The organism is Ruegeria sp. AB7, from assembly GCF_056542625.1.
In genome coordinates, this window is sequence record NZ_JBQGAC010000004.1 from 55382 (window position 1) to 111963 (window position 56582).

Genomic DNA, 56582 nt, shown 5'->3' on the forward strand with positions numbered 1-56582 from the left:
GTCACACCAACGAAGACCGGCTTTGCGCTTACCGACGCAATCGCCCCCGGCACCGGCGCCAGAGTGAACGCGTTGGTCAGAACCGGATCGCCCGGCTTGACCCCCACCGCACGCAACGCAGTGGCCAGAGCGTAGCCACCCGACGAGACTGCCAGACAGTAATTCGCACCCATTTGGGCGGCGAATTCCTGCTCCAACAAAGCCGTCTCGCTCAATTCGCCAGGGGCAACATTGTAGCGGTGCAAACGACCATGGCGCAAAACGGCCAAGGCGGCCTTGATCGCCTCTTCGGGAATGGGTTCTTGCTGGGTGAAATTACCTGTGAATGTCTCAGTCATGAATCCGTTTTTATGCTGAGTGTTAAGCGGGTCAAGGGATCAGGCTGCCGCTCCGATCAAATCGGAGACCAGTTTCGGTAAATCATCAAAATGATGCAACAACGCCTCGGGCTCCAGCGCAGCCATCTCATCGCCCGACGGGCCGAATGTCACCAGTACCGACGGCACTCCTGCAGCCCGCGCCGTATTTCGGTCGGTATCTGAGTCGCCGACCAATACACAGTGGTCAGGGTGCCCTCCCGCGCGACGCGCTGCTTCGCGTAACGGTTCAGGGTCGGGTTTCCGCACCGGTAATGTGTCTGCACCGATCAGTGAAGCAAAGTGATCACGGACACCCATCCGGGTCAGCAGCAAATCAGCCAGGCCTTCGGGCTTGTTGGTGCAAATCCCCACGCCATAACCTGCATCTTTCAGTGCTTCGACGGCTTCAAGCGCACCGGGATAGAAATAGGTATGCGTATCGATCGCCTGCCCATAGACGTCCAAAAAGACCGGATAATAGGCTTCAACAACGTCCGCGTCATAGGCGCCGACCCGCTTCAATCCATGGGACAACATCAAGCGTGCACCGCGTACCGATACCGCCGCATCAAGCTCGCGCGACAGAACATCCCCATGACCCATCTCGCGAAAACAATGGTTTGCAGCGGCCAGCAAATCACCAGATGTATCCGCCAAAGTTCCATCCAGATCAAAGATTACCGTTCGCATGCTCACCTCCTGAACCGGCGGGTTTCCGCCATGTCGTGTTGCAAACGGCAATCTTCTTTGATGGCTGAACCGCTTGCGCCTTTGCCCACAGCGGATAAAACGGGCGGCGACAAAACAAAAGAGAAAACGATTTCATGAGCACTGCCCTTGTCATTCTTGCCGCCGGAAAAGGCACAAGGATGAACTCTGATATTCCCAAAGTCCTGCATCCGATCGCTCAGGCCCCAATGCTGGTTCACGCCATGCGCGCCGGTGCTGTCCTGTCGCCCGAGCGCACGGTGATTGTTACCGGCCACGGTGCGGAAGCAGTCGCGCGTGTGGCTGAAGCCGAAGATGAAAACGCCAGCATTGCGGTGCAGGAAGAACAACTTGGCACCGCCCACGCGGTTGCGCAGGCGCGTGCAGCGCTGGAGGGCTTTCAGGGGGATGTGGTCGTCCTCTATGGTGACACCCCGTTTCTACAGCCCGACACCCTGCAGCGGATGATCGAAGCGCGCGCAAAAAACGATCTGGTCATTCTTGGATTCGAAGCTGCAGACCCCGCCCGTTATGGCCGCCTTGTGATGAACAGGGACGCCTTGGAGCGGATCGTCGAATTCAAGGATGCCACAGATGAAGAACGCACTATAACCTTCTGTAACTCAGGACTTTTGGCATGCGATTCCGAAACCTTGTTCTCGCTGATCGATGCCGTTGGCAATGACAACGCCTCGGGTGAATACTATCTGACTGACGTAGTCGAGATCGCCCGCAGCCAAGGGCTGACCGTAACTGCAGTTGCCTGCGACGAAGCTCAGACGCTGGGCATTAATTCGCGCGCTGATCTGGCGGCGGCGGATGCGGTGTTTCAGGTGCAAGCACGGGCTGCATTGCTGGATCTGGGGGTCACTCTGATGGCCCCTGAAACGGTTTATCTGGCCGCAGATACCGTCATTGGCCGCGACACTGTCATTGAACCCAATGTGGTTTTCGGCCCCGGAGTGACCGTGGAAAGCGGCGCAATGATCCGGGCGTTCTCACATCTCGAAGGCTGCCATGTCAGCCGAGGTTCGGTGGTCGGACCCTATGCCCGGCTGCGTCCGGGTACAGAGCTGGCTGAAAACGCCAAAATTGGCAACTTTGTCGAGATCAAGAACGCCGAAATCGCCGAATGCGCTAAGGTGAATCACCTCAGCTATATCGGAGATGCCTCAGTCGGGGCGGCGACAAATATTGGTGCGGGAACCATCACCTGCAACTATGACGGCGTGATGAAGCATAAAACAACCATCGGGGAAAACGTGTTCATCGGATCGAACACGATGCTGGTGGCTCCGGTCACTCTGGGTGATGGCGCAATGACCGCCACGGGGACCGTAGTGACCAAGGATATTGAGCCAGACGCATTGGCCGTAGCGCGTTCCAAGCAGGAAAACAAACCCGGCTATGCGCGTAAATTGTTTGAAATGTTGAAGGCGAAGAAGGCTCGCCGCGACAAAGGAGCCTGAGTTATGTGTGGAATTGTTGGTGTTCTGGGCAGTCACGAAGCTGCCCCTATCCTGGTCGAAGCACTGAAGCGGCTTGAATATCGCGGTTATGACAGCGCCGGTATTGCGACCGTGAACGATGGCGCTTTGGGCCGCCGACGGGCCGTCGGCAAGTTGGTGAACCTAAGCGACCTTCTGGTTCACAACCCCCTTCCGGGTAAATCCGGTATCGGTCATACCCGCTGGGCCACCCATGGTGCCCCATCGGTTAACAATGCACATCCGCACAAGGCCGGGCCTGTCGCCGTAGTGCACAACGGCATCGTTGAAAACTATCGTGAATTGCGGGCTGAACTGGCCGATAATGGGGTCGGTTTCGTGACGGATACCGACACTGAAACCGTTGCCCTGATGACGGAAAGGTACATGTCCGAAGGTCTCTCTCCGGTCGACGCCGCGTTTAAAACCATTGATCGGCTTAAGGGCGCCTTTGCGCTCGCCTTTCTGTTCGACGGTCAAGAAGACCTGATTGTTGCGGCGCGCAAGGGCTCGCCCCTTGCAATTGGTCACGGCGATGGTGAGATGTTTGTTGGGTCTGATGCGATCGCGCTGGCCCCCCTGACGGATCGCATCACCTATCTTGAGGAAGGCGATCGGGCGGTTCTGACCCGCACTTCGCTTGAGATTCGAACCGAATCGGGAGAGCTTGCCAACCGCGAAATTCGGCAAATTCAAATCGATCAGACCCGTGCCGACAAAGGCGGCCACAAGCATTATATGGCCAAGGAAATTGCCGAGCAGCCTGTTGTGGTGGCCGAAGCCATCCGCTCGTATCTTCCGACCGGAGGCGATCAGGTTGTATTGCCCGGTGACGGTCTGGATTTCACCAAGCTGGACCGTCTGACCATGGTGGCTTGCGGCACGGCATTCTACGCTTGCCTGACGGCAAAATACTGGTTCGAACAGCTGGCCAAGATGCCGGTTGAAGTCGATATCGCCAGCGAGTTCCGCTATCGCGAACCTCCGATCTCGGACCGGACGTTGGCGCTGTTTGTAAGCCAGTCGGGCGAAACCGCCGACACGCTTGCTGCCCTGCGCTATTGCGAGGGCAAGGCGGACAAGATTGTCTCGGTCGTGAATGTCGCGGAAAGCTCGATTGCGCGCGAAAGCGATGTGGCGTTGCCGATCCATGCGGGTGTTGAGATCGGTGTTGCTTCGACCAAGGCGTTCACCTGTCAGCTTAGCGTGTTGCTGATGCTTGCCCTCAAGGCCGCTGCAGATCGAGGCACGCTTAGCGATGAAGAGATCGCCGATCACGCGGCCGCCCTTCGCGGTTTGCCGACTGTTCTGAATGCTGCGCTGGATCAAAATGACGCTATTCGCCAATCTGCCCAACGCCTGTCCGAAGCGCGCGACGTGCTGTTCCTGGGCCGTGGCCTCATGTACCCGCTGGCGATGGAAGGCGCGCTGAAACTCAAGGAAATCAGCTATATTCACGCCGAAGGCTATGCCTCGGGTGAGTTGAAGCACGGCCCCATCGCCTTGATCGACAAGCATATGCCGGTTGTTGTCATGGCACCACGCGACGCAGTTTTCGACAAGACAGTTTCGAACATGCAGGAGGTGATGGCGCGCAAGGGCAAGGTTATCCTTGTCTCGGATGATGACGGTATCGCTGAGGCAGAAGATGGAGTTTGGAGCACGATCCGTATGCCACATGTGCACACCAGCCTTGCCCCGATTCTCTATTCGGTGCCCGCGCAATTGCTAGCCTACCACACGGCGGTGGCCAAAGGCACAGATGTTGATCAGCCCCGTAATCTGGCAAAATCCGTCACGGTCGAGTGACGGCAGATGCAGGCCTATCTGGATCAGATCAAAGCCCATGCCGATCCTGAACGCGCAGAACAGGTGGCGGCCTATCACAAGGTAGACCGCCCCTATCTGGGTGTTCCGAACCCGGTTCTGAACGATCTGACCAAGGCTTGGCGGCGCGAACTTGAAGTCATCGACCGCATCGCTGTCGCCGATGGCTTATGGCAGACCAACATTCATGAAGCGCGGGTCGCGGCAGCAAAGCTGCTGACCCAAGCCCGTATCCGACCGGATGACGCGGTGTGGGACCTGCTGCAAAGCTGGCTACCGGATTTTGACGCCTGGGCCGTGGCCGATCATGCCTGTATGGCGATGCAAAAGCGTCTTTCGGCTGATCCAACCCGGCTGGACCAGGTCGAACGTTGGACCACGTCGGGCCACATGTGGACCAAACGCGCCGCGCTGGTCGCCACCTTGCCCTGGACCAAACAGAACCATCCCAAACCGAAAGACCTGGCATGCCGCGACCGTATACTCGGCTGGGCTGCCACGTATGTCTCCGATCGGGAATGGTTCATCCAGAAGGCCATCGCATGGTGGCTGCGCGAATTGTCAAAGCATGATCCAGGGCGCGTAGTCGCGTTTCTGGAAACGCACGGCGCAAACATGAAACCCTTTGCCCGCAAAGAGGCTGGGAAATACCTGCGCGCTCAGTCGGAATAGACTTCCAGTTCCACCAACTCGTCATATGGCACCAACAACGCGCGCATGGCTTCAAGCGACAGCCGTCCGCCACCGCCTTCGGGGCCTGGTGCGGGAACAAGCGTGACATAGGCCTGCGCACCCGTGCGCGGCACAACCACGCGGCCGTTGATTTCAGTTTGTACCAGAGGCGTCTGCAACCAGCGCCCCGGTGTGTTGGGATCGCCCAGCCCGGCAACGGTCGTTTTGGCGCCAGACCACCCTGCGGCAGCCACAGGTTCAGGATTTACCTCCGTCGCCTCTGCTGTAACGGGTTCAGCCGCCGTCTCGTTGGATGAACTTCCGAACACCCGATCCGTCGTGGACCGAACGGCATCGCAACCGGCAACGAGGCTAAAAGCTAAAACCAAAGCATATTTCATAACTCAAAACCTAGAGCGCTGCGCCTAACTGTACCAGTCCAAAACGCAGATGGCACTTGCCGCGAACATGCCTCCGCTTTACCTATGAGCCATGACAGCTCCGCTTATAGACCCGTTTGCCCGCGCCATCACCTATCTTCGCGTCTCCGTTACGGATCGCTGCGATTTCCGCTGCGTCTACTGCATGTCCGAAGATATGAAGTTTCTTCCCAAGAAAGACCTTCTGACTCTGGAAGAGTTGGATCGTATGTGCACGACTTTCGTCAATTTGGGCGTCGAGAAATTGCGCATCACCGGGGGCGAACCACTGGTTAGGCGAAACATCATGTCATTCTTCAACAGCATGACCCGACATCTGGACAGCGGCGCCCTGAAGGAGCTGACGCTGACAACCAACGGATCACAATTGCACCGATTTGCGGATGATCTTTTCGCAGCGGGCGTGCGGCGCGTGAATGTCTCGCTCGATACGCTGGATGAAGACAAATTTGCCAAGGTCACCCGATGGGGCCGCCTGAAACAGGTGCTGAACGGCATTGACGCAGCACAAAAGGCTGGCCTGCGGATCAAGATCAACGCTGTCGCTCTGAAAGGGTTCAACGAGCCCGAGCTACCCAAGATCACCGAATGGTGTGCCGAACGCGATATGGACCTGACCTGGATCGAGGTCATGCCCATGGGCGATATAGGCAACGAAGACCGGCTGGATCAGTATTGGTCGCTCAAAGACGTCCGCAAGGAATATCAGAACCACTATACGGTTACTGATCTGGCCGAACGGACAGGTGGTCCGGCGCGGTATGTCAGGCTTGAGGAGACCGGTCAAAAGATCGGTTTCATAACGCCACTCAGCCATAACTTCTGCGAAAGCTGCAACCGCGTGCGCCTGACCTGCACTGGTGAGATCTACATGTGCCTTGGCCAGGAAGACATGGCTGATCTGCGCGCACCCCTGCGCGATCATCCCGATACCGAGAAACCGTTGGAAGACGCGATCCGCGCAGCCATCAATCTCAAGCCCAAGGGCCATGATTTCGACTATTCCCGGCAAGCCGTCGACGGTCAGATGAGCCGCCACATGAGTCATACGGGCGGCTGAGATGCCCGGCACACCCGCGCAGCCAACGCTGCTGTACAAACTGTACTGCGGCCTCATTTCAATGGCCGAACCCTTGGTTTGGCGAAAAGTCCGCAGCAAACTGCACGCTGCGGGCGTTCCCGAAAGCCGCCAGCAAGAACGGCTTGGCCATGCCAGTTTGCCGCGCCCAGATGGGCAGCTGATCTGGTTTCACGCGGCCAGTGTGGGTGAAAGCCTATCGGTTCTAAGCCTGATCAACCGTCTGGGGCAGCGCCTGCCGAATGCTGAGTTTCTCATCACCTCAGGCACCCCGACCTCGGCGACGTTGATTGCCAAGCGCTTACCTGCGCGGACGCGCCACCAGTATCCGCCATTGGACAGCGCCGCTCCGGTGCGCGAGTTTCTGGACCACTGGAAACCCGATGCAGGCATCTTTGTAGAAAGTGAAATCTGGCCCCGGCTGATCGTAGAGGCCGCAAATCGCGGCACGCCACTGGCGCTCTTGAATGCCCGGCTATCTGACAAATCAGTGGATAGTTGGAACAAGCGCCCGAACACGGCGCGCTTCATTCTGGATCATTTCAAGGTATTTCTGACCCAGAACGACAAAACCGCCGCTAATCTGATCGCAATTGGTGCCGACGCGGATCGCGTACAGCCCGGCACCAACCTCAAGGCCATGTCTGACCCGCTGCCCGTAAATCAGGATGTCCTAACCAAAACCCAAGCGCAGATAGATGGTCGCCCGCTATGGATTGCCAGTTCGACCCATGCAGGGGAAGAAGAAACGGTTCTGGCAGCCCACAAAGCGTTGCTACAGCGCTGGCCCGACCTGCTATTGCTGCTGATCCCTCGCCATCCGGAGCGTGGAGACGACGTTGCTAAATTGGTGAGTGATGCTGGTCTTTCGCATGCACGACGCAGCGCTGACCAACAGATAGCATCAGACATACAGGTCTATGTCGCGGATACATTGGGTGAAACCGGAACCTGGTACGCCCTCTGCCCCATCGTTTTCCTAGGGGGATCGCTGAAAGAGATCGGCGGCCATAACCCGTTTGAACCGGTTCAGGCGGGGGCTGCGGTGATCACCGGCCCTGGTTATTTCAATTTTGCCGAGACATTTGAGCCGCTCATCAAAACGGGCGGCGCCGTCCGGATCAACTCGGCCAACGCATTGTCAGATGCTGTCACCCTCTGGCTGTCGGACAAAGCCGAACTGCAAACCGCTCGAATGGCAGCCGATGCCTGCGTGAAAACACAGAGTTCGGCGTTGGATGCGGTGATCGAAACGCTCTGCTCCCGCCTGTCTCTCGGCTGACAAAACACACCGATCCCTCGTCATCTGGCTAAAAATACCTCGGGGGTGTGGGGGCAGAGCCCCCACCCTTCCGATCAAGCAGCAGGCATCCGCTGCTCAACAATCTCGGCCCACCAACTACACCCGGCAGGAATGGCCTCGTCGTTGAAATTATACTCGGGATGATGAACCATGGCCGTATCGCCATTGCCCACCAGAATATAAGCCCCCGGACGCTCTTCGAGCATAAAGGCAAAATCCTCACCCCCCATGACAAGGGGCGCCTCGTCACAGCTGCCCGAGACCGATTTCGCCACCTCGGCCGCGAAATCGGTCTGCTCGTCACTGTTCACCATCACCGGATAGCCACGAATATAGGTCACATCCGCCTTGCCACCAAAGGTCGCTGCAACTCCTGCGCAAATCTCGTTGATCCGTTTCTCGGCAAGATCGCGCATCTCATTGCTCATGGTGCGTACGGTGCCTTTGATCTGCACCGTTTGCGGGATCACGTTGAACGCCTTCGAAGATGTCTCGAACGACGTCACCGATACCACCACCTGATCAATCGGATCAGCATTACGCGAGGCAATCGTCTGCAGCGCCAGAACCGCCTGCGCCGTCATCACGGTTGTATCCACGGTCTCCTGCGGTTTCGCGGCGTGGCCACCGCGTCCTTCAAAGGTGATGTCGAACTGATCGGTCGCGGCAAAGAACGAACCCGGACGGATCGAGAAGCTGCCGACCGGACGGCCCGGCCAGTTGTGCATGCCGTAGACTTCCTGAATGTTCCAGCGCGCCATCATGCCGTCTTCGCACATTTCGCGACCACCGCCGCCACCTTCTTCAGCGGGCTGGAAGATCACCACTACAGTGCCGTCAAAATTACGCGTTTCCGAAAGGTATTTCGCCGCCCCAAGCAGCATCGCCGTATGTCCATCATGGCCACAAGCATGCATCGCCCCATCGGTTTTCGAGGCGTAATCCAACCCCGTCGCCTCGTGAATCGGCAGCGCATCCATATCAGCACGCAGACCGATGACTTTGCCACTCGAGTCTGATTTGCCCTTGATCACACCGACAACCCCGGTGCGACCGATCCCGGTAACGACCTCGTCGCAGCCGAACTCTTTCAGTTTGTCCGCGACCAAAGCACTGGTGCGGTGGGTTTCAAACAGAATCTCGGGGTTTTCATGAATATCCCGTCGCCATTCGGTGATTTCGGCCTGCAATTCGGCAAAGCGGTTCTTAACTGGCATGTCTTCTCTCTCCTAATTCAAGCCGCCGGCATCCGGCGCTCGACCATTTCGGCAAACCATGAGCATCCCATCGGGATGATCTCATCGTTGAAATTGTATTCAGGGTGGTGCAGCCCAGCGCTGTCGCCATTGCCCAGCACGATGAACGCTCCGGGGCGTTCTTCCAGCATGAACGAGAAATCTTCGCCGCCCATCACCATGGGCGCCTCATCACAGCTGCCACCTACGGAAATGGCGGCCTCAGCGGCAAATCCCGTCTGTTCTTCGGCGTTGATCGTCACCGGAACTCCACGCGTGTAAGAGACTTTGACAGTGCCACCGAAGGTTTCAGCAATACCCTCAGCCACCTCGCTTAGCCGCGTCTCGATCAGGTCGCGCATTTCGTTCGAATGCGTTCGTACAGTACCGCGCACCTGCGCCGATTGAGGGATCACATTGAACGCTTTGGATGAGGTCTCGACCGAAGTCACAGACAGAACCGCCTGTAAAATAGGGTCCGCGTTACGCGACACGATGGTCTGAAGTGCCACGATCAGTTGCGACAACATCACCGTAGTATCAATTGTTTCATGCGGTTTCGCCGCGTGGCCGCCCCGGCCTTCCAGATGAATGTCGAACTCATCCGCAGCCGCCAGCAGCGGGCCAGACCGGATCGCGAACTGCCCCGTCGGCACACCTGGCACATTGTGCATGGCATAGACTTCCTGAATGCCGAACCGATCCATCAGACCGTCTTTGCACATCGCCTCGGCCCCATTGCCGCCTTCTTCCGCTGGTTGGAAAATCACAATGGCCGTACCGTCGAAGTTCCGCGTCTCAGACAAGTATTTCGCCGCGCCCAATACCATCGCCGTATGGCCATCATGGCCACAGGCATGCATGGCGCCATCGGTTTTCGAGGCATAATCAAGGCCCGTCTGCTCCTGCATCGGCAGCGCGTCCATATCGGCACGCAGGCCGATCACACGACCCTGCGTGTCGGTCTTGCCCTTGATGACGCCAACAACTCCGGTGCGGCCAATGCCCGTCACAACCTCATCGCAACCGAACTCTTTCAGCTTTTCAGCCACCAAGGCGCTGGTGCGGTGGGTGTCATAGAGGATCTCAGGGTGTTGATGAATATCCCGCCGCCAACCGGTGATTTCTTCGTGCATTTCGGCAAGTCGGTTCTTGATTGGCATCTGATCCTCCTAAATCAGGCGACGGGTAATCGTCGTTCCACCAGCTCGGCAAACCAGCTGCAACCGGCGGGAATGGCGTCGTCGTCGAAGTTGTATTCCGGGTGATGGCACATGGCCGTGTCCCCGTTTCCGATAAAGATGTAGGCTCCGGGCCGTTCTTCAAGCATGTAAGCAAAATCTTCTGACGGCATGATTGGATCGGTGCTGTCATTGACCTTGCCTGCCACGGCCTGCGCGGCCTCAGCAGCATAGATGGTTTCATCGTCCGAATTCACCGTCACCGGATAGCCCGGTGTCCACGTCATCTTAGCCGAAGCTCCAAAGGCCGAGGCAGTGTCTTCGGCGATCCGGCGCACGCGTTCTTCAGCGACCTTTCGATATTCTGGGTCAAGTGTACGAACAGTTCCCCGCAACCGCACCGTATGGGCAATCACATTCGAAGCCACACTATCGGTTTCAAAAGTCCCGACGGTCAGCACCACCCTTTTGATAGGGTCCACGGTACGCGACACCACTGATTGCAAAGCTACAACAATGTGCGACGCAATCAGCGTTGTATCTACCGCCTCATGCGGGGCGGCAGCATGACCGCCTTTACCCGTTACAACAATTTCGAATTCATCCGAAGAAGCCAGCAATGCGCCTGGTCGAATGGCAAACTCACCAACCGGCATTCCCGGCATGTTGTGCATGCCATAGACTTCCTGAATACCCCAGCGCTCCATCAGCCCGTCCTGACACATGGCCAGACCACCCGCCCCGCCTTCTTCGGCAGGCTGGAAAATCAACACAACGGTACCGTCAAAATTCCTCGTCTCGGCCAGATACTGCGCCGCGCCCAACAGCATCGAGGTATGACCGTCATGACCACAGGCATGCATCTTACCAGAAACCGTCGAAGCATAGTCCAGCCCCGTCGCCTCTTCTATGGGCAGCGCATCCATGTCGGCACGCAACCCGATAACACGGCCTAGCGTATCCTGACGTCCCTTGATCACGGCAACCACGCCAGTCTTGCCGATGCCGGGCGTGATCTCATCCACACCGAACTCCTTCAGTCGGTCGACCACAAACCCTGCCGTTTCTTCCACATCATACATCAGCTCGGGATGCATATGCAGGTGACGGCGCCATTTGGTGATCTCGCCATGCATTTCGGCGAGCCGGTTCTTGACGGGCATCTTTAACCTCTCCTTTGAGATGTTATTCGCAGAGCCTCTTTACCAGACGCTCCATAAATTTTTGACCTGCGTTGAATTGAGAAATCGTAATGAACTCATTCGGCTGATGGGCCTGCGCGATGTCACCTGGGCCGCAGATAACAGCGGAATAACCAGCTTCCTGAAACTGCCCCGCCTCGGTGCCATAGCTTACCACATGTGTCGCATTGTCACCGGTGAGCGCGCGCACCAGCGTCTCAGCCTCGCCATCTTCTTCAGGCACAAGACCTGGGATCGAAAAATGCTCGGACAGCTCGATCCGGGCGTCGGGATGAACCGCTTGCATCCGCGCCTCGACTTCACGAACCTTATCGAAATAGGCCTTCTGCCAGACCGATTTTTCATCGTCCGGAACGGTGCGGAAATCCATCATGAAGCGACAGTCTTTGGCAGTGATATTATGCGCGGTTCCGCCTTCGATCATACCAACATGGCAGGTAGTCCAAGGCGGATCGAACACTGACGCAATGTCTGAAGGTTGCGCCGCCATATTCTCGGCGTTCCGATCATTGGCCCAATTGATCAGCGGCGCGGCCTCCATGATCGCATTGACGCCTGTGTGCATGATTGAGCTGTGAACTTCGAACCCCACCACATGCGTGTCAAAGCCAAACCCGCCCTTATGGCCGGTGACGGCCTGCATCATCGACGGCTCGCCCACAATCACGGCTGATCCTTTGGGCAGAACCTCCTGCATGTGGGCGATCATCGGCGGCGCGCCGGTGCAGCCAACCTCTTCATCAAAGCTCAACGCCAGTTGCAGGGGGCGTTTGGTGTCAGCGTGATGCGCCTCGACCAAGGCCCAGATCGCCAGCGCGTCAAAGCCCTTCATGTCGCAGGTGCCACGCCCGAAATACTTGCCATCTTTCTCGGTCACGACAAATGGATCGGTGTCCCAAGGCTGGCCATCGATGGGAACAACATCAGTGTGACCTGATAGGACAATCGCGCCCTCTTCCCAAGGGCCGACATGCGCGAACAGAGCCGCCTTATGCGGCTGATCCGGATCAGGCCAACGATGCGGTTCGATCCCGTGGCTTTGCAGATACGCCTCGACCCAATCCACCAGCGGTAAATTCGTATCGCGACTGACAGTCGGGAATGAGATCAGCTTAGTCATGATCTCTAGCGGAGACAGGCGCTCAGCCATGAGGGTCAATATCCGCTGTCAGTGGTCAAAACAAAATGGCCCGGTTCAACCTCGTTGTATTGCGAGGGTTCGGGCGCGTATCCAATCGGATGAATTGGCGACGGGATCGGTTTGAAGTTCAAGTCTTTTTCCGACTTGCGCTTGTTCGGGTCGGCAATTGGTACCGCCTTCATCAGTGCCTGCGTATAAGGGTGCTGTGGGTTCTCAAAAACCCGAGCACGCGGGCCCAGTTCGACAATGCGGCCCAGATACATCACACCGACATGGTGACTGACCCTCTCGACCACCGCCATGTCATGGCTGATGAACAGATAGCTGAGGCCAAGCTCGGACTGCAGCTCCATCATCAGGTTCAGCACCTGCGCCTGAACCGAGACGTCCAGCGCCGAAACGGCCTCATCCGCGATGATTAGCTTGGGATTCAGCGCCAGTGCTCGCGCAATCGCAATCCGTTGCCGCTGACCACCCGACATCTCATGTGGGAAGCGGCGCATGAAGCTGCGCGGCAGTTGCACCTTGTCGAACAGTTGCGCTACCCGGTCCTGCAGTTCTGACCCCGAGGCAACCCCATAGTTCCGCATCGGTTCAGCGACCTGATCAACCAACTGCATCTGAGGGTTTAGCGAGGCGAACGGATCCTGAAAGATCATCTGCATGTCCAGCCGCGCTTTGCGCAGGCCGGCCTGGTCCAGCTTCATGATGTCGACACCGTCCAGATCAACCTCACCCGCCATCGGCTCCACCAATCGCAGGATCGAGCGCCCTGCCGACGACTTGCCACACCCAGATTCGCCAACGAGGCTGAGTGTTTGCCCCCGGTTCAGCGTGAACGAGACATCTTCGACTGCATGCACGTTTGAGATGGTCCGACGCAGCAATCCGCCTTTCACCGCAAATCGCGTGGTCAGGTTCTTGACCGTCAGCAACACTTCGTTCGTACCCGGAATCGGAGCGATCTTCTGGCCTTCCTCACCCAGCAGTTTCATTGGCTCGGGCGCGGCTTTACCCTGCATCTCGCCCAATTTCGGAACCGCCGCCAGCAACGCCTTGGTGTAATCGTGCTGTGGGTTTTCGAAGATTTCTTTGACGGTGCCTTCCTCGACCTTGTTGCCGCGGAACATAACCACCACGCGGTCCGCCATCTGCGCGACCACAGCCATGTCATGGGTGATAAACATCACCGCCGTTCCGGTCTCGCGTTTGAGGCGGTCCATCAGCGCCAGAATCTCGGCCTGGATGGTGACATCCAATGCAGTAGTGGGTTCATCCGCAATCAGCAGGCGAGGCTCACACGCCATGGCCATGGCGATCACCACACGCTGGCGCATGCCACCGGACAGTTCATGCGGATATTGCTTCAAACGTCGCTCGGGCTCGGGGATGCGCACCTGACGCAATAATTCCAGCGCGCGCTCTTCGGCCTGCGCTTTGTTCATGTCCTTGTGGATTCGCAATCCTTCGGTGAGCTGCCGTCCGACGGTGAAAACCGGGTTCAAGGCCGTCATCGGCTCCTGAAAGATCATTCCGATCTCATTTCCGCGAATCTGCTTCATCAGATCTTGATCGGCGTGGGACAGATCCATTTCCTCGCCGCCGCGGCGATCGAAAAGCAGTTGCCCGCCAGCAATTTCACCGCCGCCGAACTCGACCAAGCGCATCAGCGATAGAGATGAGACTGATTTGCCCGACCCCGATTCGCCTACGATACACACGGTTTCGCCTGGGTTAACCTCGAACGAGACGTCCTCGACGCCCACCACCGGGCCATCTTTAGTTTGAAATTCGACCCGCAGTTTTTTGATCTGGGCAATTGGCTGATCCAGCACGCGCGCTCTCCCCTTGGCGGCTTTTCGGATTGGGTGCCAAACGCTAAGGCGGGCAGATGTGAAAAGTCAAACCGATAGGTCAAATTTCGCAAGGCAAGGCTTGCAATTTTCCAAAACTCTGTTTCGATACGCCGCGTAACCGTTCTGGGGAGAGGTCTGAATACACGAAGGCGATACAATCGTTTCCGTTTGATTCCAAATCCTTATCCCTTTTGACGGCCACGCCTAACCCGCGGGCATCGCGGAGATAATCGAGACACGTATGTGTCCAACATGGAGTGTATGATGAAAATCAAAACCCTTTTGCTTGGTGCGATTGCAAGCACGGCAATGGCCCCGATGGCCATGGCCGAGCGTGGATCGGACGGCAATGTCAGCATCATTTACTGGCAAGCCCCATCGATCCTGAACCCGTTCCTTTCGGGTGGCACCAAGGATGTGGAATCCGCGTCGCTAGTGATTGAGCCGCTCGCCCGGTACAATCAAGATGGCGAAATGGTTCCGTTCCTGGCATCTGAAATTCCGACAGTTGCAAATGGTGGCGTCAGCGAAGACCTGACCTCGATCACTTGGAAAATCGCGCCGGGAATCACCTGGTCAGACGGCACGCCATTCACCTCCGCTGATGTTGTGTTCACTGCAAACTATTGCATGGACCCAGAAGGCGGTTGTGCGCAGGTGACCAAATTTGAAGGTGTCACCAATGTCGAAGCTGTCGATGATCTGACCGTCAAAGTCACATTCGATGCGCCGACCCCGTTCCCTTACGGCCCGTTCGTGGGTGGTGAGAGCCCGATCATCCAGGCGGCACAGTTCGCGGATTGCATGGGAGCCAAAGCGCCCGAATGCACCGAGCAGAACTTTAACCCGATCGGCACAGGCCCGTTTGTTGTCACCGAGTTCAAGCCAAATGACGTGATCACTTTCAAGGCCAATGATAACTACCGTGACCCGGCAAAGCCTGCGTTCGCAACGGTAACATTCAAAGGCGGTGGCGATGCAACTGCTGCTGGTCGTGCGGTCATGGAAACCGGCGAATTTGACTATGCCTGGAACTTGCAGCTTGCGCCTGAAGTGATCGCGCAGATGCAGGAAGGCGGCAAAGGTACTCCGGTCGCAGGCTTCGGCCCGCTGGTGGAACGCATCATGCTGAACCAGACCAACCCGTCGCCAGATCTGCCGGAGGGCGAGCGTTCGACTGCAAAGCATCCGCACCCGTTCCTGCAGGACCCTGCTGTTTACAAGGCCATGTCGCTGGCCATCGACCGGCCGCTGCTGGTTGAAATCGGCTACGGTCAGGCCGGTAAGGTTACCTGCAACTGGGTACCTGCGCCTGCCGCAGTGAATTCCGACACATTCAGCTGCGATACTCAGGATATCGAAGGTGCCAAGAAGCTTCTGGATGACGCGGGTATCGTTGATTCCGATGGCGATGGCATCCGTGAAAAAGACGGTGTACCGCTGAAGATTGTCTACCAGACCTCTACCAACGCAGTTCGCCAGGACTTCCAGGCGCTGATCAAAGAATGGTGGAGCCAAATCGGTATCGAAACTGAGCTGCGCAACATCAATGCTTCGGTCTTCTTTGGTGGTGATCCGGGTTCGCCTGACACCTTCCAGAAGTTCTATGCCGACGTTGAAATGTATGCCAACACCTTCAACGGCACTGACCCGCAGTCCTATCTGGGCAACGGCCTGTGCGACAAGGCACCCAAGCCTGAAAGCCAGTGGCAGGGCGAGAACATCAGCCGTTTCTGCAACGAAGAGTTCGACAAGCTGCATGGCAAACTGGCCGAAACCGCAGGTGCGGATGAGCGCGCGCAGATCGCGCGTCAGCTGAACGACATCATGGTTGAAAATGGCGGAATGATCCCGCTGGTGCACCGTGGTCGTCTGTCGGCACACGCCAATACGCTGGGTGGCGTTGTCCTGAACGTTTGGGACAGCGAGCTGTGGAACATTGCGGACTGGTACCGCAAGACCGGTTCCTAAGCGTTAATCTTGCAAAACCGCGCCCCGACCCATATCGGGGCGCGGTCATTTGCAGACCACTCCAACAAGAAGACGCATATAAAGGCGCCTCTTAATGCTCAACTTTACCATCAGACGACTGGTGCTGGCCGTTCCCACGCTACTGTTCATCAGCCTCGTCATCTTCCTGCTCCTCGAACTCGCACCCGGCGATCCGATGGCGCAGGTTCCACTTACCGTCCCCCCCGAAGTCAAAGAGAAGATGCGCGAGGCACTGGGCCTCGGTCAGCCGATGCATATCCGGTTCTGGAAATGGATCGTGCAGTTCTTCTGGATCGAACCGCAGGTTCTGGTCGACTCGATCTTTGGCACAACCTTCTCCGAAGGTGACCTGCGCGTGATTTCGTGGCAGACCCGCTCACCCGTCATGGACATCGTCGTTCAGCGCATCCCGCAGACCCTGTGGGTTGTTGGCACCGCGTATGTGGTCGCCATCCTGATCGCCCTGCCCATCGGTATCTATTCGGCTTACCGGCAGTATTCCTGGTTCGACCAAATGGGCACATTCGTGTCGATGGTCGGCTTCTCGGTACCGCCGTTCTTCTCGGGCGTATTGGTGATCGTGATCTTCTCAGTCCAGCTTGGATGGTTCCCGTCGATCTATGACACCACCCATGTGGTCAATAGCTGGGACAGCTTTGTTGTACAGCTGAAACAGATGATCATGCCGGTCATGGTTCTGGCTCTGCAGATCACCGCGCAGCTCAGCCGATTCATGCGCGCCTCGATGCTGGACAACCTTAATCAGGATTATGTCCGCACCGCCCGCGCCAAGGGCCTCAGCGAATACACGGTCGTCATGGTCCACGTCCTGCGCAACTCGATGATCCCTGTGGTCACCGTTATCGCGCTGGGTATTCCGGCCATCTTCGGCGGAGCGATCATTACCGAGCAGGTGTTCAAAGTGAACGGCATCGGCCAGTTGCTGATCGGGGCTATTCAGGCCAATGACTTGCCGATGGTCCAAACCCTGACCTTCATATTTGCCGTGCTGATCGTCCTGTTCAATCTGATCGCCGACGTTCTCTATGGCATTCTGGACCCGAGGATTCGTTATGACTGATCATGATCGTACCGATACACTGGTCCCGGACGAAGGGCTTGCGCCCGCCTCGACAGCGCTGCCAACCACCGATGTGATGGAAGAACTGGCCACCCCACCACGGAGCCAATGGCGCGATGTCTGGGATCAGTTCAAGACCCACAAAGGCGCGATGATCGGAGCGATTCTGTTCATCTTCATCGTCGCAGGCGTCTATCTGGGCCCATACTTATGGAGCATCGACCCCACTCAGATCGACATCCGTTCGCGCAATCAGGGCCCCAGTTGGGCGCATCCCTTTGGCACCGACCAGTTGGGCCGCGATATCCTAGCTCGCATGATGTCAGGCGGTCAGACATCGGTGTCAGTCGGCATCACCGCGATGCTGTTGGCGCTGTTTCTGGGCTCGTTCATCGGTGTTCTGGCCGGGTTTTTCAAACGGCTGGATGGCCCACTGATGCGCCTGACGGATCTGTTCTTGGCCTTGCCGTTGCTACCGCTGCTGCTGGTCATGATGCTGCTCTTCCGCGAGCCGCTATCTGCTGCCTTCGGGTTAGAGCGTGGAATCTTCATCCTGATCGTCTGCGCCATCGGCATCACCTCATGGATGCCCACAGCGCGGATCGTGCGCGGCGATGTGCTGGCGATCAAAGAGCGTGAGTTCGTTCTGGCCGCCCGGTCCATCGGCACCAGCAATGGCCAGATCATCACCCGGCACATCCTGCCGAATGTTCTGTCTCCGATCATGGTGTCGGCCACGCTGGGGATTGCAACTGCGATCATCACCGAAAGCGCGCTTTCCTTCCTCGGCCTCGGATTTCCGCCGGACTTCCCGACATGGGGTCGGCTGCTCTTCGATGGCGTCGACTATCTTCAGCAATACCCCGAGCGCGTGTTCTGGCCCGGACTGGCGATCTCACTAACCGTCCTCAGTGTAAATTATCTGGGTGACGGCCTGCGCGATGCGCTGGATCCACGTATTCGCGGACGATAAGCGAACTTAGTCGGCGCGCTTCAGCGCGCCGGCCAATACGATGATAAGAACGGCCAGCGGTAAAAGAACTGCAAAGGCAAATCTCAGCGTCATCATCTCGGCCAGAAATCCGATCAGAGGCGGCCCGATCAACAACCCTCCGTATCCCAATGTCGCGACGCTTGCGATCGCCTGTCCGGGCGGGACATGCGGGTCGTTGGCCGCACGGCTAAAGGCCAGAGGCATGATTACCGCATAGCCCACTCCCATCAGAGCAAAACCTGCCAAAGCCAATCCTGCCCCTCCCGCCGATACTACGCCAAACACGCCCAGCGCGGCGCAAACGCCGCCAAATCGTGCTGTTGCAACAGGCCCGAAACGCGCGATCACCACCCCGCCCGCAAGCCGGAACGCAACCATCGTGACCGAGAAGACCGCATAGCCTAACGCCGCGATACTCTCAGCCGCACCGGTAACGTCACGCAGGAAAATCGCGCTCCAATCCGCAACAGCCCCCTCGCCCAAAGCGCCGCACAGCGCTGTGAAACCCACAAGGATTAGGGCACCCGACGGCAAAGCGAACACCGATCCAGGTTTTGAAGCCGATCGTTTCGAAGTCCAGCGTACCCAAGACAAAACAAGCGCAAGCGCGACGACAACGCCACCCGCTAGCAGAAAATGTTGCAACACCGACAGCCCCATCTGTACGGCACCGTATCCGCTGAGCGCTCCCAGTCCGGCTCCAAGGCTCCACATCGCGTGAAAGGACGACATAACCGGCTTGTCATAGGCCTGTTCGACCTCTGCCGCCCAGGCGTTCATCGCAACATCCATCGAGCCATGGAAGGCTCCGAATACAAACAGAAACGCCGCAAGCGACCAGAACCCGCCGGCGAGAGCCAAAAGGATCAGGGAAAAGGTGTAGAGAACCGCGATCACCCGCGTGATCGCCACTGCCCCAAACTTGTCGGTCAAACGGCCTGTGATCGGAAACGAACACACGGCCCCTGCAGCCATGAACAGCAAACCAAGCCCTAGCGCCTCGTGCGTCAGATCCAGCCTGTCCCGAACCGCAGGTATGCGCGATGCCCAGATGCCGAACAGCGCACCGTTCAGGATAAACATGGCGGCCACAGCCCGCCACGCCGCAACAATACCGATCACAGGGAATCCTCATAAAATCTGCCAAACGCCACCCGTTCTACAGATCATTCGTCGCCCGGCATAGACCGCTTATTCAATTCGCTTCCGGATCTGGCGCACCCCGAACCAAACGGCAAGGATGACAGGCACGGTCACAATTGCCGTCAGCATCCCTTTGCTAATCCCGGCCTGCGTCAGTGGGTAGAGCAAGTAGCTGACCAGAGACACCGCATAGTAGCTGATCGCCACCACAGATAATCCCTCGACTGTGTGCTGCAATCTAAGGGCCAGATCAGCACGCCGGTCCATGCTTTCCAGCAGAGCCTGATTTTGAGCGCTGCGTTCGACATCGACACGGGTACGCAACAGGTCGCCGGCGCGAATAGCCCTGTCGGACAAGGCCTGCAAACGTCGCTCGGTTGATTTAACCGTCCGCATCGCGGGGTCATAACGACGCATCATGAAATCGGCAAAACTCTGACGTCCATTGAATCTTTGTTCACGCAACACTTCGATGCGCTGATTAACAATCGCCTCATAGGCACCCGTGGCGCCGAACCGAAAAGAACACCGTGCCGAAAGTGTCTCAAGCTCGATCGAGGTAGACAGAAGATCCGGCAACAATTCGTCTGGGTGCGCTGTTTCATCGGACATCTGCCCCATCAGGCGGGTCAATTGACCATCCAGTTCGCCGATGCGCGGCATCAGTTGCTTGACCCGTGCAAATCCCAGCATCGACATTGCCTTGTAGGTCTCAATCTCGCACAGCCGCTGAACGATCCGCCCGGTCCGACGCCGCCCGGTGCCTTTCTTGACAAACATCGCAAGCCGCATATGCCCCGCCGGATCAATTCGGAAATCACAAGCGCAGATCGCAGCATCATCCAGCACCCGCGCCACTGCTAGGCTTTCCGGCTCGAACCACTGAGCCAGCGAAGCCTTTGCCGCCTCATCTCCCTCGTACTCGACAACGCGAATTAAGGCCGATGTCACGCGCTGCCCCGGGCTCGCCATCAACCAATCTGGAGGAAACACCTCAAAGTCTGCCGGATTGAATGCACGTTCACTGACGTTCGGAGTGATCGCGGTATAGGTCACAAACTCGGTATGTTGCTCCCATTTCAGCCAATGACGCCCGATCTGACCCGCGTAGTGAGTGGCTTCTGGCTGAGGGTGCTGCGCGCCGTGGCGATCCAGCAGATTGATCAGGTGGGTCATATCCTCGCCACGATCGCGCGTAACCGCTTCTTTGGGCTTCTTGATCGCCAGAAACACAACCGTGCTGGGTAAGGGTGCAACCGGAAATGGGCGTGCATGTAGTTCATTGGCCAGCGTATAGCGAAGCGGATGATTGTCTATGGGCGTCATGTAAGGCTCCGGTGTATCACCGGCACTATAAGGCAGACCGACACAACATCAATTGTTTATTTATTTCAATTACTTACAAGGATACAACGGTATACAATCCCGCTATCTTATTGATTCGGCTCCCATAGCTCGATGGGATTGCCTTCAGGATCGTGGATGCGGGCGAATTTCCCGACCTCGCTGTCCCACTCCGGGTTCGTCTCGACGGTGATTCCGGCGATCTTTAATTGGTCGATCAACGCGCTCAGGTCATCGACACGAAAATTGATCATCCATTGCTGCTCGGAGCGGCCGAAATACTCGGTGTCCTGCGCAAAGGGTGCGAACACCGTATATCCTTCCCGCTGCTTCCAGGGCACAGGATCGTAGTGATTGACGCCCAAATGCTTCTCATACCAAGCACTCAACGCCTGCGGATCACGGGCCCGAAAGAATATCCCGCCAATTCCATTTACCTTCTGCATGGTCTGCCTCCGACTATCCCGAACACTCGCCAAGTTTAACACAGCCCGCTTGCTTCATATGGCTAAAAAACCTTGAGGGGGTTGGAGGCAAGCCCCCATCTCATCACAAAAGAAAAGGGCGCCCTCAGGCGCCCTTTGCAATCAGATTGTCCCTTCTGATCAATCGATCATGGGCAACAGCTTGTCGAGCGAAGCCTTGGCGTCGCCATAGAACATGCGGGTGTTCTCCTTGAAGAACAGCGGGTTCTCGATGCCCGAATAGCCGGTGCCCTGACCACGCTTGGACACAAACACCTGCTTGGCTTTCCAGCATTCCAACACCGGCATCCCGGCGATGGGGCTGTTCGGGTCTTCCTGCGCCGCAGGGTTCACGATATCGTTCGAGCCAATCACGATGGCCACATCCGTATCCGGGAAGTCGTCGTTGATCTCGTCCATCTCCAGAACAATGTCATACGGCACCTTCGCCTCGGCCAGCAGCACGTTCATGTGGCCCGGCAGACGACCGGCAACGGGGTGGATCGCAAAGCGCACGTTCTTGCCCTTGGCGCGCAGCTTGCGGACCAGCTCGGACACCGACTGCTGCGCCTGCGCCACGGCCATGCCGTAGCCGGGGATGATGACGATACTATCTGCATCATTCAGCGCCGCCGCGACACCATCTGCCTCGATGGCGATCTGTTCACCCTCAACAGCCATCTGTTCACCCTGCGGGCCACCAAAGCCGCCCAGAATTACGCTGACAAAGTGACGGTTCATCGCCTTACACATGATGTAGGACAGGATTGCACCAGACGAGCCCACCAATGCACCAACCACGATCAGCAGGTCGTTGCCTAGCGAGAAGCCGATGGCCGCAGCCGCCCAACCCGAATAGCTGTTCAGCATCGACACAACCACCGGCATGTCGGCCCCGCCGATGCCCATGATCAGGTGATAGCCGATGAACAGCGCTGCCAGAGTCATCAGGAACAGCGGGAAGAAACCGCCCGAATTGGTGTACCAGATCAGGCAGATGAACGACAAAGCAGCCGCACCCGCGTTCAAAGCATGACCGCCCGGAAGCTTGGTCGCCGCCGAGGTCACCTTGCCCGCCAACTTGCCATAAGCCACGACCGATCCAGTAAAGGTGATCGCACCGATGAAGATACCGAGGAACAGCTCAACATGCAGGATCGCCAGTTCGGCCGCGGTCTTCTTCGCGATCAGCTTGGCGAACGCCCCGAGATCGGACAGGTCTGCCTGAGACGCACTGTCAGCAATCGCCATGACTTGCGCCACATTGCCGATCTCGAAATGGGCATTGAATCCCACGAACACAGCCGCGAGACCCACCAGCGAATGCATCGCGGCCACAAGCTGCGGCATCTCGGTCATCTGCACGCGTTGCGCCACGTACTGACCGATCAGACCACCGCCCGCGATCAGCAGCAACGACAGCAGCCACAGGCCTGAACCCGGACCAACCAGCGTGGCAAAAACCGCCAGCGCCATACCAACAATGCCATACCAGACCGCCCGCTTGGCGCTTTCCTGGTTCGACAATCCACCCAGAGACAGGATGAAAAGGACAGCCGCAACGACATAGGCGGCAGTAGTGAAGCCAAATTCCATGTGCCCGGCCTCCTTAAGATTTCTGGAACATGGCAAGCATGCGCCGGGTTACGAGGAAGCCGCCGAAGATGTTGATTCCGGCCATGAAGACTGACAGCGCCGCCAGCAGAATGACCAGGAACGACCCCGATCCGATCTGCATCAAGGCTCCAACGATAATGATCGACGAGATCGCGTTGGTGATCGCCATCAGTGGTGTGTGCAAGCTATGGCTGACATTCCAGATCACCTGGAAGCCCACAAAGATCGCCAGCACAAAGACGATGAAATGCTGCATGAAGCTGGCCGGAGCGATCAACCCCACCAGCAACATCAACGCACCGCCGACGCCGAGCAACGTGAACTGTTGCTTGGTCTGCGCTTTGAAGGCCGCGATTTCCTGCGCCCTTTTCTCTTCCGGTGTCAGTTCCTTGACCTCGGCCTTAGGCTGTGCCGCAATCGCCTGCACCTTGGGCGGAGGTGGCGGGAAGGTGATCTCGCCTTCATGGGTCACAGTCGCGCCACGGATCACGTCATCTTCCATGTCGTGATTGACCTTGCCGTCCTTCTCGGGTGTCAGGTCAGCCATCATATGACGGATATTGGTCGCGTACAGAGACGATGACTGCGCCGCCATCCGGCTGGGGAAGTCGGTATAGCCGATAATGGTCACGCCATTGTCGGTCACGATCTTCTCATCCGGCACCGTCAGTTTACAGTTACCGCCCTTTTCCGCTGCAAGGTCAACGATGACCGAACCCGGCTTCATGCTTTCGACCATATCTTTGGTCCAAAGCTCAGGTGCCTCACGGTTGGGGATCAGCGCCGTGGTGATGACGATGTCCATCTCGGGCGCCAGTTCCCGGAACTTGGCAAGCTGGGCGTTGCGGAATTCTTCCGACTGGACCGATGCGTAGCCACCAGTCGATGCACCGTCCTGCTGTTCTTCCTCAAAATCCAGATGGACGAACTCAGCCCCCATGGATTCGACCTGCTCGGCCACTTCGGGGCGCACGTCGAACGCATAGGTGATCGCACCCAGCGAGGTTGAGGTCCCAATCGCGGCCAGACCAGCCACACCAGCACCAACGATCAGCACCTTGGCAGGCGGCACCTTACCGGCCGCCGTCACCTGACCGGTGAAGAAACGGCCAAAGTTGTTGCCTGCCTCGATCACAGCACGGTACCCGGCGATATTGGCCATCGAAGACAGCGCGTCCATCTTCTGCGCGCGCGAGATACGCGGGACCATCTCCATCGCGATCACGGTCGCGCCCTTGGATTTGGCGGCCTCCATCCCATCTTCATTCCCAGCCGGGTTAAAGAAGGAAATCAGGGTCTTATCCTTGGTCAGACGCTTCAGTTCGGTGGCATCGGGCTGACGCACCTTGGCAATAATATCCGCCGCCTTCCAAAGCGAGGCGGCGGTCTTCATGACCTCAACGCCTGCGGCTTCATAAGCGGCGTCCGAAAACCCCGCAGCAGCGCCTGCACCCTTTTCGATCAGGCACTCATAGCCCAGTTTCTGCAACTGCACAGCCGAGTCCGGAGTCATCGCGACCCGGTTCTCGCCCTTGTACGTTTCCTTTGGCGTCCCAATTTTCACCAGTCGGTTCCCCCTAATTTTTGATTCAGGCCAGGTGGGTGTTCAGCATAGAATGACAAGCAGACATGTATCCTGCGCAAGATTATTTCGCAAGCGCAGCAATTATGACGCTGTGTCATGATGACCACACCCTTATATCCAGCGCCGGGTCTTGCGTTCATACCGGGCGAAATCGGCGCGGAATGTGCGGCGCAGACGGTCTTCCTCGGGTATGATAAAGCGGCGTTCCAGCACCCAGACAAAAACCGGGATCAGCACCAGCGACAACACCGCGTCAAAACGCAGGATCAGCCCGGTCAGGATCAGCACATCGCCCACATAGATAGGATTGCGGCTGCGCTTATAAATCCCGGTCTGCACCATGGTCGAGGGTGTTTCGTGCGGAAAGACCGTGGTTTTGTGCCGGCGGAACTCGATTACCGCCATCACGGCCAGAATGATACCGCCACCGATCAGTATGCCGCTGAGCAGATCTGTCACCGCCCCATCCAGAGACAACCCCAGCGGCAACACGCGGGCCTGGACCCAGGCGAGCAAGGCAAAGCCCACAAGCCAAACAGGTGGTATGTCGATCAGGCGCATGGCTGTCCCTTCACGCGGCGACACATGGTGGCAGATGTCGCTTCTGATCGCTCTCCTATCGTTTTCTGACCGCATTGGCAAAAGCGCAGGGTGTCGCATCGACCCAGGGCGCTGGACAACCCGCACCAATAGACAGACACAACGGGATCAGATAGCCAGTTACAACCTGACTGTTTCAGAAAGACAAAGCCTCGCCATGACCGATTTCGCCAAAACCAAATCCATGTTTCACCTGCCCGAGGGCGTTCTTTATCTCGACGGTAACTCTCTGGGCCCGTTGCCGAAATCAGCCGGTGACCGTGTCGGAAGCATGATGAAGGACGAATGGGGTCAGTTGCTGATCACCGGCTGGAACAAAGCCGGGTGGATGGGCATGCCGACCGGCCTGGGGGATCGGATCGGACGGCTGATCGGGGCAGAGCCCGGCAGCGTCGTGGTGGGCGATACTCTGTCGATCAAGGTTTATCAGGCGGTCGCCTCAGCGCTGGAGCTGAACCCGACCCGCAAGGTCGTCCTGTCGGACAACGGCAATTTCCCGTCGGATCTTTACATGGCAGATGGACTATTGCGATCACTGGGAACGGATTACGAACTGCGCGTGGTCGATCCCGAAAGCGTCGCTGCACATATCACCGAAGAGGTCGCCGTTCTGATGCTGACCGAGGTCGATTATCGCTCCGGCCGTATGCATGACATGAAGGCTTTGACCGAACTGGCCCACGCGAACGGTGTCGTGACCGTCTGGGACCTTGCCCATTCTGCGGGGGCAATCCCGGTCGATCTGTCCGGTTGCAACGCGGATTTCGCTGTTGGCTGCACGTATAAGTACCTCAATGGCGGTCCCGGTGCGCCAGCGTTCGTCTATGTCGCTCCGCGTCTGTCGGATCGCGTGCGCCCGGCGCTTTCGGGCTGGTTGGGGCATGAAGCCCCCTTTGCCTTCGATCTCGACTATCGCCCCGGCGCGGGAATCGAGAGGATGCGGGTCGGAACCCCTCCGGTCATTCAGATGGCAGCGCTGTCGGCAGCGATGGATATCTGGGACATGGCTGAAATGGCCGATGTGCGCGCCAAGTCAATCGAATTGACCGAATTGTTCATTACCCGGGTTGAGGCTACCTGCCGGGGATTGACACTCGCAAGCCCCCGCGATCCAGCCCAGCGCGGAAGTCAAGTATCGTTTCATTTTGATGAAGGATACGCTGCCATGCAGGCTTTGATCGCGCGTGGCGTGATCGGCGATTTCCGAGCGCCCGATATCATGCGGTTTGGCTTTACACCGCTATATGTCGATGAAGGGGATGTAGAACAGGCCGCCCAAATTCTGGCCGATATCATAACCAACAAGCTGTGGGACAAACCGGAATACAAAATCCGTCAGCGCGTCACCTGACCTCAAGCGCCGCGCCCAAAAGCGTGGCCAATTGCGAAATGCCTTGTTCGAACTCTTCAGCGCTGGAGGCTGTCATCTTGACGCCCTTCAGCGATGTGGTGATTGTCTTTGCGGCCTCATCCGGGCCGACAGGCAAATGCGCGCGACCTGCCGCATCCTCGCGCCGTAACCATTCGGCGTAAAGTCGCGTCAATTTGGCCTCGCCCTCCTGAACGATATCCGTCGACATGGATTTGGTCGCGTCCAGCATTTCAAGCCCATGAGGTGAGGCCAAAATTTCAGCCATCCCGTTTGATTGCGCCTCGATCGCCTGAGCGAGGATCTGAGGCAAAGGACCTTCGCTGGCCAAGGCTTCAGCGACTAGGGTAACTTTCTCGCCATAATAAAACTGCGTCAGTTCGCGAACGATGGCCTCTTTATTCTTGAAATGCAGATAGACCGCAGGCCGGGACATCCCTGCCCCTTTGGCAATGTCATCCATCGAAGTTTTCTTAAACCCATAGGTCGCAAAGGCCTGAAATGCCGATTTCAGAATGGCCGCTGTCTTGGAATCTTCACTTACACTCGTCATGCGAGAACCTCTGACACTTCTTGTTCATTTTGTCAATTGACAAGCTGACACTTTTCATTAATTATGTCAGAAACCAGCCAAAGCTAAGAGAGGTGCGCCATGGCGACGGCCCTTAAGATCAACGGAAAGACCCATCAGGTTGATCTGCCTGATGATGTGCCCTTGTTATGGGTTCTGCGTGATGAGGTTGGACTAACCGGTACCAAGTTCGGCTGTGGTGTGGCTGCCTGCGGTGCCTGCACCGTTCATATTGATGGTGAGGCCGTGCGGTCCTGCCAGGTAGCGCTCTCGGATGTTTGGGGTGATGTCACCACGATCGAGGGGCTTGGCACGCCTGACGCCATGGCAACGATCCAGAAGGCCTGGGTTGACCACCAAGTGGCCCAATGTGGTTACTGCCAGTCGGGCCAGATCATGCAGGCCGCATCGCTACTGGCTGAAAACCCGGCCCCAACGGACGAAGACATCGACGATGCGATGCAAGGCAACCTTTGCCGCTGTGGCACCTATCCTCGCATCCGCGCGGCCATCCATGATGCCGCTGCCAAGTTGAAGGAGGCTTGAGCCATGGGACGTATCGGTAAAATCGTTCGCCGCACATTCCTGATCGGATCTGCCGCCATCGTAGGTGGAGTGGCCTTCGGTGCCTACTACGTCACGCGTCCAGCTGCGAACCCGCTGAAACCGCGTGACGGGGAAACCGCGCTTAGCCCCTTTGTTCTGATCGACCAGCAGGGCGTGACCCTGTTCGCCCCCCGCGCTGAAATGGGTCAGGGCGTTATGACCACCTGGGCAGCACTGATCGCCGAGGAGCTGGATGTTGAGCTGGACGAAATCCGTGTGCTGCACGGACCTGCTGCTGCCGCCTATTACAACCATGCTCTTATGGGGGAAAGCCTGCCAGGCAAGGGCTATGACATCTCGGATTTCCAGCACAATCTGGGTGAGGCACTGGGTGTTCTGGGCAAAACATTAAGCCTGCAGGTTACCGGCGGCTCAACCTCGATGAAAGACGGGTTCGAACGGATGCGGATGGCCGGCGCTACTGCGCGAGAAACCTTGAAGCAGGCTGCCGCGGACCAACTGGGGGTCGATCGCGATCAACTCATGACCGAAAATGGTGCTGTGGTTGCCCCGGATGGCACGCGCATTCCCTATAGCGAACTGGCCGAGGCCGCAGGCCAGATCGAACCGCCCGAGGTTTCCCTGCGTGATCCGTCCGAATGGCGTTTGATCGGCAAATCCCTGCCCCGCGTCGACATTCCGGGCAAATCCACCGGCACCGCCACCTTTGGCATCGATGTAAGGCCAGAGGGCCTGAAATTCGCCTCGGTCCGCATGAACCCCAAGCTGGGCGGGGCAATGAACGGCTTTGACGCCAGTGCTGCAGAAGCTATGCCCGGCGTTGAAAAGATCGTCGATCTGGGCACGGGCGTCGCGGTGATTGCCAACAACACTTGGCTTGCCATGCAGGCGGTCGAGGCGATTGACGTGGATTGGGGCGATGCCCCCTATCCGCCCGATACTGATGCGGTATTCGCGCAAATTGCCAAGGCGTTTGATGACGCCCCGAACTCGACCATGCGCGATGAAGGCGATGTCGAAACGCTTCCTGAAGGTGCCACCGAGATTACGGCAGAATATACCGTGCCCTATCTGGCCCACGCCACAATGGAACCGATGAACGCCACGGCGCTCTATACCAGTAACAAGCTGGACCTGTGGTGCGGCAATCAGGCCCCGACCCTGATCCAGATCCGCGCAGCCAACACCGCCGGTCTAGATACCGAAGCGGTTGAGATTCACACCACCTATCTGGGCGGCGGTTTCGGCCGCCGGGGCGAGTTGGATTTCGGCGAGATCGCCACAAAGGTCGCCATGGCCATTCCAGGCACCCCTGTGCAAACGACGTGGAGCCGCGAAGAGGATATGCGTCACGATTTCTACCGCCCCGGCGCGATCGCGCGCATGCGGGGGGCAGTGAAGGATGGCAAGGCCGTTCTGATCGACGGTAAGGTTGCTTCGCAATCCCCGACCCACCAAGCGGTCGAACGTGTGACGGGTTTCTCTGGCGGCGGCCCCGACAAGGTTCTGGTCGAAGGCTTTTTCAACCAGCCCTACGCGGTGCCGAACTACAGAATGAGTGGTCACGTTGCCGATTTGGCTGTACCGGTTGGTTTCTGGCGCTCGGTCGGCAACAGCCACAATGCCTTCTTCCACGAGACCTTCCTGGATGAAATGGCCCATGCCGCCGGGCGCGACCCGCTGGAGTTCCGGCTGGAGTTGGCAAGGTCCGAGTTCGCCCCGGCTGCGGGGTGCCTGGAGGCCGTGAAAGAGATGTCAGGCTGGACCGGCAAAACCCCCGATGGTGTCGGACGTGGCGTGGCAATGGCCTACAGCTTTGGCACCCCTGTCGCACAGGTCATCGAAGTGGTGGACGAAGACGGCACCATCCGCATCAACAAGGCCTGGATCGCCTGCGATGTCGGCTTGGCTTTGGATCCGGCGACGGTCGAGGCGCAGATGATCGGCGGCATGATCTACGGATTGTCTGCCGCCGTTCAAGAAGAGATCACCTTTGCCGATGGTGAGGTCGAACAGTATAATTTCCCGGATTATGATGCGTTAAGGATGCAAAGCACACCGATCACGGAAGTCCGGATACTCGAGACCAACAAACATCTGGGCGGTGTCGGTGAACCGGGGACACCGCCGTCGATGCCCGCTTTGGGCAACGCGCTGTTCGACCTGACCGGCCAACGCGCGCGCAGCTTGCCGCTGAACAAGCAGTTCGACTTTCTCGTATGATCAATTTGCGCCGACCCGGCTATGGGTCGGCGCACGCTCTTTCTGATGGCCTTAGAAGTTGACAGAGAGAAAGATTGCAGCTTCCGTCGCTTCAAAATCACTTTCGAACATGTCGAGATATCCGATTGAAGCCTCCAGAAACACCGTCTTGCTTGTGCGTCCTCTCACACCCAAACGGGTTGACCAAACAACATCATTGTCAGTGTTTGCAACTGTTCCACCCCCTAAGTTCTCGCGTTCAAACCAATAGGTCGCGCTGAGCGATGCATAAGGTGAAATGACAGAGCTGCCATTGAAGAACGGACGACTTACTTCGACCTCGGGCGTTAGGGCACTGTATTTTGCTTCTTGGATTTCACCAATAAACTCGGCTGGATTTCCCAGATACGTCCCGGTGAGATCGTAGTCCTCGGCACTGTAATGATAGTAATCAAACGAGATCGACGGACGAATTAAATAAGCTCCAGCCTCATATTGTCCGATTGCCTCGAGATTCGCGCGCCAACGGGTGCGATCAAAATCACCGCTCAGCTCCAGCACATCCACATCCGAGGAGAAGCGACCGACCGTCGCGAGACCGTTTAGAACCCACCTCTCAGACATCCGCCAGGCGAAATAGGGTCCGATCGCGAATCCCGAAGTATCCTGAGAAAACTGCCCCTGAAAGCCGTCCAGCTGGGTGTTTTCGTATTCAAGCTGCAAACCAAGCACGAGGTTTTCTTGGACAAGACGGTCGATTCCAATTTCGAAAAAGCTGTCGTTCACATCCAGTTCGCTGTTTCCACGGGTGTCTTCAATGTCTGTGTAGGTGAAATTGGTCCATACATTCCAAACAGATTCTGGCCCAAACTCGCGCCCCTCCGTCAGCGGAGGGCCGACAACCGGATCGCACAAGGCAGGGTCAAGCTTACCCGTCGCATCCGCCACGCAGGCTTGATCATCGCCCGAAGGTCGCCCACTTACGTAGAGCGGATTAACGGGTCGACCTGTCTCGCCTATGTTGCCAATTCCACCGCCCGACCCTCCGGAACCGCCACCAGAGCCACCACCAGAACCGCCACCAGAGCCACCACCGGATCCGCCCGAGCCGCCGCCACCGCCGAAGCCACCCCCGGAACCGCCGCCTCCAAAGCCGCCCCCGCCTCCGAATCCGCCACCTGATCCACCCGAGCCGCCGCCACCGCCGAAGCCACCACCGGAACCGCCGCCGGATCCACCCGAGCCGCCTCCGTTTCCTCCCCCGCCGCCACCATTGCCACCACCCCAACCCGGCAGCGTCCAATCTCTTTTTTGGTTTTGCGTATCGATCAGACAGTCGCGCCCATTTGGTGCCCCTCCGCGTTTGAACAGACGATGAACGCCCCCTGATCCATTAGATACGAAGGGAGACAAGCTTAGATGAACTCCGGGCCGAGATCGGCTCCAGGTATCAACGGTCGTGTTGCCCTGTGCAGCTTCCAGACGAAAAGCACCGCTTTCCGTCTGCGATAACCACAATGAGGATGAAGAGTCAGGTGTTCGCCCGATGTAAAGCAGGTCTCCGGCCGAGCTGCATTGTTGCGCATGCCCAGCAGTTCCCAGGACCGCCAAAAAAAGTGCCGCAGGAACGAATTCTCTTAAACCGCGAGGGTACTTTCCTGAAAAGCTGTGCATGAACTGCTCCGAACCCAGTCAGATTTGAATATGGCCAAGGGTATCTCGGCGCAAATTCGCGGTTCAGGGAAGATATCCAATTATCTTTTTATTCGAATGTTGCCGGCAAACCTTAGAACGATCCATCGACAGATTAGCGTGACTAAGCAGACTGCCGGATCGCCCCGACCGTTTTCGCGTTTTTCCAATCGTATACGGCGCGACCAAATTCCTTGAACAATGGCCGCGAAACCGGGTCATTCGCCGCGTCCCATTCAGGGTGCCATTGGACCGAAAGGGTAAAGCCGGGGGCATCCTCGACATAGATCGCCTCGGGCGTGCCATCAGGCGCGTGGCCATCGATCACCACATTCTCGCCCAGCGTCTTGATCCCTTGTCCGTGTAACGTATTGGTCATAACTTCGGCCGCGCCCAGCAGGCGGTGGAACACACCACCTTCGGTTAGCGACACGACATGGCGCAGAGCAAACTTCTCCTCCAAAGTGCCGTCGGGTGGCATCCGGTGGTTCTGACGCCCCGGGAGGTCACGAATCTCAGGGTAGAGCGTACCACCTAAGGCGACGTTTACTTCTTGAAACCCGCGACAAATCCCAAAGAACGGCTGGCCCCGCTCAGCACAGGCCCGGATCAGAGGCAGCGTGATTGCATCCCGCGCGCGGTCAAACTCACCATGCGCCTCGGTCGCGGGCTCGCCATATTCTTCGGGGTGAACGTTCGGACGGCCGCCGGTCAACAGGAAGCCGTCGCAAACCTCAAGCAATTCATCAACCGAAACGTAACGCGGGTCGGCGGGGATCAGTAGCGGCAGACAGTCAGACACGTTCGAGACCGCCTCGGAATTCATCGTCCCGCCCGCATGGGTCGGATACTGATCATTCATCAAGTAAGAGTTGCCGATTATTCCAACAACGGGGCGCGCCATTCCAAGTCCCTTGTTTCGCTCATTTCCTGCAAAACCTATCGGCAGGTTTGGTCGCGCGCAACGGCACAGACCCTGCATGGTAGCGCAAGCGCGTGTTCAGCGACGCACATCCCCCATTTTGTTCAGCAAAGGGCTCAGATCTCTCCCGTCAACCCAGCGGCTTCGATACCTGCCAACGCGGCCGCTGCGTCATTATCCGAAGTATCGCCAGTTACACCCACGGCACCGATCACCGCGCCCTTGCGGTCACGCAGCAGCACACCGCCCGGAACCGGAATTACCTGACCGCCGTAAACTCCGTTCACCGCCGCCATGAAATAGGCCTGCCCCTCGGCCCGCTGCATCTGCGCAGTCCCCGCCATGCCCAGCATCACCGATCCGTAAGCCTTGCCATGCGCGATTGCAAACCGCCCCGGCGCGGCGCCATCTTCGCGTTCGAACGAGATCACGTGGCCTCCGGCGTCCAGGACAACAACCGAGAGCGGTTTCAGCTCCATCTCGCGCCCTTTTTCCAGAGCTTTACGAATGATGGTCCGCGCTTTGCGCAATGAAATGTTCATGCCCGATCCTTCTCATCTGGCCAAAAATACCTTCGGGGGAGCACGAGGGGGCAGACAGCCCCCTCGTTCCTGCCCTTGCCCCTAGCTCAAACTTGCCTTCAGTTCCAGGCGACGGGCGTGCAGCACAGGCTCGGTATAACCCGAGGGCTGCACCCGCCCCCGGAACACCAGATCACAAGCCGCCTGAAACGCCACCCCGTCAAAACCCGGTGCCATGGGCCTGTAGGCCGGGTCTCCTTCGTTCTGACGGTCCACTACCGCGGCCATTTTCTGCATCGCCGCCATCACCTGTTCCTGACTGACCACATCGTGATGCAACCAGTTGGCCAGCGCCTGCGAAGAAATCCGGCAGGTCGCGCGGTCCTCCATCAGACCTATGTCGTTGATATCCGGAACTTTCGAACAGCCAACACCCTGATCAATCCAGCGCACAACATAGCCCAAGATTCCTTGTGCGTTGTTTTCGATCTCACGGGTGATCTCACCAGCGCTGAGATTACGCCCGCCCAGCAGAGGTATGGTCAGCAGATCATTCAACGTACCGCGAGCCCCACCAGCGGCCAATTCATCCTGGCGCGCCAACACATCGATCTTGTGATAGTGGGTTGCATGAAGCGTTGCAGCAGTAGGTGACGGCACCCAGGCGCAGGTTGCACCGGATTGCGGGTGGCCGATCTTGGTCGCCAGCATGTCCGCCATCCGATCGGGCATGGCCCACATACCCTTGCCAATTTGCGCTCTGCCTTTCAGGCCGCAGACCAGTCCGATATCCACATTGCGATCCTCGTAAGACGCAATCCATGGCGTATCCTTGATATCGCCCTTCGGCAGCATCGGGCCTGCCTCCATAGAAGTATGAATCTCATCCCCAGTCCGATCCAGGAATCCGGTATTGATAAAGGCCACGCGCGATTTTGCGGCCCGAATGCATTCCTTGAGGTTGGCCGATGTGCGCCGCTCTTCATCCATAATGCCCAGCTTCACCGTATTGCGCGGCAGGCCCAGGATATCCTCGACCATGTCGAAAATCTCGACCGAAAACGCCACCTCCTCGGGCCCGTGCATCTTGGGTTTGACCACATAGACCGACCCCTTGACCGAGTTCCCGCCCTCGCGCTTCAGGTCATGCATGGCGATCAGCGTTGTGCAGAGCGCGTCCATCAAACCTTCACCAATCTCGCGCCCTTCGGCATCCAGCACTGCGGGGTTCGTCATTAGATGGCCCACATTTCGCACCAGCATCAGCGACCGACCTTTCAGAGTGGCTGGCGTGCCATTCGGAGCCATGTAGGCCAAATCCCCAGCAAGCTTGCGCGTGAAGGTTGTGCCGCCTTTCGTAACCTCTTCGGTCAGGTTGCCGGCCATCAAGCCAAGCCAGTTTCCATAGGCCAACACCTTGTCGGTCGCGTCGACACAAGCAACAGAATCCTCGCAATCCATGATGGTCGAAAGCGCGGATTCCAAACGGACATCAGAAATACCTGCAGGATCGGTGGCGCCAATTGTGCTATGCGCATCAATCCTGACTTGAATGTGCAACCCGTTGTTGCGCAGCAATACAAACTCCGGTACTTCAGCCGCGCCAGCGTAGCCTGCGAACTGAGACGGGTCGGCGAGCTTCGGTATCAGCGCACCGTCCCTAACGCTTAACCCGGAGACCTCCGCCCAGGACCCTTCGGATAGCGGCACAGCCTCATCCAGGAACGCCTTCGCCCAGGCGATGACCCGCGCACCGCGCCCGGCGTCATAAGCCTTGCCTGTCGGCAGATCGCCTAACGCATCTGTTCCATAAAGCGCATCATATAAACTGCCCCAGCGCGCATTTGCGGCATTCAACGCAAAGCGCGCGTTGGTGATTGGCACAACCAATTGCGGTCCGGGGATTAGCGCGATTTCAGGGTCGACACTGGCTGTCTCGATCTCGAAATCGTCGCCTTCCTCTACCAGATACCCAATCTCACGCAGAAAAGACTGATATTCAGCCGCGTCAATGGGCAACCCCCGCCGCGCCGCGTGCCAGCCATCGATCCGGCCCTGAATGTCAGCCCGCTTGTCCAGCAGCGCCCGGTTTTTCGGCCCAAGCTCATTGGCCAAGCGCGCCAGACCCGCCCAGAAATCAATTGCCGAAACTTCCGTGCCCGGCAGCGCCTTCTGTTCGATGAAATCCACCAGAACCGGGTCAATCTGCAGCCCGTTGCGGGTCTCTCTGCTGCTCATATTCCGAATCCCCTACGATTGTGTGCCATTGTATGCGCTCCTCAATTAGGGCGTTCGTTTCCGATAGGCAACTTCTGTCCCGACATGAGGGGCATTTGACCCAGCGCGAACCGTCTCAAATGAACAGCGGCAATGGCACATCGGTTGCAGCGTCCGCGCGAAGCCCATAACGTCGCGCCAGATTCCCAGTCGATGAGGCCCCCGATGCGCGACGCCGCCCCCACAACGATTTATCTGAAAGACTACACTCCGTTCGGGTTTCTAGTGGACAGTGTGCATCTGACCTTCGATCTGACCGCACACGCCACTCGCGTCACTTCCCGCATCGCCTTCCGCCCGAACCCCGAAGCGACCGACCGCACTTTTTTTCTGCATGGCGAAGAGCTAAAGCTGATCCGTGCCGCAATTGATGGCGACGTGATCACGCCTGAGGTGACCACCGAAGGCCTTACCGCAACGGTTCCAGACGCGCCTTTCGTGTGGGAGGCCGTGGTCGAGATCGATCCCGGCAACAACACCGCGCTTGAGGGGCTGTATATGTCGAACGGCATGTATTGCACCCAATGCGAGGCCGAAGGGTTTCGCAAGATCACCTATTACCCCGACCGCCCGGATGTGATGTCTACCTTTACGGTGCGCATCAATGGCGACCTTCCCGTGCTGCTATCGAACGGCAACCCTTCGGGCAAAGGCGAGGGCTGGGCTGAATGGGTCGATCCATGGCCAAAACCCGCCTATCTGTTCGCGCTGGTCGCCGGAGAGCTGATCGCCCATCCCGGCCAGTTCACCACCAAATCCGGTCGCGACGTCGAACTAAATCTCTGGGTCCGCCCCGGCGATGAAGGCAAATGCGCCTTTGGCATGGAAGCCCTTAAAAAGTCGATGAAATGGGATGAGGACGTCTATGGCCGTGAATACGATCTGGACGTGTTCAACATTGTGGCCGTCGACGATTTCAACATGGGCGCGATGGAGAACAAGGGGCTGAACATCTTCAACTCCTCAGCCGTTCTGGCCAGCCCTGAAACCTCGACCGATATGAATTTCGAACGGATCGAGGCGATCATCGCACATGAGTATTTCCACAACTGGACCGGCAACCGCATCACCTGCCGCGACTGGTTCCAACTGTGCCTGAAGGAGGGGCTGACTGTGTTCCGCGACGCGCAGTTCACTTCGGATATGCGCTCGGCCCCTGTAAAACGTATCCACGATGCCATCGACCTGCGCGCGCGGCAATTCCCCGAAGATAACGGGCCACTCTCGCACCCGGTCCGCCCCGAAAGCTTTCAGGAAATCAACAACTTCTACACCTCAACCGTCTATGAAAAAGGCGCCGAGGTGATCGGGATGCTGAAACGGCTGGTCGGGGATGAGGCCTACAGCAAAGCACTGGACCTGTACTTCGATCGCCACGACGGGCAGTCCTGCACGATCGAAGATTGGCTGAAAGTATTCGAAGACACTACGGGCCGCGACCTGACCCAGTTCAAACGTTGGTACAGCCAATCCGGTACCCCCCGTGTCTCAGTTGCCGAAGACTGGACTGATGGCACCTATACCCTGACGCTGCGCCAACGGACCGAGCCGACGCCGGGTCAAGAGGACAAGCAACCTCAGGTCATCCCTATCGCTGTGGGTCTGCTTAGTCCAAACGGGGACGAGATACGTGCGACCGAAGTGCTGGAACTGACCGAAGCCGAGCAGAGTTTTATCTTTACCGGTCTCGCGGCCAAACCTGTGCCCTCGATCCTGCGTGATTTCTCGGCCCCTGTGATCCTTGAACATGAGATCAGCAATGCCGAACGCGCCTTCCTTCTGGCTCATGACACCGACCCGTTCAACCGCTGGCAGGCAGGGCGGTCGCTAGCCGAGGACACCCTGCTGCGCATGATCACCGATGAGGCAACGCCTGATACCGACTACCTTGACGGCTTGCTGGCAGTGCTACGGAATGAGGCGCTGGACCCGGCCTACCGGGCACTGATGCTGGGTCTGCCGACGCAATCGGAACTGGCCGCAACACTATTTGACAAGGGCATCACCCCCGACCCGATGGCGATCTGGCGAGCGGTTGAGACTTTGCGTCAAGCCACGGCGCAACACGTTCAAGACCTGCTCCCTCGTCTGAACAGTGAAACGCTGGTGGACGCGGCTTATCAGCCGGACGCTGAACAATCAGGCAAACGCGCCTTGGGCAGCGCGGCGCTTGCGCTGACCTCGAGACTGGATGGAGGTGCCAAGGCCGCAGAGCAATATGCACGTGCTGACAACATGACCCTGCAGTTGGCCGCGCTGTCTTGTCTGCTCCGCGCGGGCAAAGGCGAACGTGAGCTGGCCGCCTTCTATGATCAATGGCAGCATGACCGGCTGGTCATGGACAAGTGGTTCGCCATGCAGGTCTTGATGACCGGACCGGAAAAATCGGTTGAGACCGCGCACAGGTTGACCGAGCATGCTGATTTTAATTGGAAAAACCCAAATCGTTTCCGCGCCTTGATGGGATCCCTGGCAGGCAACCACGCAGGCTTCCACCAAGCGAACGGAGCAGGTTACGCGCTGCTGGCAGACTGGTTGATCCGACTTGATCCAGTAAACCCGCAGACCACCGCCAGGATGTGCAGCGTGTTCCAAACTTGGAAACGCTATGACGCCGACCGTCAGGCCTTAATACTTGCACAACTGAATCGCATTGCCGACACGCCGAACCTGTCCCGGGACACGACCGAAATGGTCACGCGCATCTTGGGCGCATGACCGCGTTTACGTTCACTCGACAGAACCGAAATCAGCGAACGGTTCTGATCCTGATCGGCGTTTACGCGATGTTGATCGCTTTGATGATCCTGCTGAACGCGGTCTGGTGGCTGATGGCGCTTCTGGCCCTGACTACCCTGCCCGCGCTGTGGGATGTTATCAAGGACACCAGCGCAGGTATGGAGCTGACCGATGAAACCCTGCGTTGGCACACCGGCCAACGTCAGGGACAACTCAAGCTGTCCGAGGTGGATCGATTCCGGTTTGACACGCGGTGGGATTTCTCAGTGCGCGTCTCAGCGGTTCTGAAATCCGACAAACGCGTGCGTTTACCCGATGAATCACTGCCGCCACACAAGCAATTCGAAATGGTCCTGAATCAGGCGGGATTCGCGGTCGAACGACATCATTTTAGAGTTTTCTGAAACGATTCATGGAGTCTGGGCCACATTGGCACCTGAATCACGGGTTCTCCGCGACGCAGTCTTGATTTGAGCAGATTTTTTGGCAAACTGGACGGGTTACAAGTTTGTTCCAGTTCGAGTTTTGCCATGTTTTGGTCTTTGAAGGCTTTTGCCGCCCGTATTGTCGGTTCTTCTGATCCCACCCCTACACCTCTGCCTGCGTCCGTCGCCGATGCTACTGCATGGCTTGTCGCCTCGGGGCAGTTGAACATCCCAATCGCAGAATCAGATGAAAATGATGCGATCGGGCATCAGGTGATCGAACGTGGCCGCCATCTGGCGCGGCAGGATATGTGGGCAGAACTGTCGCTGGAGATGCGCGCTGCAGATGAGGGGCGCAAGGCTACCCCTTGCGGGCAGCCGATCTCCGAGCTGTTGGCATTTGGGGCCCGGTCCGATGTGGTTTTGGCGGCCGAGCACGCGCTGTCGGACGGCAAAGCACTGTCAGACTATGATCTGCTGGGCGGGATCTCGGAATTGGAAGGCGAGATTCAGAACCATCCCGATGATCCGATGATCACGCTTGTGGTTGCCTTGGCCCATATCGATTTGGCGTGGGCCTGGCGCGGGACGGCGCATCCGGACACGCTGCCGGCGCTGCACCAATCCCGTTGTGCCGCGCATTTCGACCGGGCTGCTGCGCTGCTTCCGAAATGCCGCGCTGCGCTGCCCGACAGTCCGGCGATTGCTGCAGCGGATTGCGCTTTGCTGGCAGGACACATTGATCCGCGCACCCGCGTTGCTGATAAATACGAGGCCCTGATCACGCTGGATCCCCAGAACCATCGCCACATGCGCGCGATGGGCAGCCACCTGCTGCCACGCTGGTTCGGCAGCTATGAACAACTTGAAGTGCAAGCCTTGCGCAACGCCGCACGGACCCAGAAAAATTGGGGTGCGGGTGGGTATACCTGGGTGCAATTCGACGCCATCGCGCTGGATGACGAGGCCTGCGCGCGGGTAGATGTCGAATACTTCCTTGAAGGTTTGCGCGATATCGTTGCACGTCGTCCGGATCAGCAGACAATCAACCTGCTGGCGGCCTATTGCTCGGTCACATTGCAGAACAGAATGGGCCAGAACCCGCGCGCCGATATCGCCCGCAAACAGATTTGCGAGGCCGCAAACTGGCTGATCCGCGATCACATGACTGAACTGCATCCGCTGATCTGGGCCCACGCGGCGAACGGGTTCAATAACAGCCTTCGCGTCAACTCGGCCGAGCGTTTTGCCGCCCGTGGTCGCCGCGATGCGCTGAAGGCAATCGCCAATCTGTTGCGGGATGAGTTGCGCAGTGGGCAGAGTGTGACCTTTACACCGTCGGGGCTGCAGTTCTCGGGGAACTAAAGCGCCATTGCCCCTTGCCCCTTTGGCGCGCCGGGCCTAATACGCAGGCTTAGACTTCTGCGGAAATGAGGCGCGCCATGCTCGACCTGACATACGAAATGCCCAAACCCAAAACCATTGCCGGGGCCAAGCACGATTGGGAACTGGTGATCGGGATGGAGGTGCACGCTCAGGTCTCGTCCAACGCCAAACTATTCTCGGGCGCGTCGACCCAATTCGGGGCCGAGCCGAATTCGAACGTGGCGTTTGTGGACGCCGCAATGCCGGGGATGCTGCCGGTGATCAACGAGTATTGCGTTGAACAGGCCGTACGCACCGGGCTGGGTCTGAAAGCGGATATCAACTTGAAATCGGCCTTTGACCGCAAGAACTATTTCTATCCCGACCTGCCGCAGGGCTACCAGATTTCCCAGCTTTATCAGCCTATTGTAGGTGAAGGAGAAGTTCTGGTCGAGATGGGTGACGGCACCGCGCGCATGGTCCGCATCGAACGCATCCACATGGAGCAAGACGCGGGCAAATCGATCCACGACATGGATCCGCATATGTCCTTTGTCGACCTGAACCGGACCGGCGTCTGCCTGATGGAGATCGTTTCGCGCCCCGATATTCGCGGGCCGGAAGAGGCCGCGGCATATATCGCCAAGCTGCGTCAGATCATGCGTTACTTAGGCACCTGCGACGGCAACATGCAGAACGGCAACCTGCGGGCGGACGTAAACGTTTCGATCTGTTTGCCGGGTGCTTACGAGAAGTATCAGGAAACACAGGACTTTTCGCATCTGGGCACGCGCTGCGAGATCAAGAACATGAACTCGATGCGGTTCATCCAGCAGGCGATTGAGGTCGAAGCCCGCCGTCAGATCGCAATCGTCGAAGCGGGTGGCGAGATTGATCAGGAAACCCGTCTGTATGACCCGGACAAGGGTGAGACACGCTCGATGAGATCTAAAGAAGAGGCGCATGACTATCGCTACTTCCCTGACCCCGATCTGTTGCCGCTGGAGATCGAACAGGCATGGGTGGATGACATCGCCGCCAATCTGCCCGAGCTGCCAGACGATAAAAAAGCTCGTTTTATCAGTGCGTTCGGCCTGACCGACTATGACGCATCGGTGCTGACCGCCGAGGTGGAATCAGCGGCTTATTTCGAAGAGGTCGCCAAGGGGCGCAGCGGCAAGCTGGCCGCGAACTGGGTCATCAACGAACTGTTTGGTCGCCTGAAAAAAGAAGACCACGACATCACCGAGTCTCCGGTGTCTCCGGCTCAGTTGGCGGGTATCATTGATCTGATTTCGTCGGATGCCATCTCGGGCAAGATCGCCAAGGATCTGTTCGAAATCGTCTATACCGAAGGCGGTGACCCGGCGCAGATCGTTGAAGACCGCGGCATGAAACAGGTGACAGATACCGGCGCGATCGAGGCCGCTTTGGACGAGATCATCTCGGCCAATCCGGCACAGGTTGAGAAGGCCAAGGTGAACCCGAAACTGGCCGGATGGTTCGTCGGTCAGGTGATGAAGGCCACCGGCGGCAAGGCCAACCCGAAGGCCGTTAACGAACTGGTCAGCAAAAAGCTGGGTTCGTAAATCTTCCGAGTTGTACAAACCCCGGACAGGGGTTTGTTCGACTTGTACATAACGAAAACTTAATTTCAGAGCGCTCAAATCGGGCAAGCCATCGGCTTGACTCCCTGCCCGAATGCGCATTCTCATCTCGCCAAGTCAGAGAGGTGAGCATCAATGAAAAATCGTTTCGATCAGGAACTGGAAACCCGGCTGATGCGCTATGCCGCCATCGACAGCCAGAGCGATGAGACCTCGCCATCGACCCCCAGCACCGAAATCCAGTTCGACATGCTGAACCTGCTGAAGCAAGAGCTTACCGAAATCGGTGCGCAGGATGTTGAGATGACTGGTGACAGCGTCGTGGTGGCAACCATCCCCGGTACGGCCGAAGGGCCGACCATCGGGTTTCTGGCGCATGTAGACACCGCGCCTCAGTTCAACGCAACAGGGGTCAAGCCGCGGGTGATCAAGGGGTATAATGGCGGCGAGATTACATTCCCCGATGACCCCGATCTGGTGCTTTCGCCCGAAGAACACCCCTATCTGGCCGAGAAGATCGGGCATGACCTGATCACCGCCTCAGGCACCACGCTACTGGGGGCTGATGACAAGGCGGGCGTTTCGATCCTGATGACGATGGCGCGACACCTGCTTGAGAACAAGGACATGCACCATGGTCCGATTCGCATCGCCTTTACCCCGGATGAAGAGATCGGGCGCGGTGTCACCGAACAGCTGCCCAAAGATCTGGGCGCGGATTTCGCCTATACGCTGGACGGGCAGGAACTGGGTGAGATCGAATACGAAAGCTTCTCGGCCGACCGAGCGGTGATTAAGATCACCGGCGTGTCGATCCACCCCGGGCTAGCCAAAGACAAAATGGTAAACGCGGCACATCTGGCTGCAAAGATCGTGCAGACCCTACCTCAGGCAACGATGACGCCCGAGGTGACGGATGGGCGCCAGGGATTCATCCATGTCACCGATATGAACGGCGGCTCGTCCGAGATGGAGATAAAACTGATCCTGCGCGATTTCGAGATGGATGCGCTGGAAGCCCAGCGCGAGATCGTCCGACAAGTCTGCGCCGCCGTTCAGGCCACCGAGCCGCGTGCGACCATCACCTGCGACATCTCCCATCAGTATCGCAACATGCGCTATTGGCTGGAAAAGGACATGACGCCGGTTGATCTGGCCCGCGAGGCCTGCCGTGAACAAGGGATCGAGCCGGTCTCGGTGCCGATCCGGGGTGGCACCGACGGCTCGCGCCTGACCGAATTTGGCACACCGACACCTAATATCTTCACGGGTATGCAGTGTATTCACGGACCGCTAGAGTGGATTTCGGTGCAGGACATGGCGGTCGCGACAGAAACCTGCTTGTCACTCGTAGGCAAAGCAGCGCGGAGCTAAGGCCACAGTGCGGGCCGAAATTCGCCAATGCGCGATCTTGGCTTTCGCCCGCCTGTCAAAATGTTAATTTGCCCCGACACGGCAATCAGGACCAGTTGATGCAGCGCTACGAATACAAAGTTGTCCCCGCTCCGCAAAAGGGCACCAAGGCGAAGGGCGTGAAAACGCCCGAGGGCCGGTTTGCCACCTCGATCGAGCAACTGCTGAACCAGATGGGACAGGACGGCTGGGAGTATCAGCGCGCCGAATTGCTGCCCAGCGAAGAACGTTCGGGGCTGACCGGGTCAACCACCAACTGGCGCAACGTGTTGGTTTTCCGCCGGGCTCTGGCGTTGGAAAAACCTGAACAGCCCGAACTCGTCGAAGAGGACACCGCCCCAACCGCGCGCGCAGTCCCGGGACCCGAAGAGGTTCTGGCCAAAACTCCTGCCGCCCCTGCCCCAATCTCGGAAGAGCCCGAAGACCCGCCCTTGTCTTTGAAACCTTCGGACGAAGTGGCGGATGACGAAGTGCGCCCCGAGCAAGCACGCCCAGCCGAGCCGTGATTGGATAACAATCAATCGAAGGATACCGCGTGAAGGGGCAAAGCCCTTATACCCTGCCCCATAACGGTTATGCTTTCTCAGTTCCGACCCGCGAACCCCATCGGCGAGAAACGACGCAGTAATGGGATTGCTGCTGAGCCAGTTGACCTTGAATTTGGCACATCCAGGAAGCTAGGCGCGCAACCGCCAGACAGGGCAACTAAATGACCTGCGAAACCAATATTTGCGGAGCCAAAAACGAGCTTGGGGTAAGAGGGTTTATTGCAAGGTTGTCAATTGCAAGCTGATTGCCCTGCATACATCCCAGCGCCTGCACCTGCTGCAGTCGCGAGTGTCTTGCCTGTACCGCCACCGAACCGATTTCCAACCACTCCCCCAAGGGCAGCGCCACCAAGGATTCCCGCAGCGCAGCGAGCGTCTTGCTGTACCTGCGCCTGAGTTGGCGTCGTCGGAGCCCCGCAAGCAGCCAAGAGCAGTGAGGTCGCAAGCGCACAGGTTGTCAGTGCTTTGTTCATCTCGATTGCCTCTCAAATACCAAATAGTTATCTGAGTAAGTGGCTCTGGCGCGTCTAGCGTACAAGATATCAGCGTCTGTTTGATTCGAGATTAATCAAAACTTAATAAAGAAGACTAACGGTCGAGCGCTTAATGCGATATTTGCTGGTTTCCGATGGTTGCGGGTGCCGGGTTCCTGGTAAACCGCGACATTGGACGGCCGTGTTTTAATTGTAGAAAACGGGCGATGAGCGCGGAGCATCACAGTAAGATTTGACGCACAATAAAGCGCGACTACTGAATCTTCTGTTCCCCTATATTTGCCCCCAAGACCACATAGGTCGCGAGCCAGATCGAGCAAATACACATAGATTTCTGAGGAGATGGTGCCCCCACACGGACTCGAACCGCGGACCTACTGATTACAAATCAGTTGCTCTACCAGCTGAGCTATAGGGGCACTGGGTGTCGATTAATATCTCGGAACAGCGACTGCAAGCCCGAAATTTCGGGTCATCTTAACTTTGTGCTGGTTTGCCTTAGGATAACAGTAATATCAGGCCTCATCCGAATTTGACTGCACCGGGGACAGGTTGTAACCCAAGCGGCGATCCCGACCGAGGTGAGGACAATTCCGATATGCAGATGGTCATCCAAGCCGGAGCGCACTTTACCGACCATGATCACCTGCTCAATCTGCTGCAGGCGAATGCGGATCTGGTTGCGGGAAATCATACTGCCTTCTGGGGGCTTCGTCCGTTCAGAAAGATCTTTCGACCTGCGCTGAAACCCTCTGCCGACCGGCCATCACATCAGGATACACTGGCGCGATTTCATAAACTGTTCCCCAATGGGCAGCAGGTTGACCGGGCGATCTTGTCGAGCGCGCTTTACCTGGGGGAACGGCCTTCCATCATCATGGATGGGCAATTTTACGCGAATGCCGGTCAAAGGTTGGCCTATCTGGATAATCTGTTCAGCGATTCGACGGTTGAGCTATTCGTGGGGCTACGTAATCCCGGCAGCTTTATTCCCAAGGTGCTGATGCTGCTGTCGGCGCCTGAGCGCGAGCATATCATTGCCACCACCGATCTGAGTTGCCTGAGTTGGCTCGCCATGATCGAAGACATTCGCGACCTAGCGCCAGATGTCAAAATCACTTTGTGGAGCAACGAGGATTCGCCGCTGATCTGCGGCGACATCGCGCGCGCGCTAGTGGGGCTACCCGAGGACACGCCGCTGGAACAGGAATACGCGCTGCTGTCCTCACTTGTCTCAGACATGGGCAAACAGGAGATTCAGAGCTTGTTAGAGCATCAAGCGGCCCCCAATGATCCCGTGCTCAGGGGCAGGCTGGCGCAGGTGTTTCAGCAGCATGCGCTGACGGATGAAATCGAAGAAGAGGTGGAGCTGCCTGGCTGGAACGAAGATATCGTTACCGCCTTTACCGAGCTTTATGAGCAGGATCTGGCACGGCTGCAGACCATGCCAGATATACGTTTTCTGAACCCGTAACCGGCTGGCGCTACATGCCCAGCGCTTCCTTGTACATTTCCAGCACCGCCTCTTCCTCGGCGATGTCGTCCTTGTCGCGCTTGCGCAGGGCGACGACCTTGCGCATGACCTTGGTGTCGTAGCCGCGGGCCTTGGCCTCGGCCATGACCTCTTTCTGCTGGTCGGCGATGTCTTTCTTTTCGGCCTCAAGACGCTCGAACCGTTCGACGAACTGGCGCAGCTCGCCTGCGGTCACTCGGTAGTTGGCTGCGGCCTGATCTTCGGTGATGTCTTCCATCTGCGTCTCTCCCAAGGGCTGAAAATAAGGTGCCGGATACATCGGCACCGACCCGACCGCAAGCGTGCATTCTGCACGGTGGGCTTGTCTGACCTGCGCCGATCCGATAAGCGCGGTCACGGATTCAAAGGGTGAGCGTAAACAACCATGTTCGACATTATCGTCTGGGGCGGGGCCGCCCTGTCTGTGGCCGGGCTGGTCGGTCTGGTCTGGTGCATCCTGCAAGTGATGAAAGCGCGCAAAGCCAACCTGACGGATGACGAGTTGCGCGCTGCAGTTCAGGGTGTTCTGCCTTGGAATCTGGCGTCGCTTTTCCTGTCGGTACTTGGGCTGATGATGGTTATCCTGGGCATTTCGCTGGGATAACCAGATCGATCAGATCGGCATATTGTCGAACCGCGCCTCAAGCACGTCTTCGCATAGCGCAGCATCCAGCCGACGCAAGCGCGATGGGATATGAACCCCCTGCGCGCGCATTTTATCCAGAACCATGCTGACATGTGGCTGAAGCTCTAGCCGGGTCTCAAGACACGCACCATTCAGCTTTTGTTCAAGCCGTTCCGCTTCGGTAAAAAGATCCTGAGCAGTCATTTCCTTCCTCCCATATGGTGCCAATGTGCCTGATATAGGTAACGAGTTTAAGACGAGCACGAGACCGGAACAAAACATCGCGAATTCTTGCCTAGTCAGGCAAAAAACCGTCAATATGCCTGTGGTCGCTTAAAGCATACGCTCAATTCGCGGTGATTGCTTTGACAGACATCAACTTGTGATTTGGGGCTTTAAACATATTCCACTATTGTTATATGTATGCAAGCTGAACGGAGGAACCCATGACGCCCAGTGTGAAAGCTTTTTTCGACCCGCAGACCTTCACCGTCTCATACGTTGTGCAGGAACCTCAGGGGCAGGCCTGCGCCATCATCGACAGTGTACTGGATTTCGATCACGCCTCGGGGCGGACCGACACCAGCTCGGCCGACCAGATTGTCGACTATGTGACGGCACAGGGACTGAAGGTGGAATGGATTCTGGAAAGCCATGTCCATGCCGACCACCTGTCAGCAGCCCCTTACCTACAGGAAAAGCTGGGTGGTCAGATCGGGATTGGCGAGAATATCGTGGTCGTTCAGGACACGTTCGGCAAGGTCTTCAACGAAGGCACCGAGTTTCAGCGTGATGGCAGCCAGTTCGATGCACTGTTTGCCGAAGGGTCCAGCTTTCACATCGGCCAGATGCGCGGGGACGTTTTGCACACGCCGGGCCATACGCCCGCCTGCATGACCTATGTGATCGGTGATGCGGCGTTTGTGGGCGACACGCTGTTCATGCCGGATTTCGGAACCGCCCGGTGCGACTTTCCGGGCGGGTCATCGGCGGATTTATATGCCTCGATCCAGAAAATCCTGTCTCTGCCCGATGAGACTCGGATTTTTGTGGGCCATGATTACAAAGCGCCCGGTCGCGATGAATACGCGTGGGAGACCACAGTTGGCGAACAGAAGGCGCTGAACGTTCATATCGGTCAGGGCCGCAGCGTCGAAGAATTTGTCGAGATGCGTGATGCGCGGGATGCAACCCTTGCGATGCCGCGCCTGATTTTGCCCTCGCTGCAGGTCAATATGCGGGCCGGTCAGATGCCACCAGCGGATGAGCAGGGCGACGTTTTCATGAAAATCCCAGTCAATAAGCTTTGATACGAGGGCAGATGAGACAATGAATATCGAATGGATTTCGGGTCTGGCTGGTGGTCTGCTGATCGGGCTAGGTGCCAGCGTTTATCTGCTGTGTAATGGGCGGATCATGGGGGCGAGCGGCATATTGGGCGGGCTGCTGGAACGCAGCGACCGGAGCGTAATGACTGAACGCCTGGCTTTCGTCGCGGGTTTGATCGGGATGCCCTTATTGCTGCGCCCATTGATTGCGCCGCAGGCCGAGACCCATTTGACCCCGGATCTGGCGATCGTGATCCTTGCTGGGCTGCTGGTGGGGGCTGGGACACGGATCGCCAATGGCTGCACTTCGGGTCACGGCGTTTGTGGGATTTCTCGCTTCTCGTTGCGCGGGATCGTCGCAACGGTGTTCTACATTCTTGCAGGTGGCCTGACGGTTGCGCTGTTTCGCCATGCTTTGGGGGTGATCTAATGCGCGCAGTGTTTGCTTTTCTCGCCGGATCGCTGTTCGGCATCGGGCTTTTGATCTCAGGCATGACCGACACCACCAAGGTGCAGGGGTGGCTGGATGTGTTCGGCAATTGGGACCCGACGCTCGCCTTTGTCATGGGCGGGGCGATCCTGCCGATGCTGGTGGCGTGGCGATTGACACGGAACAGGGTCCCTGTTGTGGGCGGACAGTTCCCCGCCCCGCCCCGTGTTGAACTGGATCGCCGTCTGATCGTCGGGTCGGTCCTGTTCGGCGTCGGTTGGGGATTGGCGGGTTTGTGCCCGGGCCCGGCGATGGCCTCGCTTGGATATGGGGGCGTTGGCGGGATTGTGTTCCTGATTGCGATGATCGCAGGCATGTTTGCGGCACCAAAGCTGGGTGCGCAACTGGACAGGATCGCCGACGCAGCCTAAGCAATTGCCATGGAGATTCGACCGATAACCCCCCGCTACGCCGTCTCACCTCAGATCTCGGTGGAGGACGTGCCAGCCATTGCCGAGGCCGGTTTCGTCAAGGTGATCTGCAACCGTCCCAATACCGAAGTTCCGCCGGATCAGCAGTCAGACGCCATCGGTCAAGCCGTTCGCGAGGCCGGGATGGAATATGAGGTTCTGGAGTTGACACACCAGACGATGACACCGGAAAACGTGGCGCTGCAACGCGATCTGGCCGAAAGCTGCAGCGGGCCGGTTCTGGCCTATTGCGCCTCTGGCACACGATGTTCGGTGGTCTGGGCGCTGGGACAGTGCGATCGGCTAAGCACGGATGAAATCCTCGATGCGACCGGAAAAGCAGGCTATGCGCTCGACGGGTTGCGCCCGGCATTGGAACAGCTGCGAGGGCGCGGATAAGCCTCCTAGTCGCGGCCATTGCCTTCGGGCGCTGGCAGACCGGCGAGGTGCGAGATTTCCGTGACACGCTGTTCGGAACTGGCAGGCAACAAGTCGTCGGGTTCCAGGAGGGAATCCTCGGTCGTCAGATCATGCGCTACAATATCGTCATCAAGCGGGGACGACATCTCGTCATCCGGGGCCGAGGGCGTCGAGCTTGATTTGCTGGCCAGAAATCCGGCGCAGTCCTTGGCGGGCAACGCAGTAGGAGGGCCTTGTTCGTTGATCCGTACCGCACGCATTCCGCCGCACTGTCCCAGACGTCCGATGGCGGTTCGGGCACGATCGATTGACAGAACTTCAACCCGATCCACCCGCGCGCCCTGCAGCGACAGGACATCCCCGACGGACATTCCCGAAAGCGCTGTCAGCGGCAAAGACAGGCGGCAGATCACGGTGTTCAGCTCAGCCCGAATTACCCCGGATGCCTGATCCAGATTCACCCCCGATTGGGTGATATCCGCAACCTGTTCCTGATCCGAGAGCGGGCGTTCGGGCAGCAGGATACTGACCTCGCCCTGACGCGGACCACCGGCAAGTTCGACCGTCAGATCAAACATGCGATAGACCTCATCCACCAGCGCCAGGTTCAGTGCGCGCCGACCTTCGGCGCGTGAGGTGAACTCATACCCGGACAGGCTGGCCATGTCTGCCGGGGACTCAACCAGTTTAAGCGCCCTGCTCAGCATATCCTCGATCAGAGGGGCGACCATGGCAGCGTCGGTGTCGGTAAACGCACGCTCGGGTGGTGGGTCAGAGGTGACCATGGCAATCGTTTGCTGCTGGACGATGGCAGAGACGCAACCCGGGTCCAGACAGGCTGCAGCCAGGCCGCCCTGATCCGAGGTAAACAGCAGCATCAACCACCCCTCATTCAGCCGGTCGGCTATATCTTCCTGCGCACGTACGGCCTGCTTTGCCCCGATGACCGACAGCGCCAGCCCCATGCTTTCGCCGGAGGCGCGTGCCAACCCCAGCCGCAAGGCGCGCAGGACCGAGCGGGGCGTGTCGGCACCGCATTGCCCCGCTGAAAGCTTTCGTGCCAGTGCTGATGTGGTCATGGCCCCGTTCCGCCGTTTGTCGATGCGATGACAATTTGTCTAACCCGGCGGAGGTTACGAATGTCTTTATGACGCCCTCATTGCGCGGCCTGACGAAAAGCCAGCGGAAGGCTGACGCGGAAGGCCGCCCCTCCCTGCCCCGGCAGATAGGCAACTTCGCCGCCCAAGCGCTGCATAATCTCTCGGCAGATCGCCAGCCCCAACCCTGCCCCGCCTGCCTTGTCCGAGCCGACGCGGGCAAATTTTTCGAATACCATCGATTGCGCCTCGGCCGGGATACCACCACCGTTGTCGATGAAATCGATTACCACTTGCCCGCCGACATCATGGGCCGAGATGGTCAGCACCGGTTCAATGGCGTCGCAATATTTCTGGGCGTTGGAAATCAGGTTGATGAACACCTGCCCCAGCCGGTCGAGATCCGTGTGCAGCGGGATACGTTCACTTGCGCGCACCCGCCGTACGCCAATCTTACGATCACTGCCCGCCAGCGCGCTTGAAACGGCGCGGTCCAGAACTTCGCTTAGGGTGGCTTCGCCCATGTTCAGGCTAACCTGGCCGCTTTCCAGCACGCTAAGGTCGAGCAGATCATCCAGTAGCCGGGTCAGACGCAGCGATTCATCATGTATGATCGCAGCATAACGGATTTGTTCCTCGGCGCTGAGGCCATCGGTGTCGCGCATAATTTCAGAAAACGCCCGAATCGAGGTCATGGGCGTGCGCAATTCGTGGCTGACCTGGCTAAGAAACGCGTCTTTCTGTTTCGAGACTTGCGTAAGCTTGGCATTCGCCTCGCGCAATTGCCGCGCTGTGCGGCTGAGCTCAGTCGATTTCGCCTCAAGCTGGCTGGAATATTCCAACATCTGCGCGGACTCGTCGGCAACGGCCAACAGGTCTTCGACAGACACAGACGCCCCGCCAACGATCTGACCGATCATCGCATGCGCGGTTGCGGCCCCGACCGAGCCGCTGAGTTCACGTTCCAGCCGTTCCAGAAACTGCGGCGTGGGCTCGGGCAGTCGTCCGGGGCGACCATTCTGGCGCTCGGCTTCGGCTTGAAAGAACTCTTGCGCGGGAATAGTGCCCAGAATCCGCTGGGTCATGATCATCAGGTCTTCGCTTTGCGCCACCGAACCGGTCCAGCCACGGGCTGAAACCGAATGGTCAAATACATTTACGAATTGCGCACCCTGAAGGCGTTCCAGCGGGCTGGGGAAGCTGAGCATCGAGGCGACGCAGAAGGCGATTGTATTCAGCGACAGCGACCACATGACCGTATGCACCATCGGGTCGATCCCTTCGATCCCAAACAACGCCTGCGGGCGCAGCCAGCCCCAGCCGAAGGGTCCGTTTTCAATCACCGATGCCGGGACAATGCCGCCACCCATGCCAGGCAGCAGCAGTGTGTAAATCCAGAGAAAGAACCCGACGCTGAGCCCGACCAACGCCCCAGTTCGGGTCGCGCCGCGCCAAAACAGGCCGCCCACCAGTGCGGGCAGAATCTGGGAAATCCCGGCAAAGGCCACCAGCCCGATCGAGGTCAGGGCAGCCCCGCCCCCCGAAAGCTGGAAGTAGAAATAGCCCAACGCCATGATCGCCGCGATCGAGACGCGCCGCGCCATCAGCACGACTGTTCGCACATCACCAGAGACCGACGCGGTGCCTTCCTGCGTATTCAGCCAGATCGGCATGACCACATGGTTCGAGACCATGGTTGACAGCGCCATCGCGGTAACGATCACCATTGATGTGGCCGAGGAAAACCCGCCGATGAACGACAGCATCGCCAACCAGTCATTGCCCTGCGACAGCGGCACGGTCAGCACAAACAGGTCGGGGTTCGAGCCTTCGGGCATCAGGTCCAACCCAACGACGGCGATGGGCACGACAAACAAGCTCATCAGCAGCAGGTAGAGCGGAAAGGCCCAGGCGGCGGTGCGCAGGTGGCTCTCATCGTCATTCTCGACCACCATGACCTGAAACATCCGCGGCAAGCAGACAAAGGCCGCCGCCGAAAGGAAAATGAAAGTGGTCCAGCGCCCGGCATCCACATGCCATTGGCCAATTTCCGAGGCATCGATCTGATCCATCATCGGCCCCAAGCCGCCAGCGACGCCCCAGACAACAAAGATGCCAACGGCCAGAAGGGCGAAGAGTTTCACCACAGATTCCAACGCAATAGCGGTAACAACGCCGTGGTGGCGCTCATTGGCATCCAGATTGCGCGTCCCGAACAGGATCGCGAAGACGGCCAAGCCCGCCGCGACCCAGAACACGCTAGAGCCTTCGCGATAGAGACCTGAGGGATCGGCCTCGGCAAAGATCGAAAAGGACAGCGTGATCGACTGCAATTGCAGCGCGATATAAGGTGTGCCGCCCAGAACGGCTAGAATGGTCACGCACACCGCCAGTGTGTTGGACTTGCCGTATCGTGACGAGATCAGGTCAGCGATCGACGTCACGCGCTGGCTGCGTCCGATGCGCACGAGTTTGCGCAGGCCCCACCACCAGCTGATCATCACCAGTGTAGGACCCAGATAGATGGTTACGAATTCAAGCCCAGAACGCGCGGCGTTGCCAACCGCGCCATAAAACGTCCATGCAGTGCAATAGATCGACAGTGACAGGGTGTAGATCAGCGGGGAACGCAACCATTTCCCGCCGCCACGCGCAGCAAGCCGGTCCGCTGCGAAGGCGACGCCGAACAGAAGAACCACATAGCCCAGACAGACCAGAATCAGGACATTCAGGGTTGCCATGTCTCGGCCTCGGGCTCGGCAGTCTCGCGCGCGGTCATGCGTTTGGCGACGAAGCCGAAGATCACGCTGATCAGGATCAGAACACCCCAGCACGCAAAGATGTAGAACATGGCCGTCGATAGCGACAGAGCCTCGGCGCCTGCGCTATCATCCGGCCATAGAAGCGGCAGCGCGAGCATTGCGGCACCTAGAAACGGCAGCAGCCGCGCTGCATCCGCCAGCCTGCGCCGACGATAGCTTTGCCGTTCCAGAAACAGGGACGGACGAACTGGCGAGGGCCGATCTTTGCCGTCGCCCGCGGAGCTCATAACTGAGACGCCTGCGCATGTAGGTCGCGCACCGCTGTCAGGACTTCGGTATTCGAAAACGGCTTGGTCATGAATCGGCTGACCCCTGCCTGCTCGGCCATTTCACGATCGCGGGATTGCCCGCGCGCGGTCAGCATCAAAACCGGCAACGCCTTCATTTCATCATGTTCGCGCAGATCGCGCAGTACATCCATCCCGCTTTTTCCCGGCAACATCACATCCAGAATCACCAGATTGGGCCGCGCGGACAGAATCACCTGCACCGCATCCGTTCCCTCGGCATGGGTTTCAACCTGCCACCCCTCGCGTGTCAGCAGAAACCGGATCGCCTCGGTGATGTTGGGCTCATCCTCGATCAACAGAACCTTGCGGCTCATATTTGCATATCCTCCCCATGACGGATTGCACGTCCGGCCACCCGTCCAGCCCAGATTAAGCGCTGCGTCACGAAACTGTCAAAACCCTTCGCTCAGGATCGATGGCTCGCGCCGCGCGCTGCATTCGCGTTTCGGGCATATCCGACAACTGGCTCCGGCTTGCGCCGCGTTTTCCGCAGGCTGCACCGTGTCTTCGACCGGCAGCACCAGCATGACCGATCGGTAGACCGGCTCGGCCCCGAATTCCTTAGCTGGCTGAGGGGCTGCGATTGCAAAACACTCAAACTCGGCAGCGGTTCGACCAAGCTGAACGACCCGTTTCCGGATCGGGACCAAGGGCCGATTCAAGGCGGTGAACAAGGGCCAGAGCGGACAGGCCTCGCCATGGCGCGGCAGAGCAAACCCCGGCGCGGGTTTAAAAAACAGAACGCTGCCGGAGGCGTCGCAAATCACCAAGCCAGCCGGACGCGCCAGCGTGCCTTCAGGCAGAAAGGCCAACCGTCGCAATACCGTAGCAAGATCCACTGAAAACACCGTCGCCAACGCCAGCGGATCGGGGTTTGCTGCATCCAGCGCGGCACACACCTGATCCAGCGGCATAGCGCGCGCGTCGGCGGCATAAAGGTCCAGCAACCCCGAGGCCACAGTGTTGGCCGCAGCGGAATCGAGCCCATCCAGCGGCACTTCGGTCAATTGCCCACCGGCTTCGAGTTCCGGGAAATGATATCCTTGCTCGGCAAAAAACGCCTCGACCGCGTCCAGTGGGATACCGCGCAGATCGCGCTGCCCGTCACTGTCATCCAGATAGGTCACCAGCGCTTTTGAGCTTTCGGCCAGTCGTTCGGCATCCTGATGCAAGTTGCGATGGAAACGGTCGCGCCATTCCGGTTCGATCTCTCCCGGTTCAGCCAAGATTGCAGCTGTTGAGCGGATAGCGGCGGCGGTCGACAGCACCTCGTGCATTGAGGCCGCCAGATGCGGGTCATGGGTCAGTCGGTCGGAAAGAACTTCGACAGTGCGCTCCAGCGACACTACGCGGCGATGCATCTGCGCCAGAACACCCGACCAACCGGGAAAGCGGCCGGCGAATTCTTCCAGCCCGTCCACCTCGGCCTTTTGGCCGACTGCATCCGCCGCGGCCTCGCGCAGAGCGGCGATGAGCGTCTCTTCGATCCCTTGAGTCAGCAGCGACGGCTCGACGGACAAAGCCGCCGCGATATCGACAAGCAGTTTGCCCCCAATGCGGCGGCGGTTGTGCTCGATCAGGTTCAGATACGATGCCGAAATCCCCACCTGCCGCGCCAGTTCCGCCTGTCGCAGCCCAGAGATTTGCCGTCTTTCGCGTATCCGGCTGCCGGTCAGCGTGTCGCGCATGGCGTTTATGTCCTTGGCTACTGCGGCTGCATTTTCAGATTAACTAAGTAATTATTATCTGTTGCCGACTAATTTTCAAAGAAGATTTACAACTTTGACAACGGCCAGAGAAAGAAACCCACCCTTTCCTGCCGCCCACCCTTCTCTTTCGACGCAATACCCGTCACCATAAGAACATGAGCGATCCCGCCTTTGAATACGCCCCCATCGGCCTTGTTGAGCTTGAGAACCGGATCATCCGACGGTGCAATCTGCAATTTGCGCGGACCTTTGGCGGGGATGAGGTTGACTATCGCAACATGCCCCTGCTGCATCTTTATCCTTCGGTCGCCGATTGGGAACGGATCGGCGCGCGTAGTCTGCAGGTGATGCGCGATACAGGCTATTACACAGACGAACGGGTGATGCGGCGACGCGACGGTGACCTGTTCTGGTGCCGCGCGCGGGGGCGTTCGCTGACGCCAGACGATCCGTTCCGGCACGGGATATGGAGCTTTTCGGACATCTCGGAAGAGCGCCCCTTGGTGCAATTGACAACCCGCGAACGCGAAGTGGCCATCCTGTCATGCCGGGGTTTATCCGCGAAGGAAATTGGCGTTGAACTTGGGCTAAGTTACCGCACGATCGAGGCCTATCGCGCCCGCCTTTTGGAAAAATACGGAGCCCGCAAGCTACCAGAACTGGTCGCAAAATTGTCTGGAACGCCGCTGTAATCGCGACAGCCCTCGTAATTCGCGCAAAAACCCCCATTTGGCAGGCTTAGACGGCGCTTTTCATGGCCGTCTGCATGGCTTATAACCCTGCGTAATCAAACCAAGCCCGCAGCAAACAGACGGGCATAGGGGAACCTTCGAGGACACTCATGACAGATACCAAACACGAAGCGGATGTCGCGTTTATCAAGGCACTGGCCGAACTGCTGCGCGAGAATGACCTGACCGAATTGCAGGTCAAGCGCGAATATGGCGAGGAAGACAGCCTGAATGTCCGTGTCAGCCGCATGTCGCAGACCGTGGCCGCTCCGGTTCAGGTTGCGGTTCCTGCGGCTGCACCGGTTGCCGCACCTGCTGCCGCGCCGGCCGCTGCCGAAGCGCCCGCTGCCGTGGATGATCCCGCCAGCCATCCAGGCGCTGTGACCTCGCCCATGGTAGGCACGGTTTACATGCAACCGGAACCGGGCGCGCCTGCGTTTATCTCGGTCGGTGCATCGGTCTCGGAAGGTGACACGCTATTGATTGTCGAAGCCATGAAGACAATGAACCACATCCACGCACCCAAGTCGGGCACCATCAAACGCATTCTGGTCGGCGATGGTGATGCTGTGGAATTCGGCACGCCTCTGGTCATCGTTGAGTAAGGCGGGCCCATGTTCGACAAAATCCTGATTGCCAACCGAGGCGAGATCGCCCTGCGTGTGATCCGTGCTGCGCGCGAGATGGGGATCAAGACGGTTGCCGTGCACTCCACCGCCGACAGCGATGCGATGCATGTGCGCATGGCGGACGAATCGGTCTGCATCGGCCCCCCGCCCAGCCCGCAAAGCTATCTGTCGGTGCCCGCGATCATCTCGGCCTGTGAAATCACTGGCGCGCAGGCGATCCATCCCGGCTATGGCTTCCTGTCCGAGAATGCCGAGTTCGTGCAGATCGTCGAAGATCACGGCATTACCTTCATCGGACCCACCGCCGACCATATTCGTGTCATGGGTGACAAGATCACCGCCAAGGACACGATGAAGGAACTGGGTGTCCCTTGTGTTCCGGGTTCTGACGGCGGCGTTCCCACGCTGGCCGACGCCAAACGTATCGGCGAGGAATTCGGCTATCCCGTGATCATCAAGGCCACCGCCGGCGGCGGCGGTCGCGGCATGAAGGTGGC

53 protein-coding genes and 1 tRNA gene (2 of these 54 running past the window's edge) are annotated in these 56582 nt (G+C 58.1%); 26 read left to right on the forward strand and 28 right to left on the reverse strand.

Features of this window, described 5'->3' with window-relative positions:
• Together ACR0EN_RS12090 and ACR0EN_RS12095 are read right to left on the reverse strand one after the other, a co-directional pair.
• A protein-coding gene (locus ACR0EN_RS12090) for an aminotransferase class I/II-fold pyridoxal phosphate-dependent enzyme (RefSeq protein ID WP_170663814.1) crosses the window boundary here: on the reverse strand, positions 1-338 show its start. Its footprint begins 853 nt before the window's first position; the window shows 338 of its 1191 coding nt (coding positions 1-338); it begins with the start codon at positions 336-338; its stop codon lies off the left edge, out of view.
• Between the two features lie 39 nt (positions 339-377).
• Complete coding sequence (locus tag ACR0EN_RS12095) at positions 378-1049, reverse strand: HAD-IA family hydrolase (RefSeq protein ID WP_480586947.1); 672 nt, start codon at positions 1047-1049, stop codon at positions 378-380.
• Between the two features lie 134 nt (positions 1050-1183).
• Between ACR0EN_RS12095 and glmU the strand changes: the two genes are divergently transcribed.
• The 3 genes from glmU to ACR0EN_RS12110 are packed head-to-tail and all read left to right on the forward strand — an operon-like array spanning position 1184 to position 5053.
• Entirely contained in the window at positions 1184-2536 is a 1353-nt protein-coding gene (glmU, locus tag ACR0EN_RS12100) for a bifunctional UDP-N-acetylglucosamine diphosphorylase/glucosamine-1-phosphate N-acetyltransferase GlmU (RefSeq protein WP_480586950.1), read from the forward strand.
• Between the two features lie 3 nt (positions 2537-2539).
• A complete protein-coding gene (glmS, locus tag ACR0EN_RS12105) occupies positions 2540-4363 on the forward strand; it encodes a glutamine--fructose-6-phosphate transaminase (isomerizing) (protein WP_170736393.1) in 1824 nt (607 codons plus the stop codon).
• Between the two features lie 6 nt (positions 4364-4369).
• Complete coding sequence (locus tag ACR0EN_RS12110) at positions 4370-5053, forward strand: DNA alkylation repair protein (RefSeq protein ID WP_170397087.1); 684 nt, start codon at positions 4370-4372, stop codon at positions 5051-5053.
• Here the strand turns inward: ACR0EN_RS12110 and ACR0EN_RS12115 are convergent.
• Complete coding sequence (locus ACR0EN_RS12115) at positions 5041-5454, reverse strand: hypothetical protein (protein WP_170663818.1); 414 nt, start codon at positions 5452-5454, stop codon at positions 5041-5043. The genes ACR0EN_RS12110 and ACR0EN_RS12115 overlap by 13 nt on opposite strands.
• A 91-nt stretch (positions 5455-5545) precedes the next feature.
• Here ACR0EN_RS12115 and moaA point away from each other — a divergent pair, with 91 nt between their 5' ends.
• Both moaA and ACR0EN_RS12125 read left to right on the forward strand, forming a co-directional pair.
• Complete coding sequence (gene moaA / locus ACR0EN_RS12120) at positions 5546-6553, forward strand: GTP 3',8-cyclase MoaA (RefSeq protein ID WP_170511552.1); 1008 nt, start codon at positions 5546-5548, stop codon at positions 6551-6553.
• A gap of 1 nt (position 6554) precedes the next feature.
• Complete coding sequence (locus ACR0EN_RS12125; RefSeq protein WP_170626422.1) at positions 6555-7853, forward strand: 3-deoxy-D-manno-octulosonic acid transferase; 1299 nt, start codon at positions 6555-6557, stop codon at positions 7851-7853.
• A 74-nt stretch (positions 7854-7927) separates the two neighbouring features.
• Here the strand turns inward: ACR0EN_RS12125 and ACR0EN_RS12130 are convergent, their stop codons facing one another.
• Genes ACR0EN_RS12130 through ACR0EN_RS12150 form a run of 5 tightly spaced genes read right to left on the reverse strand, consistent with a single transcriptional unit; the run spans position 7928 to position 14468 of the window.
• Positions 7928-9091, reverse strand: coding sequence for a M20 aminoacylase family protein (locus ACR0EN_RS12130; protein WP_170511548.1), 1164 nt, complete (start codon positions 9089-9091; stop codon positions 7928-7930).
• Between the two features lie 17 nt (positions 9092-9108).
• Entirely contained in the window at positions 9109-10272 is a 1164-nt protein-coding gene (locus ACR0EN_RS12135; RefSeq protein ID WP_170818026.1) for a M20 aminoacylase family protein, read from the reverse strand.
• 14 nt (positions 10273-10286) lie between these two features.
• Entirely contained in the window at positions 10287-11453 is a 1167-nt protein-coding gene (locus ACR0EN_RS12140) for a M20 aminoacylase family protein (protein ID WP_170424149.1), read from the reverse strand.
• A gap of 22 nt (positions 11454-11475) precedes the next feature.
• On the reverse strand, positions 11476-12642 hold the full coding sequence (gene argE / locus ACR0EN_RS12145) for an acetylornithine deacetylase (RefSeq protein ID WP_170397101.1): 1167 nt from the start codon (positions 12640-12642) through the stop codon (positions 11476-11478).
• 5 nt (positions 12643-12647) lie between these two features.
• Complete coding sequence (locus tag ACR0EN_RS12150; RefSeq protein WP_170397103.1) at positions 12648-14468, reverse strand: ABC transporter ATP-binding protein; 1821 nt, start codon at positions 14466-14468, stop codon at positions 12648-12650.
• A gap of 285 nt (positions 14469-14753) precedes the next feature.
• On the opposite strand from ACR0EN_RS12150, the gene ACR0EN_RS12155 reads away from it, so the two are divergent.
• The 3 genes from ACR0EN_RS12155 (at position 14754) to ACR0EN_RS12165 (ending at position 18535) form a co-directional block, all read left to right on the forward strand.
• Positions 14754-16460, forward strand: a complete 1707-nt coding sequence (locus ACR0EN_RS12155) for a peptide ABC transporter substrate-binding protein (protein ID WP_170404084.1) — start codon at positions 14754-14756, stop codon at positions 16458-16460.
• A gap of 94 nt (positions 16461-16554) precedes the next feature.
• The gene (locus tag ACR0EN_RS12160) at positions 16555-17562 is read left to right on the forward strand and encodes an ABC transporter permease (RefSeq protein WP_170397107.1); all 1008 of its coding nucleotides are present in this window, start codon (positions 16555-16557) and stop codon (positions 17560-17562) included.
• Positions 17555-18535, forward strand: coding sequence for an ABC transporter permease (locus ACR0EN_RS12165; RefSeq protein WP_170397109.1), 981 nt, complete (start codon positions 17555-17557; stop codon positions 18533-18535). Before ACR0EN_RS12160 ends, ACR0EN_RS12165 begins: the two co-directional genes overlap by 8 nt.
• A 6-nt stretch (positions 18536-18541) precedes the next feature.
• Here the strand turns inward: ACR0EN_RS12165 and ACR0EN_RS12170 are convergent, their stop codons facing one another.
• The 6 genes from ACR0EN_RS12170 to ACR0EN_RS12195 form a co-directional block, all read right to left on the reverse strand.
• Positions 18542-19678 carry an MFS transporter gene (locus ACR0EN_RS12170; RefSeq protein ID WP_480586953.1) on the reverse strand — a complete coding sequence of 379 codons (1137 nt, stop codon included), beginning with the start codon at positions 19676-19678 and terminating at the stop codon, positions 18542-18544.
• Between the two features lie 69 nt (positions 19679-19747).
• Entirely contained in the window at positions 19748-21025 is a 1278-nt protein-coding gene (locus ACR0EN_RS12175; RefSeq protein ID WP_170511543.1) for a DUF3422 domain-containing protein, read from the reverse strand.
• 107 nt (positions 21026-21132) lie between these two features.
• Positions 21133-21489: a VOC family protein gene (locus tag ACR0EN_RS12180; RefSeq protein ID WP_170404099.1), complete on the reverse strand. Its 357-nt coding sequence runs from the start codon at positions 21487-21489 to the stop codon at positions 21133-21135.
• A gap of 159 nt (positions 21490-21648) precedes the next feature.
• A complete protein-coding gene (locus tag ACR0EN_RS12185; protein ID WP_170397117.1) occupies positions 21649-23103 on the reverse strand; it encodes an NAD(P)(+) transhydrogenase (Re/Si-specific) subunit beta in 1455 nt (484 codons plus the stop codon).
• 13 nt (positions 23104-23116) lie between these two features.
• Positions 23117-24688 carry a Re/Si-specific NAD(P)(+) transhydrogenase subunit alpha gene (locus tag ACR0EN_RS12190; RefSeq protein ID WP_480586956.1) on the reverse strand — a complete coding sequence of 524 codons (1572 nt, stop codon included), beginning with the start codon at positions 24686-24688 and terminating at the stop codon, positions 23117-23119.
• Positions 24689-24820: 132 nt separating this feature from the next.
• The gene (locus tag ACR0EN_RS12195; RefSeq protein WP_170397122.1) at positions 24821-25270 is read right to left on the reverse strand and encodes a methyltransferase family protein; all 450 of its coding nucleotides are present in this window, start codon (positions 25268-25270) and stop codon (positions 24821-24823) included.
• Between the two features lie 196 nt (positions 25271-25466).
• On the opposite strand from ACR0EN_RS12195, the gene kynU reads away from it, so the two are divergent.
• Positions 25467-26660: a kynureninase gene (kynU, locus tag ACR0EN_RS12200; RefSeq protein ID WP_480587198.1), complete on the forward strand. Its 1194-nt coding sequence runs from the start codon at positions 25467-25469 to the stop codon at positions 26658-26660.
• Here kynU and ACR0EN_RS12205 read toward each other — a convergent pair.
• Positions 26653-27231 carry a TetR/AcrR family transcriptional regulator gene (locus ACR0EN_RS12205; protein WP_170397125.1) on the reverse strand — a complete coding sequence of 193 codons (579 nt, stop codon included), beginning with the start codon at positions 27229-27231 and terminating at the stop codon, positions 26653-26655. The two genes, kynU and ACR0EN_RS12205, sit on opposite strands and share 8 nt — an antisense overlap.
• A 99-nt stretch (positions 27232-27330) precedes the next feature.
• On the opposite strand from ACR0EN_RS12205, the gene ACR0EN_RS12210 reads away from it, so the two are divergent.
• Positions 27331-27795, forward strand: a complete 465-nt coding sequence (locus tag ACR0EN_RS12210) for a (2Fe-2S)-binding protein (protein WP_170397127.1) — start codon at positions 27331-27333, stop codon at positions 27793-27795.
• A 3-nt stretch (positions 27796-27798) separates the two neighbouring features.
• Positions 27799-30039, forward strand: coding sequence for a xanthine dehydrogenase family protein molybdopterin-binding subunit (locus ACR0EN_RS12215; RefSeq protein WP_480586959.1), 2241 nt, complete (start codon positions 27799-27801; stop codon positions 30037-30039).
• A gap of 51 nt (positions 30040-30090) precedes the next feature.
• Here ACR0EN_RS12215 and ACR0EN_RS12220 read toward each other — a convergent pair whose 3' ends face one another.
• From ACR0EN_RS12220 to ACR0EN_RS12235, 4 genes are all read right to left on the reverse strand, one after another.
• Positions 30091-31431 carry an autotransporter outer membrane beta-barrel domain-containing protein gene (locus ACR0EN_RS12220; protein WP_480586962.1) on the reverse strand — a complete coding sequence of 447 codons (1341 nt, stop codon included), beginning with the start codon at positions 31429-31431 and terminating at the stop codon, positions 30091-30093.
• Between the two features lie 403 nt (positions 31432-31834).
• A complete protein-coding gene (locus tag ACR0EN_RS12225; RefSeq protein WP_480586965.1) occupies positions 31835-32614 on the reverse strand; it encodes a gamma-glutamyl-gamma-aminobutyrate hydrolase family protein in 780 nt (259 codons plus the stop codon).
• A gap of 134 nt (positions 32615-32748) precedes the next feature.
• Entirely contained in the window at positions 32749-33174 is a 426-nt protein-coding gene (locus tag ACR0EN_RS12230; protein WP_170818037.1) for a heme-binding protein, read from the reverse strand.
• An 81-nt stretch (positions 33175-33255) separates the two neighbouring features.
• Positions 33256-35391, reverse strand: a complete 2136-nt coding sequence (locus ACR0EN_RS12235; RefSeq protein ID WP_480586968.1) for a malate synthase G — start codon at positions 35389-35391, stop codon at positions 33256-33258.
• A gap of 204 nt (positions 35392-35595) precedes the next feature.
• On the opposite strand from ACR0EN_RS12235, the gene pepN reads away from it, so the two are divergent.
• From pepN to ACR0EN_RS12265, 6 genes are all read left to right on the forward strand, one after another.
• Positions 35596-38148 carry an aminopeptidase N gene (gene pepN, locus ACR0EN_RS12240; RefSeq protein ID WP_170818039.1) on the forward strand — a complete coding sequence of 851 codons (2553 nt, stop codon included), beginning with the start codon at positions 35596-35598 and terminating at the stop codon, positions 38146-38148.
• Positions 38145-38573, forward strand: coding sequence for a hypothetical protein (locus tag ACR0EN_RS12245; RefSeq protein ID WP_170397141.1), 429 nt, complete (start codon positions 38145-38147; stop codon positions 38571-38573). Before pepN ends, ACR0EN_RS12245 begins: the two co-directional genes overlap by 4 nt.
• Before the next feature lie 126 nt (positions 38574-38699).
• Positions 38700-39959: a hypothetical protein gene (locus tag ACR0EN_RS12250; RefSeq protein ID WP_170404131.1), complete on the forward strand. Its 1260-nt coding sequence runs from the start codon at positions 38700-38702 to the stop codon at positions 39957-39959.
• 77 nt (positions 39960-40036) lie between these two features.
• Positions 40037-41548: an Asp-tRNA(Asn)/Glu-tRNA(Gln) amidotransferase subunit GatB gene (gatB, locus tag ACR0EN_RS12255; protein ID WP_170424174.1), complete on the forward strand. Its 1512-nt coding sequence runs from the start codon at positions 40037-40039 to the stop codon at positions 41546-41548.
• Positions 41549-41701: 153 nt separating this feature from the next.
• Positions 41702-42940: a peptidase T gene (pepT, locus tag ACR0EN_RS12260; protein ID WP_480586971.1), complete on the forward strand. Its 1239-nt coding sequence runs from the start codon at positions 41702-41704 to the stop codon at positions 42938-42940.
• 98 nt (positions 42941-43038) lie between these two features.
• A complete protein-coding gene (locus ACR0EN_RS12265; RefSeq protein ID WP_170397148.1) occupies positions 43039-43485 on the forward strand; it encodes a DUF4177 domain-containing protein in 447 nt (148 codons plus the stop codon).
• A gap of 272 nt (positions 43486-43757) precedes the next feature.
• Here the strand turns inward: ACR0EN_RS12265 and ACR0EN_RS12270 are convergent, their stop codons facing one another.
• Both ACR0EN_RS12270 and ACR0EN_RS12275 read right to left on the reverse strand, forming a co-directional pair.
• Positions 43758-44000, reverse strand: coding sequence for a glycine zipper 2TM domain-containing protein (locus ACR0EN_RS12270; protein WP_170397150.1), 243 nt, complete (start codon positions 43998-44000; stop codon positions 43758-43760).
• Positions 44001-44364: 364 nt separating this feature from the next.
• Positions 44365-44440, reverse strand: a tRNA-Thr gene (locus ACR0EN_RS12275).
• A 179-nt stretch (positions 44441-44619) separates the two neighbouring features.
• Between ACR0EN_RS12275 and ACR0EN_RS12280 the strand changes: the two genes are divergently transcribed.
• Positions 44620-45495, forward strand: a complete 876-nt coding sequence (locus tag ACR0EN_RS12280; protein ID WP_170424180.1) for a hypothetical protein — start codon at positions 44620-44622, stop codon at positions 45493-45495.
• A gap of 10 nt (positions 45496-45505) precedes the next feature.
• Here the strand turns inward: ACR0EN_RS12280 and ACR0EN_RS12285 are convergent, their stop codons facing one another.
• Positions 45506-45772 carry a DUF2312 domain-containing protein gene (locus ACR0EN_RS12285; RefSeq protein ID WP_170397751.1) on the reverse strand — a complete coding sequence of 89 codons (267 nt, stop codon included), beginning with the start codon at positions 45770-45772 and terminating at the stop codon, positions 45506-45508.
• A gap of 147 nt (positions 45773-45919) precedes the next feature.
• On the opposite strand from ACR0EN_RS12285, the gene ACR0EN_RS12290 reads away from it, so the two are divergent.
• Positions 45920-46138: a hypothetical protein gene (locus tag ACR0EN_RS12290; RefSeq protein WP_170397154.1), complete on the forward strand. Its 219-nt coding sequence runs from the start codon at positions 45920-45922 to the stop codon at positions 46136-46138.
• 9 nt (positions 46139-46147) lie between these two features.
• On the opposite strand, the gene ACR0EN_RS12295 is transcribed toward ACR0EN_RS12290, so the two are convergent.
• Positions 46148-46363, reverse strand: a complete 216-nt coding sequence (locus ACR0EN_RS12295; protein ID WP_170397156.1) for a hypothetical protein — start codon at positions 46361-46363, stop codon at positions 46148-46150.
• A gap of 242 nt (positions 46364-46605) precedes the next feature.
• Between ACR0EN_RS12295 and ACR0EN_RS12300 the strand changes: the two genes are divergently transcribed.
• Genes ACR0EN_RS12300 through ACR0EN_RS12315 form a run of 4 tightly spaced genes read left to right on the forward strand, consistent with a single transcriptional unit; the run spans position 46606 to position 48786 of the window.
• Complete coding sequence (locus ACR0EN_RS12300; protein WP_170397158.1) at positions 46606-47469, forward strand: MBL fold metallo-hydrolase; 864 nt, start codon at positions 46606-46608, stop codon at positions 47467-47469.
• A gap of 19 nt (positions 47470-47488) precedes the next feature.
• Positions 47489-47917, forward strand: coding sequence for a YeeE/YedE family protein (locus ACR0EN_RS12305; protein ID WP_170397160.1), 429 nt, complete (start codon positions 47489-47491; stop codon positions 47915-47917).
• Positions 47917-48348: a DUF6691 family protein gene (locus ACR0EN_RS12310; RefSeq protein WP_170424184.1), complete on the forward strand. Its 432-nt coding sequence runs from the start codon at positions 47917-47919 to the stop codon at positions 48346-48348. Before ACR0EN_RS12305 ends, ACR0EN_RS12310 begins: the two co-directional genes overlap by 1 nt.
• A gap of 9 nt (positions 48349-48357) precedes the next feature.
• Positions 48358-48786, forward strand: a complete 429-nt coding sequence (locus tag ACR0EN_RS12315) for a protein tyrosine phosphatase family protein (RefSeq protein WP_170397163.1) — start codon at positions 48358-48360, stop codon at positions 48784-48786.
• 5 nt (positions 48787-48791) lie between these two features.
• Here the strand turns inward: ACR0EN_RS12315 and ACR0EN_RS12320 are convergent, their stop codons facing one another.
• The 5 genes from ACR0EN_RS12320 to ACR0EN_RS12340 all read right to left on the reverse strand — a co-directional run bounded on the left by ACR0EN_RS12320 (position 48792) and on the right by ACR0EN_RS12340 (position 54704).
• Entirely contained in the window at positions 48792-49886 is a 1095-nt protein-coding gene (locus ACR0EN_RS12320; RefSeq protein WP_480586974.1) for a FliM/FliN family flagellar motor C-terminal domain-containing protein, read from the reverse strand.
• A gap of 77 nt (positions 49887-49963) precedes the next feature.
• Positions 49964-52645 carry an ATP-binding protein gene (locus ACR0EN_RS12325; protein WP_170397168.1) on the reverse strand — a complete coding sequence of 894 codons (2682 nt, stop codon included), beginning with the start codon at positions 52643-52645 and terminating at the stop codon, positions 49964-49966.
• Complete coding sequence (locus ACR0EN_RS12330) at positions 52633-52953, reverse strand: hypothetical protein (RefSeq protein WP_170397170.1); 321 nt, start codon at positions 52951-52953, stop codon at positions 52633-52635. Before ACR0EN_RS12330 ends, ACR0EN_RS12325 begins: the two co-directional genes overlap by 13 nt.
• On the reverse strand, positions 52950-53330 hold the full coding sequence (locus ACR0EN_RS12335; RefSeq protein ID WP_170511295.1) for a response regulator: 381 nt from the start codon (positions 53328-53330) through the stop codon (positions 52950-52952). Before ACR0EN_RS12335 ends, ACR0EN_RS12330 begins: the two co-directional genes overlap by 4 nt.
• Before the next feature lie 78 nt (positions 53331-53408).
• On the reverse strand, positions 53409-54704 hold the full coding sequence (locus ACR0EN_RS12340) for a helix-turn-helix domain-containing protein (RefSeq protein ID WP_480586977.1): 1296 nt from the start codon (positions 54702-54704) through the stop codon (positions 53409-53411).
• Positions 54705-54880: 176 nt separating this feature from the next.
• On the opposite strand from ACR0EN_RS12340, the gene ACR0EN_RS12345 reads away from it, so the two are divergent.
• The 3 genes from ACR0EN_RS12345 to accC form a co-directional block, all read left to right on the forward strand.
• Positions 54881-55417, forward strand: a complete 537-nt coding sequence (locus tag ACR0EN_RS12345) for a helix-turn-helix domain-containing protein (RefSeq protein WP_170397176.1) — start codon at positions 54881-54883, stop codon at positions 55415-55417.
• A gap of 149 nt (positions 55418-55566) precedes the next feature.
• The gene (gene accB, locus ACR0EN_RS12350; protein ID WP_170397178.1) at positions 55567-56061 is read left to right on the forward strand and encodes an acetyl-CoA carboxylase biotin carboxyl carrier protein; all 495 of its coding nucleotides are present in this window, start codon (positions 55567-55569) and stop codon (positions 56059-56061) included.
• Positions 56062-56070: 9 nt separating this feature from the next.
• A protein-coding gene (gene accC, locus ACR0EN_RS12355; protein ID WP_170466082.1) for an acetyl-CoA carboxylase biotin carboxylase subunit crosses the window boundary here: on the forward strand, positions 56071-56582 show its start. 835 nt of this gene lie beyond the right edge of the window; the window shows 512 of its 1347 coding nt (coding positions 1-512); the start codon lies at positions 56071-56073; the stop codon falls past the right edge of the window.

What these genes read in the sequence shown, in the direction of transcription:
- ACR0EN_RS12095 (WP_480586947.1), bottom strand. Translation starts at nt 1,049, where the DNA reads ATGCGAACGGTAATCTTTGATCTGGATGGAACTTTGGCGGATACATCT.
- glmU (WP_480586950.1), top strand. Translation starts at nt 1,184, where the DNA reads ATGAGCACTGCCCTTGTCATTCTTGCCGCCGGAAAAGGCACAAGGATG.
- glmS (WP_170736393.1), top strand. Translation starts at nt 2,540, where the DNA reads ATGTGTGGAATTGTTGGTGTTCTGGGCAGTCACGAAGCTGCCCCTATC.
- ACR0EN_RS12110 (WP_170397087.1), top strand. Translation starts at nt 4,370, where the DNA reads ATGCAGGCCTATCTGGATCAGATCAAAGCCCATGCCGATCCTGAACGC.
- ACR0EN_RS12115 (WP_170663818.1), bottom strand. Translation starts at nt 5,454, where the DNA reads ATGAAATATGCTTTGGTTTTAGCTTTTAGCCTCGTTGCCGGTTGCGAT.
- moaA (WP_170511552.1), top strand. Translation starts at nt 5,546, where the DNA reads ATGACAGCTCCGCTTATAGACCCGTTTGCCCGCGCCATCACCTATCTT.
- ACR0EN_RS12125 (WP_170626422.1), top strand. Translation starts at nt 6,555, where the DNA reads ATGCCCGGCACACCCGCGCAGCCAACGCTGCTGTACAAACTGTACTGC.
- ACR0EN_RS12130 (WP_170511548.1), bottom strand. Translation starts at nt 9,091, where the DNA reads ATGCCAGTTAAGAACCGCTTTGCCGAATTGCAGGCCGAAATCACCGAA.
- ACR0EN_RS12135 (WP_170818026.1), bottom strand. Translation starts at nt 10,272, where the DNA reads ATGCCAATCAAGAACCGACTTGCCGAAATGCACGAAGAAATCACCGGT.
- ACR0EN_RS12140 (WP_170424149.1), bottom strand. Translation starts at nt 11,453, where the DNA reads ATGCCCGTCAAGAACCGGCTCGCCGAAATGCATGGCGAGATCACCAAA.
- argE (WP_170397101.1), bottom strand. Translation starts at nt 12,642, where the DNA reads ATGGCTGAGCGCCTGTCTCCGCTAGAGATCATGACTAAGCTGATCTCA.
- ACR0EN_RS12155 (WP_170404084.1), top strand. Translation starts at nt 14,754, where the DNA reads ATGAAAATCAAAACCCTTTTGCTTGGTGCGATTGCAAGCACGGCAATG.
- ACR0EN_RS12160 (WP_170397107.1), top strand. Translation starts at nt 16,555, where the DNA reads ATGCTCAACTTTACCATCAGACGACTGGTGCTGGCCGTTCCCACGCTA.
- ACR0EN_RS12165 (WP_170397109.1), top strand. Translation starts at nt 17,555, where the DNA reads ATGACTGATCATGATCGTACCGATACACTGGTCCCGGACGAAGGGCTT.
- ACR0EN_RS12175 (WP_170511543.1), bottom strand. Translation starts at nt 21,025, where the DNA reads ATGACGCCCATAGACAATCATCCGCTTCGCTATACGCTGGCCAATGAA.
- ACR0EN_RS12180 (WP_170404099.1), bottom strand. Translation starts at nt 21,489, where the DNA reads ATGCAGAAGGTAAATGGAATTGGCGGGATATTCTTTCGGGCCCGTGAT.
- ACR0EN_RS12185 (WP_170397117.1), bottom strand. Translation starts at nt 23,103, where the DNA reads ATGGAATTTGGCTTCACTACTGCCGCCTATGTCGTTGCGGCTGTCCTT.
- ACR0EN_RS12195 (WP_170397122.1), bottom strand. Translation starts at nt 25,270, where the DNA reads ATGCGCCTGATCGACATACCACCTGTTTGGCTTGTGGGCTTTGCCTTG.
- kynU (WP_480587198.1), top strand. Translation starts at nt 25,467, where the DNA reads ATGACCGATTTCGCCAAAACCAAATCCATGTTTCACCTGCCCGAGGGC.
- ACR0EN_RS12205 (WP_170397125.1), bottom strand. Translation starts at nt 27,231, where the DNA reads ATGACGAGTGTAAGTGAAGATTCCAAGACAGCGGCCATTCTGAAATCG.
- ACR0EN_RS12210 (WP_170397127.1), top strand. Translation starts at nt 27,331, where the DNA reads ATGGCGACGGCCCTTAAGATCAACGGAAAGACCCATCAGGTTGATCTG.
- ACR0EN_RS12215 (WP_480586959.1), top strand. Translation starts at nt 27,799, where the DNA reads ATGGGACGTATCGGTAAAATCGTTCGCCGCACATTCCTGATCGGATCT.
- ACR0EN_RS12225 (WP_480586965.1), bottom strand. Translation starts at nt 32,614, where the DNA reads ATGGCGCGCCCCGTTGTTGGAATAATCGGCAACTCTTACTTGATGAAT.
- ACR0EN_RS12230 (WP_170818037.1), bottom strand. Translation starts at nt 33,174, where the DNA reads ATGAACATTTCATTGCGCAAAGCGCGGACCATCATTCGTAAAGCTCTG.
- ACR0EN_RS12235 (WP_480586968.1), bottom strand. Translation starts at nt 35,391, where the DNA reads ATGAGCAGCAGAGAGACCCGCAACGGGCTGCAGATTGACCCGGTTCTG.
- pepN (WP_170818039.1), top strand. Translation starts at nt 35,596, where the DNA reads ATGCGCGACGCCGCCCCCACAACGATTTATCTGAAAGACTACACTCCG.
- ACR0EN_RS12245 (WP_170397141.1), top strand. Translation starts at nt 38,145, where the DNA reads ATGACCGCGTTTACGTTCACTCGACAGAACCGAAATCAGCGAACGGTT.
- ACR0EN_RS12250 (WP_170404131.1), top strand. Translation starts at nt 38,700, where the DNA reads ATGTTTTGGTCTTTGAAGGCTTTTGCCGCCCGTATTGTCGGTTCTTCT.
- gatB (WP_170424174.1), top strand. Translation starts at nt 40,037, where the DNA reads ATGCTCGACCTGACATACGAAATGCCCAAACCCAAAACCATTGCCGGG.
- pepT (WP_480586971.1), top strand. Translation starts at nt 41,702, where the DNA reads ATGAAAAATCGTTTCGATCAGGAACTGGAAACCCGGCTGATGCGCTAT.
- ACR0EN_RS12265 (WP_170397148.1), top strand. Translation starts at nt 43,039, where the DNA reads ATGCAGCGCTACGAATACAAAGTTGTCCCCGCTCCGCAAAAGGGCACC.
- ACR0EN_RS12270 (WP_170397150.1), bottom strand. Translation starts at nt 44,000, where the DNA reads ATGAACAAAGCACTGACAACCTGTGCGCTTGCGACCTCACTGCTCTTG.
- ACR0EN_RS12280 (WP_170424180.1), top strand. Translation starts at nt 44,620, where the DNA reads ATGCAGATGGTCATCCAAGCCGGAGCGCACTTTACCGACCATGATCAC.
- ACR0EN_RS12285 (WP_170397751.1), bottom strand. Translation starts at nt 45,772, where the DNA reads ATGGAAGACATCACCGAAGATCAGGCCGCAGCCAACTACCGAGTGACC.
- ACR0EN_RS12290 (WP_170397154.1), top strand. Translation starts at nt 45,920, where the DNA reads ATGTTCGACATTATCGTCTGGGGCGGGGCCGCCCTGTCTGTGGCCGGG.
- ACR0EN_RS12295 (WP_170397156.1), bottom strand. Translation starts at nt 46,363, where the DNA reads ATGACTGCTCAGGATCTTTTTACCGAAGCGGAACGGCTTGAACAAAAG.
- ACR0EN_RS12300 (WP_170397158.1), top strand. Translation starts at nt 46,606, where the DNA reads ATGACGCCCAGTGTGAAAGCTTTTTTCGACCCGCAGACCTTCACCGTC.
- ACR0EN_RS12305 (WP_170397160.1), top strand. Translation starts at nt 47,489, where the DNA reads ATGAATATCGAATGGATTTCGGGTCTGGCTGGTGGTCTGCTGATCGGG.
- ACR0EN_RS12310 (WP_170424184.1), top strand. Translation starts at nt 47,917, where the DNA reads ATGCGCGCAGTGTTTGCTTTTCTCGCCGGATCGCTGTTCGGCATCGGG.
- ACR0EN_RS12315 (WP_170397163.1), top strand. Translation starts at nt 48,358, where the DNA reads ATGGAGATTCGACCGATAACCCCCCGCTACGCCGTCTCACCTCAGATC.
- ACR0EN_RS12320 (WP_480586974.1), bottom strand. Translation starts at nt 49,886, where the DNA reads ATGACCACATCAGCACTGGCACGAAAGCTTTCAGCGGGGCAATGCGGT.
- ACR0EN_RS12325 (WP_170397168.1), bottom strand. Translation starts at nt 52,645, where the DNA reads ATGGCAACCCTGAATGTCCTGATTCTGGTCTGTCTGGGCTATGTGGTT.
- ACR0EN_RS12330 (WP_170397170.1), bottom strand. Translation starts at nt 52,953, where the DNA reads ATGAGCTCCGCGGGCGACGGCAAAGATCGGCCCTCGCCAGTTCGTCCG.
- ACR0EN_RS12335 (WP_170511295.1), bottom strand. Translation starts at nt 53,330, where the DNA reads ATGAGCCGCAAGGTTCTGTTGATCGAGGATGAGCCCAACATCACCGAG.
- ACR0EN_RS12340 (WP_480586977.1), bottom strand. Translation starts at nt 54,704, where the DNA reads ATGCGCGACACGCTGACCGGCAGCCGGATACGCGAAAGACGGCAAATC.
- ACR0EN_RS12345 (WP_170397176.1), top strand. Translation starts at nt 54,881, where the DNA reads ATGAGCGATCCCGCCTTTGAATACGCCCCCATCGGCCTTGTTGAGCTT.
- accB (WP_170397178.1), top strand. Translation starts at nt 55,567, where the DNA reads ATGACAGATACCAAACACGAAGCGGATGTCGCGTTTATCAAGGCACTG.